Origin of the sequence: Actinoplanes sp. NPDC051411 (genome assembly GCF_040682075.1) — a bacterium.
Classification (GTDB): domain Bacteria; phylum Actinomycetota; class Actinomycetes; order Mycobacteriales; family Micromonosporaceae; genus Actinoplanes.
In genome coordinates this window covers 1-57,671 of the sequence record NZ_JBFBAD010000053.1, presented here as the reverse complement: position 1 = coordinate 57,671, position 57,671 = coordinate 1, and the positions used below count along the sequence as shown (strand labels likewise).

Genomic DNA, 57,671 nt, shown 5'->3' with positions numbered 1-57,671 from the left:
ATCTCCGCGATGGCCGCGGGTATCCGGGCCGGCTGGTCCCTCAGCAGTTGCCAGAGTTCGGGGTTCGCGAGCATGCGGTACGCGCCGTTGCCGATCAGGCCGGCCGTGGTGTCGTGGCCGGCGAGCAGAAGCAGGTAGACGGTGGAGACCATTTCGTTGTCGGAGAGCCGGCCGTCTTCGACGAGCAGGGAGACCAGATCTCCGGCGGGTTTCTCGCGCTTCGCCGCGAGAAGCGATCGGATGTACGCGATCAGGTTGGCCTGTGCCGCCGGAAGCTCGTCCCGGCGGGCCGCCCCGTCCACCATGATGTGCGACCACTGCGCGAAGGCGTCCCGGTCCGCCACCGGCACTCCCAGCATCTCCGAGATGACCGCGATCGGCAGGGGAAACGCCAGCTCGGCCATCACCTCGTGGCGGCCCGGCCGGACGAAGTCGTCGAGCAGCCGGTCGGTGATGGCCCGCACGGCGGGCGCGAGTGCCTTGATGGCGCCGGGGGTGAAGGCGGCCTGGACCGCCCGGCGGAGCCGGCCGTGTTCCGGTGGGTTGACGACGAGCATGTGGTGCCGGGTCGCCTCGTCGATGTCGGCCGGTATTCCGCCACCGTCCGAAGTGGTTTCCGGACTGGGTTTCCGGAGCGCACCGGTGTCGCGGTCAAGGGATGCCAGCATGTCAACAAGGTGGGGCGCTGACTGGATTTCGGCCTGCGCCGATGCCCCATAGCCTCGTCATCACTTCCGTTTCCCGATGACAGGATGATGTGAGCATGCGCAATCTTCCGCGCAAGCGAGCCGGCCGAGCCGCGAAGAGCGCGGTGGCGTTGCTCGTCTCGACGGCTGCGATCGTGGCCCCGACGGCGGCCACCGCGAACGGCGCGCCGACGGTCGTCCAAGCGCTACGAGCCGACCTCACGGGATATCTCGGCGCGCACGGAGCGGAGGAGCATTTCTCCGCTCTTTCGGTCCGGGTGACATATCCCGATTCGCGTCCCGGCCTCGCGATCAGCGCCGGCACCACCGGATACGGCGGCCACACCGCGGTCTCGGACGACGCGTTGTGGCAGATCGGCAGCAATACCAAGGCGTTCACCTCGGTGGTGATGCTGCGGCTGGAGGCTGACCGGCGACTGTCCATTCACGACCGTCTGGGCAAATGGTTACCGGAATATCCGGCCTGGCGCGACGTCTCCATCAAGCAGCTGCTGTCGATGACCAGTGGCATTCCCGACTACACCGGTGCGGCCGCGTTCGGGGCGGACATTCAGGCCGCCCCGCGTCGCACGGCCACGGCCACACAACTGATCGGGTACGTGAAGAATTCGCCGCCCGGGCCGCCGACGTACGCGTACTCGAACACCAACTTCCTGCTCGCGCAGCTGGTCATCGAGCGCGCGACCCACGACAGCTACTTCCACCAGGTCACCGAGCGCATCCTGCGCCCGCTCGGTCTGCGCGACACCTGCTTCGCTCCCGAGACCTGCCCGGCGCACGTCGCGTCGCGTCTGCCGTCGGGCTACTCCCTGCAGGAGGGCCTGCCCGCGCTGGTGGGCCGGCCGGTTCCGCCGCTCGCCCTGTCCTGGGCGCAGGGCGCGGGCGGCCTGGTGAGCTCGCTGAAGGACATGACCACCTGGGACCGGGCGCTCTACCAGGGCAAGGCGTTGCCGCCGGCGCAACAACGCGAGCTGGAGTCGCTGATCTCGGTCACCACCAGCCGGCCGATCAGGGTCGTGACGGCCGGCGACCCGTTCGGCTACGGGCTCGGCATCGCGCAGAAGACCGACCCGGCGACCGGAGTCACCTGGGCCTATCAGGGCGGCACACTCGGGTTCCGGGTGCTGCACCTCTACTTCCCGCGCAGCGGGTTGCTCATCGCGGTCGCGGTCAACAGCAGCGTCGACGGCGGCTCCCTGCCCGACCTCGCTGATACGGTCTATCGAACTCTCTCGACGTCACACCGGTAGCGTCAGACGCCGTGCCGGCCGCGCCACGAGCAGGGGAGACGGGCCAGTGATACGCCAGGACCTGAGGCTGATCGCCGCCAACGGTCTGACCGGGGTGCGGGCGCTGCTCCTCGTGCTGCGCTCACCGTTTCTGGTCGTCCTGCGCCGCGACCGGAGGCCCGCGGTCGAAGCCCTCGTCGCGGCCCAGCGCCGGACCGACACGCTCGTGCTCGGTCCCGGCGAACCGGTTTCCGCTCCGGGGAAGGCGATGCCGTGGCTGCTCTGTCAGGCGATGCTCGGTCCCGGGGTGCTGGTGCTCAGTGCGCTGATGTGGGCGCTCGCGCTGGCTACGGTCGGCGCGCCGCTGTGGTGGCGGCTGGTGGCGGAACACCCGGTGCCCGGGCTGGTCGTGGTGATCGGCAGCGACCGCAACGCGTTCGTCGTCGCGGCGTTCGGCCTGCTCGCCGTGCTCGTCGCGGCCGCCTGCAGCCACGGGTTGCCGCGCTGGCACGCCGGGGTCAACCTGCTGCTCACCAGCGGGCGGCGGCGCGGCCGCCTCACCCGCCGGATCGCGGTGCTCACCGAGTCGCGGTCCGGCGCGCTGGAGGTGCAGGCCGCCGAGTTGCGCCGGATCGAACGCGACCTGCACGACGGTGCGCAGGCCCGGATGGTGTCGCTCAGCATGCTCCTCGGGCTGCTCGACTTCAAACTCCAGGAGGTGCCGGCCGAAACCCGGCAGCTGCTCGGGCACTCACGGACCCAGGTCCGCGAGGCGCTGCGTGAGCTGCGAGAACTCGTACGCGGGGTATATCCGCCGATCCTGGCCGACCGGGGCCTGGACGGCGCCATCGAATCACTCGCCGAACACGCCGCTCCGGGCCCGCACGCGATCACGGTCGCGGTCGACGTCGCCGACCGGCTGCCGGTGGCGCTCGAGTCCGCGGTGTACTTCGTCGTCGCCGAGGCGCTCACCAACATCACCAAGCACAGTGGAGCGGACCGGGCCGGGGTCGCCGTGCGGGGCGACGGGGACCGCGTACGGATCGAGGTGTGGGACGACGGCCGTGGCGGCGCTGACGAACGATGCGGCACCGGCCTGGCCGGCGTCCGGCGCCGGGTGGCCGCCTTCGACGGTGTCATGTCGTTGTCCAGCCCGGTAGGCGGACCGACCCTACTGCGCGCGGAGCTGCCATGCGCATCGTGATCGCCGAAGACCTGTTGCTGTTGCGGGAAGGGCTGCAACGAGTTCTGAGCGAGCTCGACTGCACGGTGGTCGCGGCGGTCGAGGACGCCGACCAGCTCCTGGCCGCCCTGGACCGGGAACGCCCGGACCTCGCGATCGTCGACATCCGGCTGCCGCCGGCGTACCGGGACGAGGGCCTGCGCGCGGCGATCGAGGCACGCCGGCGCCGGCCCGGCATGCCGATCCTCATCCTGTCGCAGTACATCGAGCAGGCTTACGTACGGGAACTGCTGGCCGACGCCGGTGGCGGGATCGGCTATCTGCTCAAGGACCGGGTCAGCGACGTGGCGGAATTCCTCGCCGCGCTGCACACCGTCGCGGCCGGTGGCACCGTGCTGGATCCGGAGGTGGTCAGCGGGCTGCTCAGCCGTCTGGGGCGGGCCGAGGTGCGCAAGGTGCTGACCCCACGGGAGCATCAGGTGCTCGGTTCGATGGCGCGCGGGTTGTCCAACTCCGCGATCGCCGCGGAACTCGTCATCACCGAGCGCGCGGTCAACAAGTACATCAACCGCATCTTCAGCAAACTCGGCCTCCCGCCCGCTGACGACGCGAACCGGCGGGTTCTCGCGGTGCTCCGATACCTGGACGCCGGGGGCGGCCGCGGATGACCTGCGTCTACGCGTAGTCGAGGCCGTAGGGCCGCCGACCGTGCGGAGCCCAGCGGCCGGCGCCGCGCGAGGGCTTGACGTGGCGTCGTTTCAGCGACGTATCAGTGCCGCTTCAGGCCGGGATGTCAACGTTCTCGCGGTTCGACAAATCCCGACCTGAGGGGAAGCAATGAACGCTCCGAAATTCCTTGGCCACGCGTCCGTCGGAATCGCCGTAGGCCTCCTGGCCGTCGCCGCCTCGGCCGCGCCGGCGCTCGCCGACGGCTCGTCCGGGGGCGCGCAACACGCGGCGCTGGCACCGGCCCTGTCGAGAGGGTTCACCTGGGGGACGCTGCGCGCGGGGGACTGCCAGCAGACCAACGGAAGGCTCACCCTGAACTCCGACGGGACGGGTGACTTCAGCGCCGACACGCTCACGTTCCAGACACACACGCACGATGTGTGGCACGCCACCTTCAACCTTTCCACGGTGTCCGGCACCCGTCTGCTGACCGTCGGCCCGCTGGACAGCCCGGGCATGAGTGACGGCAACCCGCCGCCGGTCTACCACTGGGACCGTACGTTCACGTTCGACCCGGCGCTGTACGGCGCCATCGGAGCCGCGTCCCAGTCCTACAGCTGCTGAGGCCGGTTCGGGCCGTCCGGGCGCTCCGCGAGGGCGCCCGGACGGTGATACTGGGGGTTCCAGCACCCTGAGGGGGATGTCTCATGCCGGCACTTCCACTGTTCCCGACCACGCTCGTGGGCAGCTTTCCGCAACCCGAGTGGCTGATCGACCGGGCCCGCCTGGCCGGCCGGTTTCCGCCGCGCGTGCGGGCGGCGGAACTCTGGCGGCCCGCGCCGGAGTTCCTGGCCCGCGCGCAGGACGACGCCACGCTGCTCGCGATCCGGGAGCAGGCCGATGCCGGCCTGGACATTCTGACCGACGGGGAGATCCGGCGCGAAAGCTACTCGAATCACTTCGCGACCGCCCTGATCGGGCTCGATCTCGACAATCCGGGCGAGGCGCTGGACCGCAGCGGACATCCGAACCCGGTGCCCCGGGTGGTCGGCGCGGTCAGCCGGCCGCGGCCGGTGCAGGTGGCCGATGTCCGCTTTCTTCGCGAACACACCGACCGCACCGTCAAGGTCACGGTGCCGGGCCCGTTCACCATGTCGCAGCAGGCGCAGGACGACTACTACGGCGATCCGGAGACCCTCGCGTACGCCTATGCCGAGGCGGTCAACGCCGAGGTGCGTGACCTCTTCGCGGCCGGGGCGGACATCGTCCAGCTGGACGAGCCCTACCTTCAGGCCCGGCCGGAGCCGGCTCGCGCGTACGGCGTGAAGGCGCTCAACCGCGCGCTGGCCGGCGTGGTCGGCACCACGGCGGTGCATCTGTGCTTCGGCTATGCCGCGATCATTCACGAGCGCCCGTCCGGATATTCGTTCCTTCCGGAGCTCGCCGACTGCGCGTGCGACCAGATCTCGATCGAGACCGCCCAGTCCAACCTCGACACGTCGGTGCTGAAACACCTCAACGGCAAGACCATCATGCTGGGCGTCATCGACCTGTCCGACCCGGCCGTCGAGTCCGTCGACACCGTCGTCGAACGCGTACGCCGCGCGCTGCCGCACGTCGCGCCCGAGAAAGTGGTGATCGCCACGGACTGCGGGATGAAATATCTGCCGTGGGAGTCGGCGACCGGCAAGATGCGGGCGATGACCGGCGCCGCCGAGATTCTGCGTCGCGGGTGACGTTTCAGCTCGAGCCGGAACGGGTCTCCTAGACCCGGAAGTTGGCCACGACGGACTGGAGTTCGGCCGACATCCGGGCCAGTTCCTGGGCCGAGTGCTGGGTCTCGGCGACCGTCGTCGTCGTGGTGCGGGCCGCGTTGGCGACGTTGGCGATGTTGTCGGTGATGCTGGTCGATCCGGCGGAGGCCTCACCGATCGACCGGCTCATCTCGTTGGTGGTCGCGGTCTGCTCCTCGACCGCCGAGGCGATGGTCGTCTGGTAGTCGTTGATCTGCGCGATGATCGCGGAGATCCGGCCGATCGCGGCCACGGCACCATCGGTGTCGGCCTGGATGGCCTCGACCCGCTGGGAGATGTCGCCGGTCGCCTTCGCGGTCTCCTGGGCCAGATCCTTGACCTCGCTCGCCACCACGGCGAAGCCCTTGCCGGATTCGCCGGCCCGGGCCGCCTCGATGGTGGCGTTGAGGGCGAGCAGGTTGGTCTGCTCGGCGATCGCGGTGATGACGCGGACCACGTTGCCGATCTCGGCCGAGGACTCGCCGAGTTTGGCGACGCTCGCGTTGGTGACGGCGGCCTCGGTGACGGCCTGCGAGGCGACGCCGGCCGCGTCGTTGGCGGACTGGGAGATCTCGCGGATCGCCGAACCCATCTCCTCGGTGCCGGCCGCAACCGTCCGCACGCTGCGGGACACGTCCTCGGAGGCGGTCGCGAGCAGCCCGGTCTGGGTCGAGGTCTCGTGGGCGTTGCTGGCGATCGCCTCCGCCGACTCCGACAACTGGCGCGAGGACGCGGCGAGCGTACGGGAGGAGTCGGCGAGCGCCGCCACGGTGTGCCGGATCGAGGCGGTGGCCCGGTTGACCGCGGCCGCCATCTTGCCGACCTCGTCCCGGCCGGTGGCCGCGGCGTGGCCGGTCAGGTCACCGTCGGCGACGGCGTCGAGCACGTCCCGGACACCCTCCAGGCGCCGGGAGATGCCGCGGCCGATCAGCAGCGCCAGCCCGGCCGAGAGGAGCACCCCGGCCAGCACCACGATGATGATCAGCCGGCGGGCGCTCGTGGCCTCCTGGTGAGCGCTGGTGCTGTTCTGCGCGGCCTGGGAGCGTTCGAGGGCCATCAGTTTGTCGACGGCGGTGTTCATCGTGTTCTCGGCGCTGCTCCACAAGGCGTACTGGTCGGCCTGGGAGGTGGGCACTGTGACCCCGGCGGGCGGAGCCTCGCGGAACAGCAAGAAGTTGACCAGCGCCTTGTATTGGGCCCAGGCGGCGCCGAACGCCTTGGTCTGGGCCTGCCAGACGGCCGACGAGTCGGGCGCCGAGACGTACAGGGTGCCGGCCGTGTCGACCGCGGCCTGGCCGTCCTTGGTGAGTTTCTCGTCCTGGGTCTTGTCGGTGGCCGACTGGGCGCCCTGATAGAGGAAGAGCGCGCGATACATGTCCGCCATGCCGTTCTGCAGGTTGACCAGCGCGTCGAGCCGGGTGATGTTTTCCGACTTCAGGTTCTGCACCCGCACGTCCAGGGAGCCGAGCCGGGCCCACGCGACCCCGGCCGTGCCCATGGCGACCACCGCTACCACGGCCACCGCCAGGATGATTTTGGTGCTGACCCGCACGTCGTTGAGGCGGCTCATGTCGTTCTCCCGGCATCGTCAACAGCATCCGTCGAAAGATGCCCCCACCTGCCGTTCGGCGAGGCCGGTGATCTGCTGAGCGTTAACGGGGGATCTCAGCGGCGCCGGCGGATGACGAGCCAGGTTATCCAGCCCGTGCCGATCACGAAGCCGAAGCTGATCAGTCGATAGAGGACGACGGCGGATATCGCGGCGGCGGTGCCGGCGCCGCCGGCCACCAGACCGAGGATCAGGGCGCCGTCGATGATGCCGAGGCCGCCCGGGACGATAGTGATCGTGCCGGCGGCCATGCCGGCGCAGAAGGCCAGCAGCACCTGGGTGGCCCGCACCGAGGTGCCGTTCACGGCCTGGAAGCACATCCAGAGGCAAGCGGCGTCGAACAGCCAGTTGAGCACGGCGTGGGTGGCGGCGGCGGTGGCGTGCCCGGGCGTCAGACTGGCCGCCCGGAGTTGGGCGACGAAGCCGCGCACCCGGTCGACGGCCCGGTCGGCGTCGTGGTCCGCGGGCCGGCGGCGCACCCGGTTGAGGCCGGCGAGCACGACGCGGGCTGCGCGTTCGAGTTTCTGTGGGTGGTCGGCGAGGTAGCGGGTCCCGATGGTCAGCAGCAGGAGCGCGGCGGCCAGTTCGGCGAAGGTCCGCCAGTCGGGAACGCTGCTCGCGGAGAGGGCGCCGCCCGCGGTGATGACGGCGAGTCCGGCCGCGGACAGGATGCCGGAAAGCGCGATGCACCAGGACGCGACGGCGGGCGTGGCGCCGAATCGCCGCATCTGCTGGTAGTTGAAGCGGGTGGAGAACGCGGGGCCGCCGGGCAGGGTGGCGCTCAGCGAGTGGGCCGCATAGGCGAGCGCGATGTGCCGGCGGATCGGCACCCGCACGCCCGCGGAGCGCAGCAGCCGCCGTTGCATGCGGGCGTAGGCGCCCATCGCGGCGATCTCGGCCACGACCCCGGCGGCGAGCCATCCGGGCCGGGGCCGGCTGAGGTGGGCCAGGGCGGACGTCAGCGCCGGCCATCCGATGACGAGTTCGGCGGCGAGGATTCCCAGGACGGCCACGACCGCCGCCCGGCGCCCCCACCGTTTCGGCGCGGCCCGGCCGGCGCCGGCTTCGCCGTCTTGGGAAACGCCGGAGGTCGGGTCGGCGCCGGCTTCGACGTCGGGCGAAACCCCGATTTCCGTACGCCGTCCGCGCGCCAGTTCGTAGCGGCCGGTCTGGAGGGTGCCGTGGTACATCGACATGGCAATCCGCCCTCCCGCCCTGACGCTGGTGTGATAGCTCCGGGGTGCGGCGCCGGTCGTGGCCCGGCGGCGCCGCCCGAAGGGTCAGCCGACCGGCTGCTCGACGGCGACGTCGGCCGCCGTGACGGTGCCGGCCACCGCCGCCTCGGCCGGGGCGGCACCGGCGGCGGGCTTGCCGCCGCGCAGCGGAACGTGCTGGATGAAGAGCGCGACGACGAAGCCGGCGACGGCGACGACGCTGCCCCAGAGGAACAGGTGGGTGATGCCGTTGGTGACCGCCTGCTTGAACAGGTGCTGCACGGCCTCGGGCATGGCCCGCAGCGCCGCCGGGGTGAACGAGGAGACCGAGGCGGTGCCCTTGCCGCCGCCGGCGGCGCCCAGCGTGCTGGTGAGCTGCTGGGTGTAGACCGAGCCGAGGATCGAGACGCCGAGCGAGCTGCCCATGTTCCGCAGGAACGTCGACACGCCGGTGCCGGCGCCCATGTCGCGCATCTCGAGGCTGTTCTGCGCGATCAGCGTGCTGGTCTGCATGATGCAGCCCATGCCGGCGCCGAGCACCACCATGTAGAGCGCGGTGGTGGTGGTCGAGGTGCCGAGGCCGACCGTGCTGAACAGCAGCATGCCGCCCGCCACGATCACGCCGCCGACGATCGGGAAGACGCGGTAGCGGCCGGTCCGGCTGATCACCTGGCCGACCCCGAGGCTGACCACCATGACGGCGATCATCATCGGCATCAGCAGCAGGCCGCTGTTGGTGGCCGAGGAACCCTGGACGAACTGCTGGAACTGGGGCAGGTAGCCGACGGCGCCGAACATCGCGAAGCCCGAGACGAAGGCGATGCCGCCGGCCAGGCTGAAGTTACGGCTCTTGAAGACCCGCAGCGGCATGACGGGCTCGGCCACGCGGCGCTCGACCGCGATGAACGCGACCAGGGCGGCGACGGTGAGCACGGCGAGGCCGATGATCTGCGGGGAGAACCAGTCGTACTGCGTGCCGCCCCAGGTGGTGATCAGGATCAGCGAGGTGATCCAGACGGCGAGCAGGCCGGTGCCGGTCCAGTCGATGCGCGCGCGGCCGGTGCCGCGGGGCAGCCGCTGCAGGGTGATCGAGCAGACGATCAGCGCGGCGATGCCGAGCGGCAGGTTGACGTAGAACGCCCAGCGCCACGACAGGTGGTCGGTGATGGCGCCGCCGATCAGCGGGCCGCCGATCATGGCGACCGGCATGACCGCCATCATGACGCCCTGGTACTTGCTGCGGTCGCGGGGCGGGATCATCACGCCGATGATCGACAGCACGCCGACGATCAGGCCGCCGGCCCCGAGGCCCTGCACGGCGCGGAAGCCGATCAGCTCGGGCATGTTCTGGGCCATGCCGCAGAGCGCGGAGCCGACCAGGAACAGCACGATCGCGGCCAGGAACGTGATCCGCCGGCCGTACAGGTCGCCGAGCTTGCCCCAGATCGGGGTGGCGACGGTGGTCGCCAGGATGTAGCCCGTGGTCACCCAGGACAGGTGGGTGAGGCCACCGAGGTCGCCGACGATGGTCGGCAGCGCGGGGGCGACGATCATGTTGTCGAGCATGGCGAGCAGCATGGCGATCACCAGGCCGCTCATGGTGACCAAGATCTGCCGGTGGCTGAAGCCCAGTCCAGCCGGCTCGGCCGCCCTGGGTGGCGCTGAGGTTTCCTGCACGGTTGGGGCCTCTCGTGTGTGGCTGCCGGTCTTTCCTGGTTGCCGGAGCGTGAACTAACTAATCGACCGGCTAGGTAAAAACAATAGGGGTATCTACTAGCCGGGCGTCAAGCTATCTATGATGGCGGTGGGAGGCATCACACATGGCACGCGTGAGCGAGACCGGAGACAGCCGGCGCACGGACACCCGTGCGCGGATTCTGACTGTGGCGCTGCGCCTGTTCGCCGACCGGGGCTACGCGAACACCTCGCTGCGGGAGATCGCCGAGGAGCTCGGCGTCACCAAGGCCGCCCTCTACTTCCACTACAAGACCAAGGAAGACATCGTCTCCGGCATCCTCCGCGACTACATGGACGGCGTCCACCGGCTGCTCGACGAGTGTGACGAGCAGGGGGCGACCCTCGCCGCGCGGGAGAAACTCCTGCGCGACTTCGCCGCGCTGCAGGCCCACTGGGGCGGTGACCTGACGAAGTTGATCCGGCAGAACTACACCGAGGTCGTCAACCTCCCGGTCGGCCGCGAGGTCAAGGAATCACACCACCGCCTGATCGACGTCCTCGCCGGGCCCGCGCCGACCGTGCTCGGCCGCACCCGTGCGGTCGCCGCCATGGCCGCGCTGCAGAGCGCCGCCATGCACTTCGAGGACGTCGACGAGGCGGTCCGCCGCGAGACCGCCCTCGTCGTGGCGCTGGAGGTGCTGCGGGGCAGCACCTGAACTCCGCCGCGGCGACCGCGAACAGCACGGGCTGAACCGTCGCGGCCGCCGCGGGCGGCGATGGATCAGGCCGCTCCGTACACCCCCACCTCGACGGTGTCGACGAAGCCGCAGCCGCTGAGGTCGCTCGGGCAGGTGCCGCCCTCGTCGGCGACCTGGGTGCCGAGCATCGTGTAGCGGACGAACCGCACGCCGGCCGTGCCGGCGGTCAGCGGCACCGCGTTCATCCGGTCGCGGTCGGCCGGAGCGAAGTGTCCGGTCGCGGCCACGGTCCACGCGGTGCCGTCGGGCGAGGTCTCCACCCGGTAGTCGCCGGTGGAGGCGCTCGGGTCGTCGCCGCAGTTGCCGGACGGGTTGACCTCGACCGACGTCAGGTTGACCGCCGCCGGCAGTTGCACGGTGAGGAACCGAGGCTCGATCGCCGTACCGCCGGTGAGGACGGCGTCGGAGCTCCAGCCAGTGCCCTGCGACATGTCGATCGCCTGGGCGGGACCGCAACCGAACCCGCTGCTGTCCTCGCCGTTGAAGTCGACGATCTGGGCGCCAGCCTGGGACGCCGCCCAGTCGCGGCGGACGGCCCAGTCGACCGTGGCCGGCTTCCGGGTCACCGTGATCGTCTTGACCTGGCGTTCGAACCCGGCGCCGCTGGCCGCGACCTTCGGATAGGTGCCGGTGAAGATGTCGCTGATCCGGTAGTGGCCGGAGGCGTCGGTGACCGCGGCGTACGAGCCGGCGAACCCGGAGCTGTGGCCGCCGAAGGTGACCGCGACCCCGGCCGCCGGCTGCCCGGTGTCCCGGTTGGTGACGGTGCCGGCGATCGAGCCCTTGGGCGCACCCGGAGCCGGCGGCAGTGCGAAGTCCTCGACCGGCGCGGTGTCCGAGCCGTCGGCGGTGGCGGCGAAGAAGCCCATGCCGCGGTGGGCGAAGACCTTCCAGATGTCGTGCTGGTCCCGGCCGCCGGCCACGACGCGGTCGGCCATCAGGATCGAGTTGCGCATGTCCAGATAGGACGGATCGGCGGGGGAGAGCTCCATCGCCCGGGTCACCAGCGATTCGGCGAGCTTGCTGCCGAGAGCCGTACGCAGATCCCACAGCGTCTCCGCCCAGATCTCACCGTCGGCGTGCACCTCGGCCCCGCGCCGCGAGATCTTGCCGAAGTCCCCGTACGTGTATCCGCCCGGTCCCGCGGTCGGCGTGCCGGGACAGACCGTGGCCGAGGCACCGACCGGGCAGTCCAGCGGCTGGGTGCGGATGGTGTTCGCCCCCGCCGTCGAGTACTCGAAGATCACCAGCTCGCCCGGCTTGCGGGTGTCCTTCTCCAGGCCGACGTCCTGCAGGTAGTCGTAGGCGTACCAGTCGCTCCACGCCTCACCCATGGCGCCCGACTGCGGACCGTTGAGTGTGGACACCCCGGCCGCGTCGACGACCAGGCGGTTGGACAGCCCGTGCGTGTATTCGTGATAGACCGAGGAGGCCTCGTTGCCGACGTCGGACGGCACGTACGGGTCGGCCAGTGTCGGCGTGTTCGGGGCGGGCTGGAGATACATCTGCATCGTCGGCGAGGTGCCGTCGGGCGGGGTCGACATGTTGGCGTTGTCGACGTGGGCGCCGTCCGGGAAACCGTTGTCGGTGTTCGCCCCGTCCAGGTCGTTGACCTCGACCGGGTCGCCGTCGCGGGTCTCGAAGTTGCCGGCCGCCCGGGTGAACCCGATCGGCGCGGCCAGCAGGTGATCGTGGTAGACCGACGTGAAGTAGAGCAGCTGGGTCGCGTCCATCGCCCGGTTCGCCTGCCAGGAGAACGGCTGGAACGGATCCCACGTGCACTGATAGCTCGCCGAGCACAGGTCACCGGTGAACTGCTTCAGCGGGTAGACGAACTGACCGGGTGAGCTCGGCCCGACCTCCTCGCCCCGGTCGGCGGCGTCGTTGTCGTTCAGGTCGGAGAACACGTGCGACGAGGTGCCGCTCAGGGTCTTCGCGTACGGCGAAAGCCATTTGCCGAGCGAGACCCGCCGTTGCCGGCCGCCGGCCGGCGCACCGGGATAGTTGTCCCAGACCGTCGCGTCCGGTCCGGCCTCGTTGTCGGTGAGATTCTGCCGGTAGAGGACGCGGCCGCTCTGCGCGTCGACGACATGCAGATATCCGGCCTGCATGGTGAGCGTCTGATAGCCCAGGCGCAGCCCGCCCACGGTCGGGAAGGCGACCAGTTCGGCCTTGTCGCCGGGGGTCGGCCGGGTCTCCCGCGCGTCGCGGCGGGCCGTGTCGAGCGCCTGGGCGCCGGTCAGCCGGGCCCCGGCCAGACCGGCCGGCATCTGCCGGACCGGCGACCCGGTCATCTGGATCAGAGCGCCGTTCCGGGCCACGTCGGCCCGGATGCCGTTGCCGAACACCGGCACCGAACCGACGTGCTGCAGGAAGCTCAGGTGGTGGGTGCCGGCGACATCGACGTAGTCGCGGCTCAGCTTCAGCGTCGCCGGATCGACGCCGAACAGATCGGCGTGCGCCTTGAGGTACGCCCGGGCGACCTGCACGGCCGGAGCCTTCGACGGTCCGGTGAGGAAGCCGTCGAGCCGGGCCACCTGCCGTGGCGTGCCGGTCAGCGGGTCGATGTCGACGATGCCCTGCTCACCGAGCGCGGCCCGCATGCCGCTGACCGCGGTCGTCGGCTTGGCGGCCAGCATCGCGGCCTTGGTGTCGAGCAGCCCGGCGATCGCCGGGTCGTGGCGCGCGTCGTAGTTGCCCGGCGCGGCGGTCGCCGTCGCCGGGCGGTTCGAGTGTGGAGCGGCCGGTGCCGCGGTGGCGGCCCCGGCGGTGGTCACGGCCGGCACGAACGCGACGGCCAGGATCGCGCCGGAGGCGACGAGCGTACGTCTGAGTTGTGTTCTCACCCGGCCAGCCTGGCAAACCAATCGAGATGCATCAACATCCAGTCGTGGCCGGCCGGCGGATCATTTGTCCTTGTTCACCACCGTACGGTCGAGCCAGCCGTCGCCGTTGTCGTCATACATCCGCTTTTCGAAGATGCCGTCGTCGTTCTTGTCGTAGTCGGCGTAGTCGACGAGCCCGTCGCGGTTGGTGTCGTGACCGACGAAGTCGGAGTGCCCGTCGTGGTTCACGTCGACGAAGATCTCGACGCCGTCGCTCTTCGTACCGATGAACGAGGCTTTGTCCCAGTGCCCGTCGCCGTTCGCGTCGATGTGCGGGTGGTAACCGGCCGGCGGCATGATGTGCTCGGCGTCGCCGAAGGACCGGCCGACCTCCTCGAGCCCGGTCGTCGGTGCGGCGCCGAAGCCGGTGGAGGCGGCCGGCGCGGCGCCGAATCCGCTCTGGCCCGCGGCGCCGCCCCCGCCACCGGACGCGTCGCCGAAACCCTGCGTGGCCCCGTGGCCGCCGATCGCGTCGCCGACGTGCTGCGCGGCCGCGCCGGCCGCGCTCCCGGACGCCGGCCACGGCCCGTCCGCCGCCAGCGAGTGGCCGATGTCGGCGACCGCGGAGAACAACCCGAAGGTGCTCGACTTGTTCGTCCGCGTCTCGACCGCGCCCAGCCCGCCGCCCGATCCGGTCGAGACCTGGCTGCGCAGCAGCCCGACCTCGCCGGGGTCCAGCTCGTAACCCGACAATGCCGCGTCGGGGTCGGCCGCCAGCGCCGCCGCGAAGGCCGGCTCGCTGAGCAGGCGTTCCAGCACCGCGTCGAAGTCAGTCATGTCGCTCAGGCTAGAAGCCGGCGTCGAGCGCGGCTATCAGAAAGTCAGTCAAGTTCTGGCACCAGCGAGCACGTTCGCTCCTCCCCATCAGGTGATGATCGGCGGCGTCGTCGTCGGTGACGGGATCGGCGACTGCGGGGGCGGGGACGATGTCGGCCTGGTCGGCCTGGTCGACGGCGGATTGCTCGTCGGCGTCGGCGTGGTCGTCGGCGGGCGGGTGGTGGTGGCCGGCGGCGTGGTCGCCGGGGGCCGGGTGGTGGTCGCGGGCGGTGGGTTCGGCCGGATGGTCCGGCGCGGCGGCGCGATCGTCGGCGGAACGCTCGCCGTGGTCGGCGGGACGCCCGGGGTCAGCGTGGCCTCGGTCGGCGGAACCGACGACGGCTCCCCGGCCGCCGGCGGGACGACGACACCGTCGCCACAGCTCGGTTCGCCCGGCGTGCCGGTGGCCGGGACCCCGGCGACGGTGGCCGAGCCGGTCGACACGGTGACGGTGCCCGGGTCGACGGCGTACGACGTCCGGCCGGTGTTCTCGACGGTGCCGGCCGGCCGCAGCACGACCAGCGACAACGGCCGGAACGCCCCGCTGGTGCTCGCGGTGTCGACCAGGAGCCGGCCGTCGCCGAGGCTGACGGTGCCGTGCTCGGCGTACTGCCGGCCCCCGTCGATCCGGAGCCGGCCCATGGTCGTGCGGGAGCCGCCGCACAGCACGACTACCGACCCGCCCGAGAAGGTGAGCTGTCCGGTGGCCCCGGGCGGCACCTCGATCTTCGAACCTTCGCCGACGTAACGCCGGGCGCCCTTGGCGAGCCGGGTCGTGGCGCCGCCGGCCACCACACTGATCGGGCCCCGGTCGGCCGTGAGCAGCGCCCGGTTGCCCGGCATCTCGGCCCAGGCCGGTCCGGGCGTGAAGTTGGCGAAGGTGAGCAGCAGCGCGAGCAGGAGCAGAAGCAGGACGAGCCACCACATGCGGCGCTTGAGCCGCCGGTCCACCTCGGGGTCCTCGGTGCCGTCGGGCGGGCCGGGCGGCACGGCGAGCGGCGGGTAGACGCCGGCGCCGTGCACGCCGGAGGCCAGACCCGCGCGGCCGGTCGGCCGGGGCGGTCCGGCGACGACGTGGCCCGCGGCGCCGACCAGCGGCGGCAGGACGGAGGCGTCGGGGATGATCCAGAGCCGGACCGGCGTACGTGTCTCGGCCACCGTGCCGGGATCGCCCTCGCCGACCGGGCCGACCAGGGTGCCGCGGCGGAATTCGGTGCCGTCGGGCGTGGCGATGACGCCCGACTCGACGACGACCGCGTAGGTCGGCCCGGGGAAGGTGACCGGCTCGCCCGGGCCGAGGTCGGCGGTGTGCCCGGAGGCGATCAGCGCCAGCCGCGCGTCGTGGTCCAGTTCGGCCAGCGCGGGCGTGTCGGCGATCAGCGCCTCTGTCTCCGCGTGATTCCTCGGCGGCGGTCCGGCCAGCGGGCCGACCACCGTCGCCACGGTCGCCGCCGGCACGGCGAGCAGCGTGGAGCCGACGCTGTGCCAGTTCAAGGGAGTGGAGCGGCCGGTCAGCGCGTCCGCCAGGCCGACGACGCCGCCCGGGCCGACGTGGTGCCGGATGCCGCCGCCGGGGTCCCCGGACCGGCGGGCCTGCAGGGCGCCGCCCACGACCACGTACACCGATCGCTGGGCTTCGCCGGCGATGACCAGCTGCCGGCCGCTCGGCGGGCGCAACCAGCGGCCCCCGTCGGCCAGGCCGGCCAGTGCGGGCTCGGGCAGCCGGCCGAGCTCGGAGGCGTGCAGCGCGGCCAGCCGCCGTGGGGCGTCGGCCTCGCGGGCGCGTTCGGCGGAGCGCTCGCGGTAGCGCCGCCACCACCCCGCGAGCCGGCCCACGAGCAGGTAGAGGAGCGGGGCGCCGAGCCCGGCCAGGATCACCACGAGCAGCACCCGGCCACCGGCACCGTTGTGCCACAGGCCGGTGACCAGCCCGGCGACGCGGTCGGACCACATCCGGTAGGCGAGATTCGCGGCGATGGCGAGCCACAGCACGGCGAGTACCCCGTACAGGGCAACGATCTTGCCCTCGGTGTCCAGAGCGGGCCACGCCGGCGGCCGGCGGCGCAGCCGGCCGGTCACCCAGGAGATTCCGCGGGCCCGCAGGTTGGGGATCTCCAGCCAGTCCATCAGCAGGTAGTAGCCGTCCAGCGCCAGGAACGGATTGAGGTTGAACAGCCCGTTCAGATACCAGGCGAAGGAGAGCTTGAAGGCCAGCGGTCCGACCGCCGGGAACGCGAGGCCGGCCAGCTGCATCGAGCCGGCCAGCACCAGGCCGGTCAGCGGGCCCGCGGCCGTGACCAGCAGCCGCGCCCGCCGGCCGGCCATCCAGACGTCGGTCGTGTCCACGAAGACCGACGGGATGCCGAAGTAGACCAGCAGGCCGGCCGACGGCACCTCGCGGCCCGCGTGCTTGGTGGCCAGCGCGTGCCCGAGCTCGTGGCAGGCCAGCGCGAGCACGTTGAGCAACAGCAGCACGACCGCGCCGAGAAGATAGGAGCCGTGGGTCAGGAAGACCGCCTGGCTGCCCCGCCACCAGGTGGCGACGAAGATGCCGAGCCCGGCCACCGCGACCAGCGACAGCACGACCGCGACGGCCCGGGTGAAGAGGAACCGGCCGCCGGCCCGGTAGAGGCCCGAGACGAAGCGGTCGACGTCGACGACCATCATCCGGCGCCCCCGGACGGTCGCGAGCAGGCCGCGGCCGACCCGCTCGCGCAGCGGCGGGCGCTCGATCCGCTGCAACGGCCGGAACGCGTCGACCGGCAACTCGTCGAGCATCCGGTTGCCGGCCAGATCGGCGACGACCCGGCGGACCTGGTCCGGAGCGAGCCGCCCGGCCAGGCGGGCGAACTCGGCCACCAGCCGGGCCACCGTGAGCGTGCCGTCCATCATCTGGGCGAGCTGCCACTCCTGCGGAGTGAGCCGCAGGTAGCAGGCCCGGCCGCCGTCGTCCGGCGAGCGCAGCATGACGTACGCGGACCCGCGCACACTGGTCAGCTCGACCGTCTCGATGCCCGCGCGCAGCACCGGCCGCGCCCGGGCCGGGTTGAGCCGGTCGACGACGGCGCCCCACAGTCCGGGGTCGGCGGGTCCGAGGGGCTCACCCGGCGCGCGCTCGGCCAGGGCTTCCCAGACACTGATGCGGGTCTCGGCGAAAGTCACTCGGGTCGGCCTTCCATTAGCCGTTGGCGAATGGAGAGTAAGGCGTCCGGCCACCCGAAGGCGAGCCTGCGATCGGGCGGGCTACGGCGCCGTTGAGCTGCTGTCGCTTCGAGCGGGCAGGTCAGCGGTGGCTGACGACGTTGACCACCTTGCCGTTGGGGTCGCGGACGAAGAAGCGCCGGACGCCCCACTGCTCGTCAGTGATCGGGTGCACGATCTCTGACCCCGTCGCGCGAACCGCCTCGTAGGCCGCGTCGACGTCATCGACTTCGATGCTGAGGTCCGGGTTCGCGGCGGCCGCCGCGTCCTCGGTGATGAGGATGACCTGCGCGGTCGGGTTGGACGGTGAGACCAGGTTGACCACCCAGCCCAGGTTCATCTCCTCGCGGAAGCCGAGAAGCTGGTAGAAGGCGCTGCTCGCGGCGGGGTCGGCGGTGGTGATGTCGGGCACGGCACGGCGAATCGTCATGCCGGATTCTGGCACGCGAAACTGCCGCTCCTTGCGCGTTCAAACCCGGGGGACCGCCGCGAGATGCGGGCAGTGGGCGGCCCCTCACACGCTACTTCCCGCCGGTGCCGGCATTGCCGCTGATCGACTCCTGATAGACGTCGGCGTGGGTGCGCGAGTCCTTGATCAGGTCGTCGCAGAAGGCGGCCACGTCGGTGCCGATGAGCTCCAGGACCCCCTTGCCGTTCGCGGCGCCCTCGGCGAAGAAGTCGACGATCCCGGAGAGCAGGCCCCCGTCGAGCAGGCCGGTCGGGCCGACCTTGAACAGATATCGCTGCATCTCCTGGTAGACGATCTGATAGTCCGGCGGGAGCGCCTTGACCCGGGCCACGTGCGCCCGCCACTGCTTCTTGCCCTCGATGATGTCCTGAATGCCCACGTCAGCCTCCCAGCCGGCCCAATTTGCGGGCGACGTTGCGGTTCAACTGCTCGCGCCACCGATCGCGATAGGTCTTGGCCCCCTTGCCGCCGGCCAGTGCCGAGCAGAAGCCGGGGATGTCGTCGCCGAGCACGTCGTGGACGCTCTGCCCGTCCGCCGCCGCCTCCTCGAGCAGGCCGAGGGCGGCGTCGAGGATCGGCATCAGGTTGCGGCCGGTGAAGTCCCCGTACGGAAAGAGGTTGGCCTTGATCTGTTCCCAGGCCGCCCGGTAGTCGGGCGGCAATGCCCCGGCCCGGGTTTCGAACGCCTTGTATTCCCGGGTCAGATCGCTGCCGGTGATGGTCTCCCAGAAGCTCATCTCCCGCCCTCCCTGAGCTTGTCGATGCGTGACGAGACGTATTGCCATTTCGCCCAGAAAGTCGCGAGTTCCTGGCGGCCGGCGTCGTTGAGCGTGTAGAACTTGCGCGGCGGGCCCACCTCGGACGGTCGTTTCGTGACCTGGACGAGCCCGTTGCGCTCCAGCCGCAGCAGGATCGTGTAGACCGTTCCCTCGATGACGTCGGCGAAGCCGAGCTCGTTCAACCGCCGCGTGATGGCGTACCCGTAGGTCTCCTCGCCGCCGATGATCTCGAGGACGCACCCCTCGAGCGTGCCCTTCAGCATCTCCGTCAGGTCGTCCACCGCGGCCCCTTTCCGGCATCCCGGTACCTTGTACTACTGGGTACCGCTATACCGTAGCACCGAGTACCGCTATCCGGTAGTACCGAGTAGCGGACCCTCGCCGCCGGCACGCACAACCGGGCCTGCGCGGTCAAACAGCGCAGGCCCGGCTCGGTGGGGTTGTGCGATCAGCAGCACACGTATTTGGTTGACACCGGATCGTGCCCGTGTCCGGTGAAGCCGAACAGCGCGTTCGGCGCGGAGACCATCGCGGCCAGGGCGACCGCCGCGACAACGGACGTCAGCAACTTCTTCATGGGGTCCTTCTTCCACCGAATTGGACGGTCGTTTACCGCTGATACGACCCTGGGTGGCCGACCTGGAACCGATCTGGGATATTTCTTGTACCCGCTGGTGAAAGCAGTCGACGCCAACGGACGGGTGGCGAAGGGTTGCGGTCAGGTGGCGTGATGACGGTGCGGTTCGGGCTACTCGGCGACGTGGTGGCCGACCTCGATGGACACCCCGTCGATCTCGGCCACGCCCGGCAACGGTGTGTGCTGGTGGCCCTGCTGGTCGATGCGAACCGCACGGTAACGGTCGACCAGTTGATCGACCGGGTGTGGGCGGATCGTCCGCCGCGGCGGGCCCGGGACACCCTCTACGGTTATCTGCACCGGCTGCGCCGGGCGCTCGCCGACTCCACCGACGTCGATATCTCCCGCACGCCCGGTGGATACCAGCTGGCCGCCGATGGCCCGGTCACCGACCTGCACCGTTTCGGGCAGTTGGTCAGACAGGCTCGCGCCGACGACGACGAGCGAAACGCGTACGCGACGTTCGACGACGCGCTGCGGCTGTGGCGGGGCGACGCCTTCGCCGATCTGGGCAGCCTGGATACGCCGTGGCTGGACGGCCAGCGCCGGACGTTGCACCGGCAGCGCTTCGCCGTCGAGCTGGAACACACCGACCTGGCGTTGCGGCTGGGCCGGCACGGTGAGCTGCTCGACTGCCTGGCCACCCGGGCGGCGGCCCATCCACTGGACGAGCGGGTGGCCGGCCAGCTGATGCTCGCCCTGTACCGCTGCGGCCGGCAGGCCGACGCGCTCGAGCACTATCAAGCGCTGCGCCGTCGCCTCGCCGAGGAGCTGGGCACCGATCCCGGCCCGGAGGCGCAGGCCCTGCACCAGCAGATCCTCACCGCGGCGGTCTCCGTCGCCGCGCCGGGCATCCGGCCGGGGTCCGATCCGGCGGGTGCGGTTCTGCCCCACCAGTTGCCGGCCCCGGTCGCTCACCTGGTCGGCCGGTGCCACGAGCTGGCCACGCTCACCGCGCGGGTGGAGGCGGCCTCGAGCGCGGGGATTCCGGCGGTCATGTCGGTCGGTGGCACCGCCGGCGTCGGCAAGACCGCGCTGGTGGTGCACTGGGCACACCAGTTCCGGGACCGGTTTCCCGACGGCCAGTTGTACGTCGACCTGCGCGGGTTCGACCCCGGCGGGCAGGTGATGGATCCGGCCGAGGCGGTACGCGGCTTCCTCGACGCGCTGGGCGTGCCCCCGCACCGGATCCCGCAGAACGCGCAGTCGCAGATCGCCCTGTACCGCAGCCTGCTGGACGGCAAGCGGATCCTGCTGTTGCTGGACAACGCCCGCGACGCCCAGCAGGTCAGACCGCTGCTGCCGGGGTCGGCCGGGGCGGTGGCCGTGGTGACCAGCCGCAACCTGCTCTCCGGCCTGGTCGCGGTGGACGGTGCGCACCCGGTCCGGCTGGACCTGCTGACCGATGACGCGGCGCGGCAACTGCTGCGCAGCCGGCTCGGCGCCGCGCGGGTGGACGCCGAACCCGACGCCGCGCGGCAGATCATCGCCAGCTGCGCCCGGCTGCCGCTGGCCCTGACCATTGTCGCCGCTCGTGCCGCGCAGACCGGCTTCCCGCTGCGCGTCCTCGCGGCGGAGCTGGCCGAGGCCGGACGGCGGCTGGACGCCCTGTGCGCCGACGACCCGGCCAGCGAGGTGCGGGCGGTGTTCTCGTGGTCCTACGTCGCGCTGAGTTCGGCGGCCGCCCGGCTGTTCCGGTTGCTGGGGCTCCATCCCGGTCCCGAGGTCGCCACCGCGGCGGCGGCCGGCCTGGCCGGGCTGCCGGCACCGCGGGCGCGGGTGCTGCTGGCCGAGCTGACCCGGGCCAGCCTGCTGACCGAACACGCCCCCGGCCGGTTCGCCTTCCACGACCTGCTCCGCGCGTACGCCATCGACCGGGCTCGGGGCACCGACAGCGACCAGGAACGTCACACCGCCGAGCACCGGATGCTGGACCACTATCTGCACAGCGCGCACGCCGCGGCCCGGCTGCTGGCCCCGGCCCGGGACCTGGTCGCCCTCCCGGCGCCCCGGCCCGGCGTCGACCCCGAACACCCGGCCGACCACAAGGCGGCGCTGGTCTGGTTCACCGCCGAGCACGCCGCGCTGATGGCCGCCGTGCACCACGCCGCCGCGGGCGGGTTCGACGCCCACACCTGGCAACTGGCCGGCACTCTCGACACCTTCCTGGACCGGCGCGGGCACTGGCACGATCTGGCCGTGATCGGCCACGCCGCGGTGGCCGCCGCCAACCGCCTGACCGACCCGGCCGGGCAGGCGGTGGCCCGCCGCATCCTGGCCCGCGCCCAGCTCCGGCTCGGCCACTTCGACGACGCGCGCACCCGGCTGGGCGAGGCGCTCGACCTCTTCAGCCGGCTCGGTGACCTGGCCGGGCAGGCCGACACCCACCTCGACCTCGCGCGGGTAGCGGTGCGGCAGGGCGCAGCCGCTCTCGCCGGCGCCCTGCACCACGTGCGGCAGGCGCAAGCCCTGCACGCGGTCACCGGCCATCGACTGGGGCAGGCCCAGACGCTCAACGCGGTCGGCTGGTCCCATGCCCGCCTCGGCGACTACCCGCAAGCGCTCCGTTGCTGCCTGGAGGCTCTACCGCTGCTGCGGGAGCTCGACGACTGCGAGGGCCAGACGTTCGCCTGGGACACTCTCGGCTACGCCCACCATCACCTGGGCGAGCAGGCCGAGGCGGTCAGCTGCTACCGGCAAGCCCTCGACCTGTGCCGGGAACTGGGCGACCGCTACCTGGAGACGGGCATCCTGACCTGGCTCGGCGACGCGCACCGGGCCGCCCACGAGCCGAAGGCGGCCCGGGACGCCTGGCGGCACGCGCTGGACATCCTCACCGAACTCGGCCACCCCGACGCCGGTGAGGTCCGCGTACGGCTCGCTGCCCTCGATTGACCTTCGGGAGCCCGGCCCCGTCGCGGGGGCCGGGCTCCGATGGCGTACGGGTCAGAAGTTGCCCGCGGTGTTGCACTTGGCCCGCTGGACGACGCAGTCCTTGACCCGGTGGCCGAGGGCGGCGTCGTCCCAGGCGAAGAACGCGTCGCCGTGCATCGACGAGGCCATCTTCGAGGCGAGCTGGAAGCCGTCCGCCGTACCGCTGGTCGGATAGGCGATCAGGAACGACAGCGACGGGATCGCCACCGGGAAGTCCCCTTTGCAGGTGCCGTCGTAGGTGTACGCGACGTGCGCCTTGTGGGTGGGGCTGTCCAGGTGCACGCCGTCCCAGCAGTCGGGGAAGACGAGCTGGAACATCAGCGTCGCGCCGGGTGCGCAGAGCGGCCAGTTGCCATCCGCGCTGCGGCCGGTCTCACCGCCCGCGCCCGCGCAGTAGAACTGATTGACCGAGCCGGCCGGCGTCGGGACCTGCAGCTTGGCGTCGCCCGCGATCATGCGGAAGCCCTGCGGGAACGGCACCGTCTTCGACGGGTCGGTCAGCCGCGATCCGTAGTAGACGGTCACGTCCTTCGGCTCGATGACCTGGCCGTGCTCGTACAGCGTGGGAATCCAGTAGGCCGAGAGGTCCTCGGCCGGCTTGCAACTGGAGCCGGCGTTGCTGAGCAGGGTATCGGTCGTGGTGTTGGCGTCGGTGGCGTTGTTGCCGAGGAAGCTGTGCATGTGCGAGGCGCCCGGCAGGCCGGGGAAGACGATCGGGTCGTCCGGCCTGGAGTGGCTGTAGAGGCAGGAGGCGTTGAACTCGGGCACCCGTACGGAATTGGCCGGCACCGGCCGCGGCGTCATCGCCCGGAACGCGGCCAGCTGGGCGTTCCACTTGGCCTGGTCGATGGTCACCCAGCCCGGGTCGGGCTGGCCGCCGGTGCCGTCACCGAACGAGAACCAGTTGATGTTGACGAAGTCGCCGGCCTGGGTGCTCTTCATGACCGCGTACACCGATTGCGCGCCGGCCGGGTGGGTGGCGGCCGTCGCGGTCAGGGTGACCCAGTTCTGCCAGCCGCCGGTCGCGGTGACCGGGAACTGCGCGAGCAACGGGCCGGTCGCCGACCCGGTGTGCAGTTCGACGGCGCCCGAGCCGACCGCGGAGGAGACCCGGGCCGAGACGGTCAGGGGACCGCCGGTGCCGAGGTCGATGCCGTCGTACCGGGTCCAGTCGCCGTTGGCGAGGTAGGACAGGTTCTGGCCGCCGCCGGTGTCGGCGGTGGTCTCGACCTGGACGCCGGACTGGGCGGCGTACGTCTCCGCCTGGACGACGCCGCTCGCGGCCTCGGCGCTGCCGGCCGCGGCGATCAGCGCGATGCTGCCGGTCAGGGCCGCGGTCAGCGCGGCCGCGAGCGAGGCTCTGGTGCGGGTTCGGGGATGGGGAGAGGGGGATGAGGTCATGACAGTCCTCTGTGTCGTGCCACCTTCCCGCCCGATGGGGGATTGACGGGAGATGACCGCCATTTGATGCCTGGAGTATGCGCTCAGGGGAAGCGCTTCCTCAAGGCTGTATTCAAATCTGTGAATACAGAGGACGGAATTCCCACGTCTTGGCCCGGGCTCTGCGCCGGCCGGAGGATCGGGGGAGCGGATGCAGGGCGTCGCCGGGGAATCGCTTCCCCGGCCGTGCCGGCGGTGCCCTAGGTGCTGGAGAGCGTCAGGTAGTCGATGTTCGCCGCGACGTCCCCGGGGTCGAACTGGATTTTGATCGTCGCACCGTCGGGAATGGGGACCGCGACGGTGGTGTCGGCGAAGGCCGCGTTCCAGCTTCCGGTGTAGGGGAAACTGACGTCGCGCGCCTTGACCCCGTTGACGTAGAGGCTGAGTTCGGCGCCCGTATTGGCGCTCGCGGTCCGGAAGGTCAGCGCGCTCGCCGCCGAGACGTTGCGGAACGCGACCCCGGCACCCGCGATGTCGATGCTGCCGACCAACTGGCCGTTGGAGGCCGAGGCGGCGGTTTCGTTGCGGCCCGTTCCGTACTTCTGGCCGTTCTCGCCCTCGATCCGGCCGGAGAGCTTGCGGGCGGCCAGGGTGTAGGTCATCGCCGCGAGGCCGGACGCGACTCCGGTGGACCGGCCGTTGGTCACTGTCTGGTCGAACGTGGCCGATGGCAGATCGTTGGTCCGGTGGTCGTAGGCCGACTGGGCGTTGCCGCTGAGCCAGTCCAGGTACTGGCTCTGCCGGCCCATGGTGATGAACTTGTAGAGGCCGCGGAGGAAGATCCCCTTGAAGACGATCTCGTAGTTGGTGACCGGGTCCGGCCGGTAGAGCCCGTCCTCGCCGACGTGGTCCTCGTAGACGATGACCTTGTTGCTGCCGGTCGTGAAGTGGTTCTTCGCGAAGTCGGCGACCCGCCGGCCGTCAGTGATGTACGCGGTGTTCCCGGTCAGGTCGTAGAGGTTGGCGGCGAGCTCCAGGAAGACGCCCGCGTTGTAGGTGTAGAGGTTGTCGTCCCAGTCGCGTCCGGAGATGGAGTTCTCGAAGCCGCCGTCGGAGCGCAGAAAGCTGGCCTTGAGCCAGTTGTAGGTGTCCTGGGCGATCTGCAGATAGGTCCGGTCGACGTTCAGCGGATCGTTGTGGACCGTGGTGGCCGGGTAGTAGCGGGCCAGCTCCGCCGCCGCGATGGCGAAGCCGTTCGACGGGACGTCCTTCTGGTCCTGGACGCCGCGCTCACGCCAGAACCCGCCGCCGTCGATGTTGTCGTAGTAGTCCCGGTAGAAGAAATCCGTGTGCCATTTGGCCTGGTCGCGCATGTGCGGGTCGCCCGTGGCCTCGTACGCGTCGAGGGCGAACTGAGTGGCCCAGGAGTAGTCGTCGTTCCAGTCCGAGTCGTTGCCGATCCAGCATTTCGGGTTGCCGAAGCGGTTGGCCGAGTGGGTGTTCTCGTACCGGTAGTAGGTTTCGCTGATCTTGCTCTTCCACTGGCCGGTGAGCCTCGAGGCGTCAGTCAGGGTCTCCCGGTTGAACGACGCCTCCCAGAAGTGGATGGCACTGCCGTCGGATCCGCTCGTCTTGAAGTCGCCGCCGTTGATGTAGTAGGCGTTCAGGAAGGCGTTCGTCGTCCGGACGAGGTCGGTCTGGGTGAACGTGGACGCCGCGCTCGCCGCGCCGGCGGGCAGCGCACTCACCAGAAGCGCGCCCGCGGCCGCCAGTGCCGTCGCGGTTCGTAGGTGGATTCTCTTCGGCATCGACTCACCCTCCTGAGCGACGGGCATCGATTCGTTTCGATTAAGCGATGACGTTAAGTCGCTTCGGAGGGCGTGTCAACGCCGGCGCGGACCGCAGCTCGCCCGCACCGTCAGCTCGCCGTCGAAAAGCACCTGCGTCGCCCCGTCGGGCTTCTCGCCCTCGATCCGGCGGATCAGCATCTCCACCGCCGCCTTGCCCATGGCGGCGGCGCCCGGCCCGACGGTGGTGACGGTCGGCGCGGTCATCAGGGCCCCCTGCGCCGGCATGTCGACGGCCAGGACGGAGAAATCCCGGGGCACCCGGCGGCCGCTCTCGGCCGCGGCGGCCATCAGGCCGGGAGTGGCCTGCTCGTTGAAGGCGATCACCGCGGTCGCCCGCGGGTCGGCGGCGATCAGTTCGGCGAACGCCTGTCGGCCGCCCGCGATGCTCCGGCGGCAGGTCAGCGCGGTGAGCGTGACGCCGGCGTCCCGCGCCGCCCGCACCATGCAGTCACGCAGCCGGATCGCGTTGCCCCGCCCGGACTCGATCGTCTCGGCGTTCTGGTGCACGAAGCCGAGATTCCGGTGACCCAGCCCGGCCAGGTGCTCGACCGCGAGCCGCGCGCACTGGTCGAAATTGGTGTCGACGTAGTCGAGGTCGCCCGGCTCGGCGTTGCGGCCGAGCATCGTGAACGTCAGCCGCGAATCGCGCAGGACGCCGATCCGCGGATCGTCGAGCCGGACCTCCATCAGCAGGGCGCCGTCCACCAGGCCCTGCCGGGCGAGCCCGGCGAGGTCGTCGAGCGCCTCCACCCCGGTGGTCCACAGCAGCAGGTGGTAGCCGCGCCGCTGGGCGTGATCGGAGGCGCCGAGAATGTACTCCATCGAGCCGAGGTCGATGTCCCGCTCGTTCTTGGGGAACAGAACCGCGAGGATCCGGCTGCGCTTGCCCCGCAGCCCGCGGGCCAGGGCGTTCGGTGTGTAACCCAGGTCGAGCATCGCCCACCGGATCCGCTCCCGGGTGGCCTCCGAGATCGGCCGGGCCCCGGTCATCGCATAGGAGACCGTGCTGACGGAGACCTCCGCGCGCCGGGCGACGTCGGCCATCGTCGGCACCGCGCCGGCCGGCTCGCGGGGCGAATGCGCTTCGATCTCCCCGGCCGTCTCGCCCTTCCGGGGCGTGAGCCGGTGATCGGCCTTCCCGGCCGGGAGCTGCTGATCGGTCTTCCTGGGCGTGAGCCGGTGATCGGCCCAGATCCGCGCGACGGTGTCCTTCCCGACGCCGACCCGCGCCGCCATCGAGCGGGTGCTCCAGTGCGCCGAGCCGTCCGGTGGCGGCTCCGTCCGAGTCAGACGCAGAACCTCGGCGACCGTGCCGGGCGGCAGCGACGGCTTGCGGCCGCGGCCCTTCGCGATCATCCCGACGCTCGCCGTGCCGCTCGCCGCGAAGCGCTTGCGCCACCGTCGCACCGTGTCGGAGTCGACCCCGGCGCGCCGGGCGATCTCCTCGTTCGCCACGCCGTCGGCTGCCCACAGCAGCGCCCGGGCCTGGACGATCCGTCGCCGCGGCAACGCGGCGGACGCCGCCATGCGGGCCAGCTCGGCCTGCTGGGCGCCGGACAGGGCGAGCGGCGCGGCGCGCACGACCGGCAAGACGACACCTACCGCTTCAATTGAACGACAGCTTCGACGATCGCGATGGAAGCTACCACGATAAATAAGCGACAGTCGAGCGCTGCTACGAGGCCGGCGTGACCGGGGCCTCCGGCTCGGCGTGGACGGCCGGCAGCCAGTTCAGCCAGCGGGGCAACTGCCAGTTGAGGCGGCCGAGGATGAACATGACGGCGGGAACGAGGACGAAGCGGATCAGGAAGGCGTCCAGCGCCACCGCGACGGCCAGACCGACACCGATCTCCTCGAGCAGGCGCTGGCCGCCGAGGACGAACGAGCTGAAGACCGCGACCATGATTATCGCGGCGCCGGTGATGATGCCGCTGACCCGGTTCATGCCGGCGCGTACGGCGCGGGTGTTGTCGTGGTGCGCGTTCCACTCCTGGTGCACGTTGGTGAGCAGGAACACCTGGTAGTCGGTGGAGAGCCCGAACACGATCGCGAACATCATGACCGGCAGGGCGAACTGCACCGGTCCGGGAGAGAGCCCGGTCCAGCCGTACTGGAAGACGGCGACGACCACGCCGAGGGCGGCCCCGATCGACAGCAGGTTCAGCACGGCGGCGGTGAGCGGTACGGCCACCGACCGGAACAGGACGAGCAGCACCACGAAGCCGATCGCGACGACGACGGCGACGAACGGCACGAACCGCCCGGCCAGCAGCGAGGACAGGTCGATGAAGGTCGCGGTCGGGCCGCCGACGTGGACGATCAGGCCGGTGCCGGCGGTGGCGTGCGGGATCGTCGAGTCGCGCAGCCGGTGGACCAGGTCGCTGGTCCGCGCGCTCTGGGGTGAAGTGCGCGGGTACACCTGGATCACGGCGGCGGTCGCGTCCGGATTGACGCGCGGCGGACTCACCGAGCTCACGCCGGGGTCGGCCCGTACGGCGGTGGTCAGGTTTCGCAGTGCCGCCGTTGCGGACGGCCCGGGCAGCGCGGCGGCCAGCAGCAGCGGCCCGTTGACGCCGGGCCCGAAGCCGTCGGCGAGCAGCCGGTACGCCTGGCGGGTCGTGCTGCCCGCCGGATCGGCCCCGGCGTCGGAGCTGCCCAGCCGCATGGTGGCGATGGGGGCCGCCAGCACCAGCAGCAGCCCGGTCACCGCGCCCGCGAACAACCACCGGCGGCGCCGGACCAGCCCGGTCCAGGCGGTGAGCCGCCCGGACGCCGCCGCGTTCGTGCCCGGACGTCGCCGGCCGGGCACCGGCAGACTGTTGACCCGGTGGCCGATGAGCGACAGGACCGCCGGGAGCAGGGTGATCGCGGCCGCCATGGTGAAGGCCACGTCGACGGCCGCGGTGACGGCGATGCCGTCGGTGATGGTGACCCGCAGCAGGAGCATGCCCAACAGGGCCAGCATGACCAGGCAGCTGGCGAACAGGACCGCACGGCCGGACGTGTTCACCGATCCGGCCGCGGCGGACTCGGGGTCCTCTCCCGCGGCCAGCAGGGCTCGGAACCGGGACACCACGAACAGCGAGTAGTCGACGCCGACGCCGAGGGCGATCATCAGGGCGACGGCCTGGGTGGCACTGTTCAGATCCATCCCGTGACTGACCAGCGCGTTCAGGTTGGTGCCGGCGAGAATGCCGATCAGCGCGGTCATGATCGGCATCAGCATCGCGGTGACCGAGCCGAATAGCACCAACAGCACGAGCACGGCGGCGCCGAGGCCGACGATGGTGGCGGCGCCGGGGCCGGCCGATTCCGTCTGCTCGATGGCCTGCCCGCCCAGCTCCACCTGGAGCGTCGGCGTTCGCGCCGCCTCCGCCGTCGCGATCACCGCGGTGACGGTCTCCTTGGACAACCGGTTCGCGTCCGCGTCGAAGGTGACCGTGGCGAACGCGGTGGTGCCGTCGCCGGCGACAGCCTGGCCGGACGACGCGTACGGATCGGCCACGCCGACGACGTGCGGGAGGGTCCGCACCTGGGCCAGCGTCGCCTGCATCCGGGCACGGAGCGGGGGGTCGGTCACCCGTCCGGCGGTCGTGTGGAACACGATCTGGTCGCTGTCCCCGGCGGCACTCGGAAACTGCTGCTCCAGCATCACCCGGGCCGCCTGCGAGTCGTACCCCGAGAACCGGAAGTCGTTGCTGTAGACGGCCCCGCCGCCCAGCCGGGACACCGTGACCAGGGCCAGCACGACCACCAGCCAGCCGCCGATCACCCACCAGCGCCGCCGGACCACCCATCGAGCGAAGGCCTGCATGCCGGGACCCCTTAGAGTACGGTCAGTTTTCTAAGCGGCCACGATAGCGAGCCGCGATAGAGAACGCAACGGACTCTGTTCGGCCGGAGCGGGGCACACCGATACGGTTTCCAGGGATTCGGCCGGCGCGGAGGGAGGCCGGTGCGGAAGGAGGAAGTGGCGATGGAGAGTCAGCCGGCCGGTGCCGGCCCGGTGGACCATCGAACGCTGCCGAGGCGCCGGGGCGAGACGCTGTACGCGGCGATCTTCGAGGCCACGCTGGCCGAGCTCGCCGACGTGGGCTACGCCCGCCTGACCATGGAGCGGGTCGCCGCCCGGGCCCGCACCAGCAAGGCGTCGCTGTACAAACGCTGGCCCGGTCGCGCCGACCTGGTGCTCGCCGCCTTGCGGCATCGCCGCGGGGCACCGTCACCGACCCCGGACACCGGCGGCCTGCGGGGCGACGTCCTGGCCCTTCTCCGCGACGGCGCGGCCCAGCTCAACGGGCTCATGGGCGAGGTGATCCGCGGCCTCATGGCCGAGGGCCTGCGCGAGTCGACCCCGATCGCCACGGTGCGGACGAGCATGTTCGACTCCCGCAACCGGCGCATGTCCGAAGTGCTCGACCGCGCCGTCAAGCGAGGGGAGATCCCGGCGCACGCGGTCACACCTCAGCACATCGCCCTGGCGCCGGCCCTGGTCGATCACCACTTCCTGTTCTACGGAGCACCCATTCCCGACCACGTCCTGACCGAGATCGTCGACGCCGTCCTGCTGCCCCTCCTGACCCGGCCCGCATGACCCGGGAGACCTGCCATGCCTGAGTTCTTCGACCACATCGAACGCCTACAGGTCGCGGACCTGCTCGACGAGCTCGGGCCCGACGCGCCGACGCTTCTTCAACCCTGGACGACCCGCGACATGGCCGCCCACCTGATCCTCCGCGACCACGACCCGCTCGGCGCCCCCGGACTCGTCCTGCCCGGCGCCTGGCGGCGCCTGGCCGAACGGCGGCAACGGGACCTCGCGCAACGGGACTTCACCGAGCTCACCGCGACCCTGCGATCGGGAACACCGCCGGGGCCCTTCCGCATCGGCTGGGTGCGACGGCTTGCGAGCCTCAACGAGTTCTTCGTCCACCACGAGGACGTCCGGCGGGCCAACGGCCGTGGTCCCCGGACCCACGAGCCCGCGATGCGGGAGGCGTTGTGGCACAACGTCATCCGCAGTGCCTGGTTCCTGTCCCGCCGGCTGCGCCACGCCGGACTCGAGGTCTGCTGGGCGGGAACCGGCCACACCGTTCGGGCACGGCGGGGAGAACCGGTCGCCCGAATAGCCGGAGACCCCGGCGAACTGCTCCTCTATCTTTTCGGCCGGCAGAACATCGCGCACGTCGAGGTCGGTGGAACCGATGCCGCGGTCGGCGCCGTCGCCGGCACGCACTTCGGGATGTGACAGCGCCGCCGGACAAAGCCGTCCGCTCAATCCCACAATCGTCGACCGCGGCCGGCCGTACCGCTTGGTGAGCCGCCGGGCGGTGAGCGCCGCGGCGGGCGCGGAGGAATGAGGTGGTTGCGTCATGCCCACCACGGTGCCGTTCGGAGCCGGTCGCGGTCATCCGGCCGGGGACCACACCTCATCTCCTACCCAGGTCGGAGAACCTTCCGACTGCGCAGGTCAGGGTGCCTCCGCCGCCTCGCGAAGGCCGCCGGCCGGGTCCTCGGCGACGGGCTCGGAACCCAGCCTTGCGAGATCATCGTATACAACATACGCTCCGACAATCGTCGATATAGGAGCCCGTCATGACGAACCTCTCGCGCGCGACCGGCCGGGCCGCCATCGGGGCAGTCGCGCTCGTCTTGGCCCTCACAGCCTGCTCACCGGTGTCCCAGAAAACCGGATCGGGGGCGAAGCCGTCGCAGGGCGGGGATTCCTTCGGCGCGCCGGCCAATGCGGACGAAGTCAAGGCGGGGGGCAAGCTGACGGTCGCCCTATCCGCGGAACCCGACCGGCTGGATCCGTCCTTGTCCCGCAGCCTCTACTCACGCTATGTCTTCCAGGCGATGTGCGAGAAGTTGTACGACGTCGACCCGCAGGCCAAGGTGGTGCCTCAGCTGGCCACCGCGCTTCCGGCGGTCAGCTCGGACGGCCGGAGCGTCACGATTCCGCTGCGCCAGGGCGTTCGGTTCGCCGACGGCACCGCATTCAACGCGGCCGCGGTGAAGACCACCCTCGAACGCGATCTGACCCTGCCGGAGTCGGCGCGTAAGAGCGAGCTGGGGCCGATCAGCACGGTCGACGCACCCGACCCGCAAACCGTCGTCGTCCACCTGAAGACCCCGTTCGCGCCGCTCGTGGGTGCGCTGGCCGACCGGGCCGGCATGATCATGAGCCCGGCCGCGCTGAAGCGCCTGGGCACCAACTTCTCCTCGGCACCGGTCTGCGTCGGCCCGTTCAAGTTCGCCAAGCGGGTGCCGCAGAGCTCGATCGACGTCGTGCGGGACCCGAACTACTACGATGCCGCCAAGGTCCATCTCGACTCCATCTCCTGGCGCATCCTGACCGACGCGAGCATCCGCTCGGCCAACCTGCGCTCCGGCGACGCGGAGGTCGCCGACAGCGTCTCCACCCAGGATGTCGACAGCCTCCGCAAGGACCCGGCGCTGACGGTGTTGCAGTCACCGTCGCTGGGCTATCAGGGAATCACGATCAACGTCGGCAACGTCGACGGCGTCGGCACCCCGCCGAAGCCGATCGACCGCCCGATCGCAAAGGACGCCAAGGTGCGGCAGGCCTTCGAGTACGCGGTCGACCGCAAGGCGCTGGTGGACGCGGTCTTCAACGGGATCCCGACCCCGGCCTGCGGCCCGATCTCGCCGGCGAGCCCGTTCTCGTCGGACGCGGCCCAGAAGTGCCGGGAGCACGATCCCGCGAAGGCGAAACAGCTCCTGCAGGAAGCCGGCGTGACGGCGCCGTACACCGTCAACATGCTCGTGTCGAACACTCCCGACTCCCTGCGCCTGGCCCAGGCTCTGCAGGCGATGGTCAAGGACGGCGGCTTCGACCTCAAGATCAAGCCGGTGGAGTACTCCTCGCTCCTCGACGAGCAGGACCGCGGCAACTTCGAGATCCTCCAGCTGGGGTGGAGCGGGCGCATCGACCCGGACGCGAACATCACCAACTTCGTGGGCACCGGTGGCAGCCAGAACGTCTCCGGCACCAGCATCCCGCAGGTGGACGCCGTCCTCGACAAGGCGCGCCAGTCGAACGATCTCAGCGAGCGCAAGACGCTGTACGGCCAGGCGGTAACCCTGCTCCAGCAGGATGATTCGCTCATCTACCTCTACCGGCAGGCCAACCTGACGGCGTTCTCCAACAAGGTCAAGGGAATCCAGGTATTTCCCGACGGGGTCATCCGCGCGGCCTTCGCCGGCTTCGCCAAGTAGGACCCGTGGCCAAGTACCTGCTGACCCGCGCCTGGCACTCCGCGCTGACCCTGGTGCTGGCGACGGTGGTGGTGTTCCTCGGCATCCGCGCCCTTCCGGGTGACCCGGCGCTCGCGCTGGCCGGGGAGGACCGAACGCCGGCCGCGTTGGCGGCCATCCGCAAGGAGTACGGACTGGACCGGCCGGTGACGGTCCAGTTCGGGCGGTACATCGAGCGGGCCCTGCACGGAGACTTCGGCAGTTCGATCCGGACCGGCCTGCCGGTCTCGGACATGATCCGGACCGCGCTGCCGGTCACGGTCGAGCTCTCCGTGCTGGCCATCCTCATCGCCGCGGTGCTGGGGGTCGGTGCGGGTGTGGTCGCGGCGGTGCGTCGCGGCCGCCCGGCGGAGTGGGCGGCCAACGGCCTGGCCCTGATCGGACTGTCGGTCCCGCACTTCTGGCTCGGCCTGCTCGCGATCCTGTACCTCTCGGTGGCGACCGGGCTGTTTCCGGCCTCCGGTTTCGTCTCGCTCCTGCAGGACCCGGTGGGCAACCTGCACCACATCATCCTGCCCGCGGTGATCCTCGGAACCGGCCTGGCGGCGATCATCATGCGGCAGACCCGGTCGGCGATGCTCGACTCGCTCTCGGCGGACTATGTGCGCACCGCGAAGGCCAAGGGCCTGTCGCCGCGGGCCGTGATCGGCCGGCACGCTCTCCGGAACAGTCTCATCGTGGTCGTCACGATCGTCGGCCTTCAGCTCGGCGGCCTCATCTCCGGTGCGGTCGTGACCGAGCAGATCTTCGGCCTGCCCGGCTTCGGCAAGTTGACCATCGACGCGGTGTTCCAGCGGGACTACCCGGTCATCCAGGCCGTGGTGCTGCTGACCGCGACGGCGTACATCCTGGTCAACTTTCTGGTCGACCTGCTGTACTCGCTCATCGATCCACGCATCCGGGTAGCGGGTGAGGCGGCATGACCATCCTCAGTGTTCCGGTGGCCGAGACCAGCCCGGCCGGCCTCACCCGGCGCACCCGCGTATTCCGGCGCCTGCGGCGCAATCCGCTCGCGGTCGTGAGCTTCGCGGTGCTGGCGATCGCGATCCTGGTCGCCGTGCTCGCGCCGTGGATCGCGCCGTACGCGGTCGAGCAGACCGATTTCGCCCACATCTTCGCGCCCCCGGGAACACCCGGGCACATCCTCGGCACCGACGACCTGGGCCGCGACGTGCTGTCCCGCATCATGCTGGGCGCCCGGGCGTCGCTCGAGGTGGGACTTCTCGCCGTCCTCACCTCGCTCCTCATCGGTGTGCCGCTCGGCCTCGCCGCGGGCTACTTCCGGTCCCTGGACGCGGTCATCGGGCGCTTCACCGACCTTCTGCTGGCGTTTCCCTTCCTCATCCTCGCGGTCGGGCTGGCGGCGATCCGGGGGGCCAGCCTCGGCAACGCGGCGGTGGCGCTCGGCATCGCGCATATTCCCGGGGTGATCCGGGTGATCCGCTCGGACACCCTGCGGCTCAAGTCGCTCGACTTCGTCGCCGCGGCGGTGGTCGACGGCGCCAGTGACCTGTGGGTCCTCGTCCGGCACATCCTTCCCAACGCGACCTCGGTGATCCTGGTCCAGGCCACGGTGGCGCTGCCGACCGCGATCCTGGGCGAGGCGGTGCTCTCGTTCCTCGGCCTGGGCATCCAGCCGCCGGCGCCGAGCCTGGGAACGATGTTGGCGACGGCGCAGCAGTTCGCCGCCCGGGCCCCGTGGGCGGCGACCCTGCCGGGTGTCGCGATCATGGTGCTGGCGTTGACGTTCAACGTGTTCGGCGACGCTCTGCGGGACGCACTCGACCCGAAGGGCGACCGGTGATGGCCGAGACCCCGATTCTCGAGGTCGCCGATCTCTCGGTCTCGTTCGTGACCGAGAGCGGCAACGTGTCCGCGGTCGATCACGTGAGCCTGGACCTGGCCGCCGGGGAGATCGTCGGAGTCGTCGGCGAGTCCGGCTGCGGCAAGAGCGTCACGGCAATGAGCCTGGCCGGCCTCCTCCCGGGAAGCGCCCGCGTCTCCGGCTCGGTCCGTCTCCGCGGCACCGAGCTCGTCGGTGCCCACGAGGCCGCGCTGCGGCGGGTCCGCGGCAAGGAGATCGCCTACATCTTCCAGGAGCCGATGACGTCGCTGAACCCGGTGCTCACCGTCGGGCGCCAGATCGGCGAGGTTCTCCAGGTGCACGAGCGGCTCTCCCGCAGGCGGGCCCGGGAGCGGGCGGTCGAGCTGCTGTCGCTGGTCGGCATACCGTCCGCCGCGCAGCGGGTCGACAACTATCCGCACCAGCTCTCGGGCGGCATGCGCCAGCGCGTGATGATCGCGATGGCGGTGGCGTGCAACCCGACGGTCCTGGTCGCCGACGAACCGACGACCGCCCTCGACGTCACCGTGCAGGCCGGCATTCTCGAGGTGCTGCGGGACCTTCGCGACCGGCTCGGCACCAGCATCCTCATCATCACCCACGATCTGGGGGTGATCGCCGACATCGCGGACCGCGTGGTCGTCATGTACGCCGGGCGCGTGGTGGAGCGGGCACCGGTGACCGAGCTGTTCGCCTATCCGCGCCACCACTACACCAGCGGGTTGCTGAGGGCGTCGCCCGTACCCGGGCGGCACGCCGGCAGCCAGCGGCTGCAGGAGATCCCCGGCCTCGTGCCCGTTCTGACGACCCAGCCGGACGCCTGCACGTTCGCCGACCGCTGCCCGGCGGCCGACGACAAGTGCCGCGGCTCGGCGCCACCGCTCGAGCCGGTTCGCGCGAATCACCTCGCCGCGTGCTGGCACCCGGAGGGGAAGCGATGACCCCGCACCCGAACGCTCTCGAGCTCGAAGACCTGCGGATGCACTTCGGGCCGGTGCGGGCCGTCGACGGAGTGTCTCTCACCATCGCGCGGGGCGGCGTCACGGCACTGGTCGGCGAGAGCGGCTCCGGGAAGTCGACGGTGGGCCGCTGTGTGGTGCGGCTGCTGAAGCCGACCGGCGGGACCGTCCGGATCGGCGGCGTCGACGCCACCCGGCTCACCCGGCGGCAGTTGCGGCCGTACCGGAGTCAGGTGTCCATCGTCTTCCAGGACCCGGCCGGATCGCTGGATCCGCGCATGCTCGTCGGTGACGTGGTGGGCGAGCCGTTACGCCTGTCCGGCGAGCGGATCTCCCGCCGGGACAGGCAGCGGCGCGTCGCCGAGGCGCTCGGCCGGGTGGGCCTTCGCGAAGAGGTCGCCCGGCGATATCCGCACGAGCTCTCGGGCGGGCAGCGGCAGCGCGTGAGCATCGCCCGGGCCCTGATTTCCTCACCCTCGCTGCTCATCGCCGACGAGCCGACCAGCGCGCTCGACGTGTCCGTGCAGGCGTCGGTGCTCAACCTCCTCGCCGATCTCCAGCGGGACATCGGATTCGCCTGCCTGTTCATCACCCACAATCTGTCCGCGGTGGAATATCTCGCCGACGAGATCGCCGTCATGTATCTGGGCCAGCTCATGGAGAAGGGCTCGCGGGAACAGATCTTCTCGCGTCCGGCCCATCCATACACCCAGGCGCTGCTCGCGGCGGCCCCGGTCGCGGACCCGGTGCGCCAGCGCGCACGGAAGCCGGTCCTGCTCGGCGACGACCTGCCCTCCGCGCTCGACCCGCCCTCCGGCTGCCGGTTCCGTACGCGGTGTCCCCTCGCGTTCGACAAGTGCGCGACCGAGGTGCCGCCGCAGGTGAAGATCGGTACCGGGGAGGCGGCGTGTCACCTCGTGGGGGCGGACGGCACGCGCCCGGACGTTCGCTTGGAGGCAGAGGGATGACGTTCACTACCCGACCGACCCTGCGGGGCACGTTCGGCATGGTGTCCTCGACGCACTGGCTGGCCAGCCAGGCGGCGATGGGGATTCTCGAGCGCGGAGGCAACGCCTTCGACGCGGCGGTCGCCGCGGGCTTCGTCCTGCACGTCGTGGAGCCGCATCTGAACGGCCCGGGTGGCGAGGTTCCCGCCATCGTGGCGACCGCGGCCGACCCGCGGCCCCGCGTGCTGTGCGGGCAGGGCCCGGCGCCCGCCGGCGCCACGATCGGGCATTTCCGGTCCCTGGGCCTGGATCTCGTCCCCGGATCCGGCCTGCTCGCCGCGGCCGTGCCGGGCGCGGTCGACGCCTGGCTGCTTCTGCTGCGCGACCACGGCACGTGCTCGCTGCGGGAGGTGCTGACGCCCGCGATCGAGTACGCGAACGCCGGGCACCCGCTGATCGGACGGGTCGGGGAGACCGTCGCCGCCGTGCAGTCGCTCTTCGAACAGCACTGGCCCACGTCGGCCGGCCTCTGGCTGCGCCAGGGCAAGCCACCGGCCGCGGGCGCGATGTTCGCCAACCCGGCGTACGGGGGCACGCTGGAACGACTGGTGAAGTCCGCCGAAGAGGCCGGCTCCGACCGCCCGGGCCAGGTCGAGGCGGCGCGCCGGGTGTGGCGCGAAGGGTTCGTCGCCGAGGCGATCGACCGCTTCGGCCGCCGGCCGCTCCCGGACTCCAGCGGACGCGCCCACGCCGCCCTGGTGACCGGCGACGACCTGGCCGGGTACTCCGCCACCTGGGAAGAGCCGGTGACGCACCGGTGGAACGGTCACGTCATCGCGAAGACGGGACCGTGGGGCCAGGGACCGGTGCTGCTGCAGACGCTGGCGATCCTCGACGCGCTCGACGATCCCCGGGCGTACGACCCGTCGACCGTGCGCGGCGTCCACGCCGAGGTCGAGGCGCTCAAGCTCGCCTTCGCCGACCGCGAGGCCTGGTACGGCGACACCGGCGACGTACCGGTGAAGGCGCTGCTGTCCCGGGAGTACGCGCTGGAACGAGCGGCCCTGATCGACGACCGGGCCGCCACCGGCCTACGCCCCGGCCGTCCGAACGGCGCGCAGCCACGCCTTCCCCGGTACGTCGAGCGCGGCCACGGCCGTGCCGCCGGCCTCGACCCGACGACCGGCGAACCGACGGTCAAGGCGGACGGCGAGACGCGCGGCGACACCTGCCACGTCGACGTCGCGGACCGCTGGGGGAACATGATCTCGGCAACTCCCAGCGGGGGATGGTTGCAGAGTTCTCCCACGATCCCCGAACTGGGCTTCCCGCTCGGCAGCCGGCTGCAGATGTTCTGGCTGGAGGAGGGGCTGCCCTCCTCGCTCGCGCCGGGCCGGCGGCCGCGCACGACGCTCAGCCCGACCATGGTGCACCGCGACGGGCAGCCCGTGCTCGCCTGCGGCACTCCCGGCGGCGATCAGCAGGATCAATGGCAGTTGCTGTTCCTGCTCCGCCATCTGGCCGGTGGTCAGTCGCTGCAGGAGGCGATCGACGCGCCGATGTGGCACACCACCAGCTTCCCGGCCTCGTTCCATCCGCGGGAGACCGAGCCCGGGGTGCTGGTCGTCGAGGACCGGCTGGACGAAGACGTCCGGAACGAACTCGGCGCGCTCGGCCATCGCGTCCGGCTGTCCGGCGCGTGGAGCCTCGGCCGGATGTGTGCGGTGTCGAGGGACCCGGCCACCCGTGTGCTCGGCGCGGGAGCGAACCCGCGCGGCATGCAGGGCTATGCCTGTGGCCGCTAGTGGCCGCCCGCCGTGGTCTCGTGAGCGGCCAGGGACGCCGCCCCGACGTGCGAGAGGGCGACCACCTCGGCCAGGTCTCCGTCCCCCGACTCGATGGCGTCGACCAGCTTGATGTGTTCCTCCCACGAATGCGGGGCCCGCGCGTTGGCGGTCATCTGAAACACCCACTGCACGTGCAGATAGAGCGCCTTGGCGATCGACGCCAGCCACGGATTTCCGCTCATCTCGAGGATCTGCAGGTGCAGGGCGCTGTTCAGCTCGGCCACGCGGCGCAGGTCCTGGCGTTCGGTCGCCAGGCGGGCCTGCTGAAGGACGGACCGCAGAGTGGTCACGTCGCCCGACGCCGCCCGCTCGGCCGCGAGCCGCGCGGCCAGGGGTTCGAGGCGTTCGCGCACCGCGAAGATGTCGTCGATCGTCGCGCTGCTCGGAGAGGCGACGACCGCTCCCCGGCGCGGAAGGATCACCACGAATCCCTCCGCCTCGGCGACGCGCAGGGCCTCGCGGATCGGGTTGCGGGAGACGCCGAAGTCCTCCGCCAGCCGGTCCTCGGTCAGCCGCTCGCCGGGCGGATAGTCGCCGCTGATGATCCCCTTCCGGAGGCCGTCGAGCACCTGGTCGCGCAGGGGCAGGTGCTGAGAGCCGATCTTGCCCGGCGAGTCCGTAGCCACCCGACCGCCTTTCGCGATGAAGTCTGACGGCGATTGTATACGAAGAACAATTCGCGCTGAGCTGGGAAGCGAGGGCGTCCGGACGGGAGCCGGATCCGCCCCGGTGTGGTCGTCGAGCCATTCAGTACCATCACTTTCGGTGTGGACAAATCGGAGGGTCATGCAGTTCCGCCTGCTCGGGCGGGTCGAGGCCAGTCGTGACGGCGTACCGGTCCCGCTCGGTCGCCGCCGCGAGCGCCTCCTGCTGGGCCTGCTGCTCCTCGAGCCCGGTGTGCCCGTACCGGTCGGGCGGCTGGCCTCGCTGCTGTGGGACGACGAGCCGCCGGCGACCGCGCGCATGGCGTTGAACACGCACGTATCGCGGCTGCGCGCCGTGCTCGACCCGCACGGCGACGGCGCCTCGGGCATCCGCCTGGTCAGCCGGGACGGCGGCTACCTGGCGGAGGTGGACACCCGGGCGGTCGACGTGCACGAGTTCCGGGCGCTGGTCGAACGGGCCCGTGAGCAGGCCGATCCGGCCGCGCGGTCGGCGTTGATGCGTGACGCGCTCGCGCTGTGGCGAGGCCCGCTGCTGGCCGAAGTCGCATCGGACCGGATACGCGAACGGGTCGGCGCCCAGCTTGCTCAGCTGCGGCTGACCGCGCTGGAGGACCGTTTCGACGCCGAACTCGCCGCGGGCCGGCACCGCGGCGTGCTCGGCGAGCTCGCCGACCTCGTCCTCGAGCAGCCGCTGCACGAGCGCTTCGCCGCGCAGCTCATGCGGGCGCTGTGGGCGGCCGGCCGGCCGGGTGAGGCACTGAAGGCGTTCGAGTCGACCCGCCGGGTCCTGGCCGAGGAGCTGGGCACCGATCCCGGCCCGGAACTGCGTGAGCTCCACGGCCGGCTGCTGCGCGGGGAAGCGCCGCGGCCCGAGCCGGCCTCGCCGCCGGCCCGCCGGGTCACCGCCGGTCCCGGCAACTACCTTCCCGGCGACGTCGCCGACTTCACCGGCCGGGAGGCGGAAGTAGCGCAGTTGCTGGCGATGCTGCCGGCCACGGCCGGCACCGCGGTCGTGGTGTCCGCGATCGACGGTATGGCCGGGATCGGCAAGACCGCCCTGGCCGTCCACGCCGCCCACCGCCTGACCGATCGCTACCCGGACGCGCAGTTGTTCCTCGATCTGCACGCGCACACCGTCGGACGGGGGCCGGTCGACCCGCATTCCGCGCTCGATACCCTGCTGCGCGCGCTGGGCGTGGAAAGCCGGGACATCCCCGACGGGCTGGACGACCGGGCCGCCCGGTGGCGCGCCGAGCTGGCTCAGCGGCGGGCGCTGATCGTGCTCGACAACGCCGCGAACGCCGCACAGGTACGCCCGCTGATGCCCGGCTCCGCGAACTGCCTGGCCCTGATCACCAGTCGTCGGCGGCTGACCGATCTGGACGGCGCCCGGACGATCCCGCTCGACGTCCTCCCGCCCGCCGACGCCGCCTCGCTCTTCGCCCAGGTCGTGGGCGACGACCGGGGCGCGACGGGCGCGCCCGAGACCGCGGTGGTCGTCCGGCTCTGCGGATTTCTGCCGCTGGCCATCCGGATCGCGGCCGCCCGGCTGCGGTCGCGTCCGGTGTGGACGGCCCGGGATCTCGCCGATCGGCTGCGCGGCGAACACCGGCGGCTGGCCGAGCTGAGCACCGGTGACCGCAGCGTCGCCGGGGCCTTCCTGCTCTCCTATCAGCAGCTCAGTCCGGCCCGGCAGAGCCTGTTCCGGCGGCTCGGCCTGCATCCGGGCGCCGACGTGGACGCGCATGCCGCCGCCGCGTTGGCCGGCATCGATCCCGACGACGCCGAGCGGCACCTCGAATACCTCGTCGATGTTCATCTGCTCGACCAGACGCGAGCCGGCCGGTACCGCCCGCACGACCTGCTACGGCATTTCGCCGCCGACCTGGCCCGGCGGGAGGAGCCCGAGGCCGACCGCCGGCAGTCGGTGACCCGGCTGCTCGACTACTACCTGCACGGCGCCCATGTCGCGTGCGGTCAGCTCGACCGGCGCGGCCAACGGGTCACCATCGCGCTCACCGACCCGCCGAGACAGCCCGCCACCCGGTCGAGCTTCGCCGACGCCCTCGCCTGGTGTGACGCCGAGCGGGCCAACCTGATCAGCGCCACGCACCACGCCGCCGAGCACGGCTGGCCCACCCACGCCTGGCAGCTGCCCGTGCTGCTCTGGGAGTATTTCCGGGTCCGGGGCAGCTACCGGGAATCCCTGGCACTGCACGAGGTGGCGCTGACGGCGGCCACCGACCTCGGCGACCACCAGGCGTGGGCGGAGATCCAGCGCGACTGCGGAATCACCAGCGAACGGCTGGGCCGGTACGCCGAGGCCGCCGACCGCCACCGCCAGGCACTGGCGCGCTACCGGCAGATCGGCGATGAGCGCGGCGCGGGGGCCACCCTGGCCAATCTGGGTGTCGTGCAGGAACGGCTGGGGCGATATCACGACGCCATCGACCACTATCAGCAGTCGCTCGTCCTGCGGCGCAAGGTCGGCGACGAGTGGGGCGAGGGCAGCACGCTGAGCTCCCTCGGGCTGGTCTATGAACGCCTGGGCAAATTCTCCCCGGCCCTCGATCACCATCAACAGGCGCTCGCGCTGCGCCGCAAGACCGGCGACAAACGCGGCGAGGGAGCGACGCTGACCTGCATCGGCATGGTCTACGAACGCCTCGGCCGGTACGAGGAGGCGCTCGACCATCACCAGCAGGCCCTGGTGCTGATGCGGGCGGGCGCCGACACCCAGGGCGAGGGCGCCGCGCTGGGCAACCTGGGCAATGTCTATCGCAATCTGGGGCGCTATCGCGAGGCGTGCGAGCATCACGAGCACAGCCTGGCGACCATGCGCAAGGTCGGCGACCGCAACTCGGAGAGCGAGGTGCTCAACGACCTCGGCGAGACCTATCTGGCCATGGGGTCGGCCGCGCGGGCGGTCAGCCATCACGAGGCCGCTCTCGCCCTGGCGCGCGAGGTGCACGTGCGGCCCCAGGAGGCGCGCGCCCACAACGGGATCGCCCGCGCCCGGCGGGAAACCGACCCGGGGGACGCCCGGGACCACTGGCGACAGGCCCTCGATATCTATCTCGAGCTCGAGGTCCCCGAGGCGGACGAGGTTCGCCGGCGCCTCGACGAGCTCGACCGGTGATCACCCCGGCCGGCCGATCCGGCTCGCCACGGCCGGATCCGGCAGGCCGGCCACCCGGCCCAGGGCCTCGGCGGACGCGTACGCCTCGGCCTGCCAGTGCGCGATCGCGTCCGGGTCGAGGAACCGCGGGTCCTCGACGACCGGTGTCATCACCTGGGCCAGCGGCTCACCGTAGGCGTGCGAGCGGGCCGCTTCGGACCACCGGATCCGGCCCGCGAGGAGCTCACCGGCGAGCTCCCGGATCGCGTCGTCCGGAGCCGTTTCGGCCAGCCGGCGCAGGAAGTCGCGCTCGACCCGTGCGGCGGCTTCGTCGAACGAGATCTCTTCTGGCATCTCAGGCTCCCGGGAAACGGTACGGAGCGGCCGGGAACGGCAGGACGCTCGGCGGATTTCTGGTCAGCTGCCGGCCGGTGGCCTCGATGACGGTCACCGAGTTGACGAACCGTTCCAGCATCTTCTGGGTCTCGTCCATGATCTCGGTGGCCGACTCGTAGGCCTTCCAGGCCCGCCACGCGTACCACCCGGCCGTCCCGGTCCCGGCGATCGCGCCGATGATCGTCTCGGACGTCGCGATCCCGGCGCCGACCGCGGCGCCGATGGCCACGCAGGCGTCCAGCGCGTCGCCGAGCAGGGACGCCGCCAGCTCGAACTGGGTCCAGGCGCCCTTCGCGGCCTCGTGGTACGCCTGACCGGTGTACTCGTACATCGCGACGTCGCTGTAGGTGGCGGCGTCGAGTTGGAGGAGGTACAGCTCGCAACCGTCGGCGGCGTTGCCGGACCACACGGTCGGCAGGTGGGTGGCGTGCGCGACCAGGTTGTTGGAGATGTTGCGCACCGCGCCGGCGGCCTGGTACCACACGGTTCCGCAGTCGTAGAGGGCGTTCCAGTCGCCGCTGATGTCCTTCAGGAAGAACGCGAAGATGTCCTTGTGGAACACCGCCTGGACGACGGAGCGGACGATGGCGCTCGGGCTCAACGTGTCGGTCATCCAGTTGAACTTGGCCTGGAAGTCGGGATGGTCGAACGCCAGGCTCGCGTGCAGGGCGTCCTCCGGCTCGGCGACGTCGGCGAAGGACGCCGGGGGGAGCGTGATGGGGGTCGGCCCGACGAAGTTCGGCGGAACTCCCGGTCGCCGGGCGAACATGTCCGGCAGTTGCACGCGGTCGTAGGTGTTGTCCATCATCGCCGCCGCGGACCGGTCGGTGTTGTGGTACATCTTGGTGGCTTCCCGGACCCCGTTGGCCACCTGGCCCGCCTGGGCGGAGATCTGCCGGGCCGTGCCCTGGCCCCACGGGTAGGCCCGCTCGTGCAGCATCATCAGGGTCTGGATCATGCCTTCGCCGAGCGGTGGCAGATCGGCGTTCACCCGGATGTGCCGCTCGACCAGGCCGGCATCGACGGATGCCCGCTCCAGCGCGCTTCCCAGTCGCCCCATGCCGTCATGGTTCACACGTAACGCCATCGCATCCCTCGGCTGTCCGATCGGTCATTGCCGGACGACGATCTCAGGACGCCCTTGCCATCCCCCTTGCCAAACGCGCACGGCCCGCTGCCGACGGGAGATGGCAAGGGCTTTGGCAAGGATGCCGTCCTACCTTGACCCCCATCGCCAGATACCGGATGGAGGAATTGGTGTGTCCCGCACAGAGCCCGTGACGCGAACCAAAGTCTTGAAAACCGCGATCGTGACGACCGCGGCTGTGATCCTGGGCGGTGTCCTGAGCGTCGCCGTTCCGGTCGCCACGCCGCCGGCCCACGCGGCCTACTCCTTCGAGTGGAACGAGGGGGTCGAGGTCACGACCGGCTTCCCCGACAGCGGCGTACATTGCGGCGTCGCTTACACCGGCACCAGTGGCGCCGGAGTCTGTTTCCAGCCCTCCGGAGACAAGATCTGGGTGTACGACCGAGGGTCGGACGGTGCCTCGGCGGTGGCCCGCTGGTACACCGACTACGGCCGCTGGGGCACCTGTCGCAACGCGCACGGCTACGGCACTTGGGCGGTGTGCAACAAGGACTTCGCGGAGCACCACACCATCTATTTCCGGGCCGCCCAGTACGACGGCAGTGCCGAGCCCCCGGCCTACGTCGGCGGCGAGAGCGCACTCGACTCCAGCGGCACCTGAGCCGCGAGCACGGTTCCGGAACCTGGATGTCTGTCGATCTTCGGCGGCGGCCGGTAGCGTCTCCTATGTTGACGTGCGTCCACATCTGTGGACGGCATTCGATACGCGAGTCGAGGAGCCGTGAATGTTTGTCGCCAAGCTGGCAGTTGGTGTCCTGGTGATGGCCATGCCGCTGGTGGCCGGCCATCCCGCGCGTGGCCCGGTGGTGACCGGCACCTACAGCACCGGCGCCAGCGCGGCCTGGCAACCGCTGCCGGCCGTCCACCTGGAGCGCGGCGCGCCGGCGGCGGACACGACGGTCGTCATCGACCCGAGCCAGGCCCGCCAGCAGTACACCGGCCTGGGCATGTCACTGGACGAGACCGCGGTGTCCAACCTGTGGAAGCTGACCCCGGAGAACCGGGAGAAGGCGATCAAGCTGCTGGTCGACCCGAAGACCGGCGCCGGGCTGAACCGGTTCCGGCTGACCATCGGCAGCCCGGACGTGATCGAGCACCTGCCGTTCGCCTCGTACGACGACAACCTGCCGGCCGGGGTGACCGCCGACCCCGAACTGAAGTACTTCTCCATCCAGCGCGACATCGACCAGCACATCGTCGACACCGCGCGGCTGATCCTGAAGTACAACCCGCGGGCCACGTTCTTCGCCTCGGCGTGGAGCGCGCCAGCCTGGATGAAGACCACCAACCTGTTCCGCGGCACCTCGGACGGCCAGGGCCACCAGCTCGGCAAGCTGCGCGACGAGGACATCGACGCGTTCGCCCGCTACTACGTCAAGTACCTCCAGGCGTACGCGCGACAAGGCATCCACATCGACGCGATCACCATGCTCAACGAGCCGACCATCGACGTGATCTACCCGGGCATGGACATCACCTGGCAGCAGCAGCAGGTCCTCGCGAAGGCGATCAAGCGCGAGTTCAAGGCGGCCCACCTGCCGACCCAGCTGTGGGTGTTCGACTACAACTTCGCCAACTGGAAGGACCCGAACCCGAACGCCAAGAACCTCTACCGGATCTTCGACGATCCGCAGGCGCGGGCGGCGTCCGACGCGATCGCCTTCCATCCGTACTCGGGGAGCCCGACCGTGATGCGCGACGCGGCGGCGGAGTACCACCTCCCGGTGCACCTGACCGAGACCAGCGACATGTCGCCGGACACGATGCTGAGCTTCTTCCGGTTGAACGCCGGCTCGTACATCCTCTGGGCGCAGGTCACCGACCAGGACGGCGGCACGCTGCACTGGACCCACTCGCGGGACAACAACATCGACTGGGACGAGGTCGGCCGGACCACGAAATGGCCCGACCGGATGGTCACGGTCAACACCGAGACCAAAACCTTTTCCGTACGCGATGAGCTCTACCAGATCGGTCAGATCTCCCGCTATCTCGACCCGTCCTTCACCCGTTACGAGTCGTCCGGAGGCATCGCCTTCCGCGACCACGACGGCAACTGGGTGACCGTGGTGCACAACACCAACGCGACGGCCACCCGGTTCCGGGTCGTGCTCGACGGCCGGTCGTTCGTCGAGACGGTGCCGGCCGGCGCGGTCGCCACCTTCCGCTGGCACGCCGACGTCCGGCCCGCCCGGCACAACCACGCGCCGACCCTGGCCGCCGTGCCGGACCTCACCGCCGACCAGTTCAGCCCGATCCAGGTCCAACTGCACGGAGCCGACGCCGACCGGGACCACCTGACCTACTACTCGTCCGACGCCCCGGCCGGCGTCACCGTCGACCCGGACACCGGCCGGCTCACGATCAGCGCGACCACCTCCGGCATCCAGAACTTCACCGTGACGGTCACCGACAACACCGCCAGCACCTCGGTTCCGGTGCATCTGACCGTCCGGCCGCACGCGGCGGCGCTCGGCGAGCTGATCGAGGCCGAGTCGTACGCCGGGCAGAGCGGCTGGACCGAGGGCAGCACGCAGTTCGTGGAGAGTGTCCCGGCCGCGAGCGGCGGCCACGACGTCGGCTACACCGCGGCCGGCCACTGGCTGACCTACCGCGTCGACGTCCCGACGGCCGGCCACTATGACCTGGAACTGCGGGTCGCCAACGGTTCCGGAGCGGTGGCGGCGAACGCGGTGTCGCTGCGCGACGCGGCGGAGAAGACGCTGACCACCGTTTCGGTGCCGGCCACCGACAGCTGGACCACCTACCAGTCGGTACACGCGCCGGTCGACCTGGCGGCCGGCGACCAGCTGGTCAAGGTCTACTGCGAGACCGGCAACTTCAACCTGGACTACCTGCGGATCTCCTGAAACCCGAGCACCGCGACGAAATCACATTGGACGAGGGCGTTGCCGTCGAAGGTGGCGGCAACCGCCTGCCGGGCCGGGCGGTCGTCCGGATCGGGGAACCTCGCGGTCCATTCCCGGTTCAGCGCCTCGCGGTCGCGGTAGTCGCGCAGCCAGACCGTCATCTTGGCGATGTCGCCGGTGGTCGCGCCGGCGGCGGCCACGATCTCGCGTACGGCCCGGAACATGTTGGCGCACTGGCTTTCCAGAGCGTCCGGCATCTCGCGGGTCTGCGGATCGCGACCGGTGACGGCGATCTCGGCCCGCACCACGTCGCCCGGGCGCAGCCACCGGCCGGTCGGTGCCCCGATGCCGGCCGGCGTGCCGGTGGCCAGGATGTCGCCCGGCATCAGCGTCATCACCGTGGTGAGCTCGGCGATCTGCTCCCAGATGTTGTAGATCATGTCGTCGGTGGTCCAGTTCTGGCGCTCCTCGCCGTCGACCGTGAGGCGCATCCGCAGGGCGTGCGGGTCGGCGATCTCGTCGTCGGTCGTGAGCCAGGGCCCGATCGGCCCGTGGGTGTCGAACGACTTGCCGAGCGTGAACGTGGGCGAACTCGTCAGCCGCGTCGGTGCCCGGGCGCTCATTCATTCGGTGGCGCCGGCCGACTGGGCGACCCGGCAGGTGCCGTACGTGGGGGAGACCGAACTGCCCGACCACGTCGACCTCGGCATCGAGAACTACCGCATCGAAGACGACGACCGCTGGGCCTTGCGCTTCGAGCGGGCCGCGCCCTCCGGCCTCAACGGCGCCGAGATGAGCGCGGACGACCTGGCGCTGGCCCGCGAGATTCTCCTGCACTTCGTCGAGGCCGGGCCGGACGAGCTCGCCGGGCACTACCGCCGGGCCGTCGAGTCGGAGCCGCCCGAGCAGCTCACCTTCGCCTGGGCGGGCGGGCTGCGGCCGGACACCGCCCACTACTTCCGCGTCTCGACCCGGAGCCTGCTCGTCGAGTCGGACAACGCGGTCGCCGCCGGCCAGCACGTGCACGCGGTCTGGCGCGACCTCGACAACGACCTCGGCCACGACCTGCTGCTCGACCACTACGCCCGCACCGACCACCGCCGCGGCTCCGCCCACCTGCACCGGCGCCGCACGTCAAGCGTCCAGAGCGACGCCGACTTCATCGCCGAGCGGCGAGGCCGTACGTAGAGGAACGCGTCGGCCGTTGGCGTGGCCCTAGACGCGGAACTGCCCGACCAGAACGCGCAGTTCGTTGCTCAGCTGCGAGAGCTCCTGGGTCGCGTGCTGGATGTCGATGACACCCTCGGTCGTGGTCTGCGCGCCGGAGGAGATCGTCGCGATGTTCGCCGCGATGTCCTCCGAGCTGGTCGTCGACTGGCCGATGGAGCGGCTCGTCTCGTCGATGATGGCGGCCTGCTCGCTCAGCGCCGAGGCGATGGCGGACTGGAAGCCGCCCAGGCGGTCGGCTATCTCCACGATCTCGCCGATCGCCTCGGTGGCCAGGTTCGTGTCCTGCTGGATGCTGAGCACCTTCGCCGTGATGTCGTCGGTGGCGCCCTCGGTTTCCTGGGCCAGCTCCTTCACCTCGCCGGCCACCACCGCGAACCCCTTGCCGGACTCGCCGGCCCGGGCCGCCTCGATGGTCGCGTTGAGGGCGAGCAGGTTGGTCTGCTGAGCGATCGCGGTGATGACCTTGACGGTGTCGCCGATCCCGCGGCTCGAGTCGGCGAGCCGGCCGATCGTCTGCTGGATCGCGCCGGCGGCCCGCATGCTCTGCTCGCAGACCCGCGTGGCCTCGGCGGCGGTGCCGGTGATCTTCTGCAGCGGTCCGCCCATCGCGGTGCCGGCCGCGACCGTACGCGCGTTGGCGGCGAGCTCGTCGGCGGCGAGCGTGACCTCGCCCGACTGCCGCGACGTCGCCTTGGCGTCGACCATGATCTGGATCGCCGTGACGGTGAGTTCCTCGCTGGCGTGCGCGACCGTCGACGCCGAAACGCCGATCTCGCGGACGATCGCGGCGATCTTCTCGACGAACCGGTTGAACGACCGGCTGACGTCGGTGAACTGGTCGTGCCCGGAGGTCTCCAGCCGCAGGGTCAGATCGCCCTCGCCCTCGGCGATGTCGGCGAGGCGTTCCTGGAGCGCGCTCAGCGGGTGGATGATCGACAGGGCCAGAAGGACGGCCAGTCCGATCGCGCTGATCAGGGTGAAGCACCCCACCAACGTGGCGACATGGCTGGTCCGGTCGGCCATGCTGTCGGCTCGCCGGTGCGCGACCGCCTCCTGCTGCCGCGAGCTGGCGAGCAACCGGTCGACGCCGCCGGCGATCACGGCGTACAGGTCGAGCCCCGGGATGGCCACCAGATAGTTGGCCCGGCCGATCGCGGCCGGTGTGCCGGCCCGGTAGGCCGCGATCACCTCGTCGTCCATCTTCTGGAACTTCAGGAATCCCGCCCGGATCGTGGACACGTCGGCCTGCTCGGCGGTGGTCAGCGGCAGCGCGGCCAGCTCGTCCAGCTCGTTGACGAAGCTCTTCATCGACGCGAGGAACGCGGCCCGCTCGGGTGCCGTGTCCGCGGCCGCGTTCGGCGCCTTCCGCACGATGTTGAAGGCGTAGCCGGCCTGCCAGCCGCTCACGTCGGTGACCCGGAACTTGAGCTGCTGAACCGCGTCGAGCTTCGCCTCCGACCGGGCCAGCGCCCGCGCGGTGCTCCGCGTGCTGTCGGCCGACCACACGGCGGTGATCCAGATGGCCACCACGCACAACGCCAGGAGGAGGAAACCGGCCACCAGGCGTGTCGTCACCCGCATACGCCGAAGCAATGTCACGTCGAGCCTCCGGGCCCATGCTATCCAGGCACCCCGCGGAGGTCCGGCGAACCAGGAACTTCTTGACCTTGCGGCGGCGGGAGGCCGTCGCCCTAGGCTGGGGAGATGAGGGTTTTGTCGATCCAGTCGGCGGTCGCCTACGGCCACGTCGGGAACTCCGCCGCGGTGTTCCCGCTGCAGCGCATCGGCGTCGAGGTCGTCGCGGTCCCCACGGTGAATTTCTCCAACCACACGGGCTACGGCGCCTGGCGGGGCCCACTGATCCCGCCCGCGGACGTCGCCGAGATCCTGCTCGGCGTCCAGGAGCGGGGAGTGTTCCCGCGGATCGACGTCGTGCTGTCCGGCTACCAGGGCGGGGTGGGCATCGGTGACGTCATCGTCGACGCGGTGCGCCGGGTGAAGGCCGTGAACCCGTCGGCGCTCTACGCGTGCGATCCGGTCATGGGCAACGCCAAGTCCGGATGCTTCGTCGCGCCGGAGATTCCCGATCTGTTGCGGGACCGGGTCGTGCCGGTGGCCGACATCATCACCCCCAACCAGTTCGAGCTGGGCTTCCTGACCGGCACCGAGCCGGTGAGCCTCGAGTCGACCCTCGCCTCGGTCGACCTCGCCCGCGCCATGGGCCCGTCGACCGTGCTGGTCACGAGCGTGGAGCGCCCGGACCGGGCGGACGACACGATCGAAATGCTCGCCGTGGACGGCGCCGGCGCCTGGCTCGTGAGCACCCCGCATCTGCCGTTCAAGGCCAACGGGTCGGGCGACGTCACGGCCGCCCTGTTCACCGCCCATTACGTCGCGACCGGGGATGCGGCGGCGGCGCTGGAGCGTACGGCGTCCAGCGTCTTCGACCTGATGGAGACCACCTACCGGTCCGGCGAACGCGAGCTCCAGTTGGTGGAGGCCCAGGAGTTCTACGCCACCCCGCGCCTGCAGTTCAAAGCCCGCCAGGTGCGCTGAGCTGGGCGGTCGGGACGCTGTCGGGCAGTGAGCCGTCGCGTAGCAGTTCGGTGCGGGAGCCGATGCCGAGCTTGGCGAAGACCTTGTGGAGGTGGTAGTCGACGGTGCGGGGGCTGATGAACAGCTGCGCGGCGATCTCGCGGTTGGTCATGCCACGGGCGACGAGGGTGGCGATCTGCAGCTCCTGCGGTGTGAGCGTGTCGGTGGCGGCCGGATCGCGCGGGGTGACGGTTTCGCCGGTCGCGCGTAGCTCGGCGGCCGCCCGCTCGGCCAGGACGGTGGCGCCGAGGCTGTTGAGCACTTCGTAGGCCTCTCGCAGGTGCGGCCGGGCCTGCTGGCGGCGCCGTTTGCGGCGCAGCCATTCGCCGGCCAGCAGGTGGGTGCGGGCGCGTTCCACGGGCGGCAGGGCCGCGTCGAGGGTGAGCGCTTCGGCGGGGGACCGGTCGTCGAGCAGTGCCGGGCTGCGGGCCAGGAGCGCACGGCGGCGGTCGGTGGGCGCGGCCTCGACCCATGCGGCCAGCGCGGCCACCCGGTCGGTGGCGTCACCGCGGCGCTCGGCGCGCAGGGCCAGTTCGATGGCGTCGGGCATGGCGGCGAAACCGACGACGGGGTTGAAGTCGGGGCCGTCGACGCGCGTGATGGCCAGGATTCGTTCGGCGGCCTCGGTGGTGCGGCCGGCCGCGCTGTCGGCCAGGCTCAACGCGGCTTGGGCGTTGGCGGCATGGTAGGTCGACCCGTTGCGGCGGGCGAGCGCGAGCGCGTCCTCGGCGTGCCGGTAGGCCTGCTCGCTTCGCCCGCGGATCGCATCGACGGTGGCCAGGTGGTTGAGGTGGGTGGCCCGGCCCTGGCCGAGTTCGGTGGCGAGCCGTTCGCCTTCCTGGGCGGTGGCGTAGGCGAGGTCGTAGTCGTTGGTGCCGATCAGCTCGGCCGACTGCTGGGCCAGGGTCAGCGGCAGCAGGCCGACCAGGCCGCCGCGGCGGGCCAGGTCGACGGCGCGGTTCGCGAAGGCCAGGCCGGATCCCATGCCGTGGCAGACGGACGCCGCTCGCGCGGCCCAGATCAGCGCCCGCGGGTCGCCCGGCCCGCGGGGCGTCACCGTCAACGCCATCCGCCCGACCGCGACCGAAGGCGCCGGCCTGCACACCGACGTACGCCCCGACTCGCCGATCCGCGACTTCCTCAAGGACTTCAACCCCATGGGCCGGATGGGGACCGCCGCCGACGTCGCCGACGTCGCCGAGTTCTTCGCCGGCGACCTGTCCTCCTTCGTCAGCGGACAGGTCCTGCTCGTCACCGGAGGTGCCGCCGCCTAGCAGTCGCCGGCCGTGCGGTCCGGATGACATCCGATGGTCCGAGCGGGCCACGGACGGATCAGGGGCTGAGCCCGGCGCAACGACTCAGCTGACGGGTCATTCCAGAGGGGAACGGGCGATGCCGCGCGGTTCCCGTCCGGCGAGCAGCCAGGCCGCGGCGGCGGCGAGCAGCGGCAGCCCGAGCACCAGGCCGGCGAGGTGTCCGGCGGGCACATCGGCCAGAGCGTGCGGGCTCCGGTGGTACCAGGCGATCAGCGCCGCGTACGCCCCGGCCGTGCCCAGCACCGCGCCGAGCAGGGCGAGAGCGGCGGCGGTCGCGGCGGTCAGGCGGCGCCGGGTGCCGCGGCCGGCGCCGTTCGCGGTCAGAGTGCGCAGGTCGCGGCCGGCTTCACTGCGGATCAGCCCGACGCTCGTCGCGATCACACCGAGCGCTACGGCCGCGCCCACCGCCGCGGCGCCGGTGCGCAGCCGGGACAGGTCGGCGGCCAGCGGGCGGGTCTCGACCGCCAGGTCGAGGCCGGAGGCGCGGGCCGCCAGCTGGGCCTGGTCGACCTGGGCGCCGGTGAGCGGACGCGGCGTGGTGATCAGCCAGCCGACCGGGGCGGGGCTCAGCCCGAGCGCGCGGATGCCGTGCTCGGTGATCAGGGCAGTCGGGTCGGACGTGTGGGACGGCAGCCGATCGGTGTGCTGCACCGTGGGTCGCCAGGCCTCGGCCTGTCGTCCGGCACCGATGAGCCGGTAGCGGGAAAGGTCGGTGCGGGCGGTGAGCACATCGGCCGCCGGATCGATCGAGGCGGCCGGGATCCCGTACCGGGCCAGGATTTCCGGTCCGGCGATCACCAGGGGGATCATCTCGTCGCCGTGGTATTCGGTGCGGCCGCCGGACTCGTGGGGGATGCCGAGGGCGGCGACGGGTTTGCCGCTGAACGCGCTGTCGCCGATGGACTCGGTCCGGGCGTCCGGGCTGATCCCGCCGGTCAGCGGCAGCGGCGTCGAGCCGTGCACGGCCGTACGGATGGAAGCGGTCGCGGATCGCGCCCGCGCGAGTTGGGCGGGGTTGAGTTGCGGCACCGGGCCTTGGATGCCGCCCGGGGTCAGCCAGACGATCAGTTCGTCGTCGGGCAGGTTGCCGCCGGACGGAAGCGCGGCCTGAGCCGCGCCCGCGCCGACGATGATCGCGGCGGCGATGCCGGTGGCCATGCTGATCGCGGCGAGCGCGGCGCCCGAGCGGGCCCGGTAGCGGGCCAGATCGCGCAGGGCGAGCCGGGCGGCGACCGGGCAGGCCCGGGCGATCAAGGCGAGGGCGGCGATCGCCGGCGGAGAGAGCAGCAGCATCCCGGCCGTCGTCGCGACGATGCCGCCGACGATGATCGCCGGCCGGTCCGGACCGCCGAACGTGATCAGGGTCAGGCCCGCCACGAGCAGCACCGCGCCGGGCAGCGCGAACCGGTGGGCCGGCCGGGGCTGGGGCGGCCGGGCCGACAGGGCCGCCACCACGGGGATCCGGGCCGTCGCGCGGGCCGGCCACCAGGCCGCCGTGATCGTGGTGAGGGTGGCGAGGACGACCGTGAGCAGGAGTTGCGGCCACGGCAGGTGGAAACGGTCGATGCGGTGCTGCACGACCGTTTCGAGGCGCGGTGCGAGCAGGAGCCAGGCGGCCAGGCCGAGGGCGCAGCCGGACAGGGCGCCCACCGCGCCGGCCACGGCGCCGTTGGCCAGCACGACCAGTCGCAGGTGGCGGTGGCGGGCGCCGATGGCGGTGAGCATGCCGAGAGCGCGGAGCCGGCGCTGGGCCAGGACGGCGAAACCGGCCGCGGCCAGCAGGCCGACGAAGAGCAGTCCGACGGTGGCCAGCACGAGCACCACGAGGGTGGCGGCCGGGCCGGCGCTGCCGCGGAACTGGACCTCGGTGTTTTCCGGCCGTTGCGCGGCCTGGAACTGCGCGGCCGTGGCACGCACCAGCACGGTGACGTGGTCGGGCGGGCCGGCCTGGCCGGGCGCGACCAGGGCGAAGGTGTCGAGCAGGTTGTGTGGATTCTCGACCAGGCCGACCACCGACCAGGTGCGGCCGGGCTGCCGCCAGACGGTGCCGACCGCGAGGTGGAACAGCCGCGCGGTGCGGTCGGTCACGGCGATCTCGCCCGGGCCGGCCGGGTAGCGGCCGGCGTCGAGCCGCAGCATCGGCGCGCCCAGCGGCGCGGTCGGCGACTGGTCGCGCAGGTCGAGCGGGGTGGCCGAACCGGGCACCGCGATCTGCTGGTGATTGATCACCTCGGCCGCCGGATAGGCCTGGCGGGCGGCGGCGACGTCGTCCTGAAGAGCCGAGCCGGCCCCCCGCAGGACGAGCAGGTAGTCGGCGTTGCCGAACTGCGCCGCGCCCGGCGGCAACACGTTGCCGGCCGCGCCGAGGCCGAAGACGGTGACCGCGACGGCGACCGCGAGCAGCGCCAGCACCAGCGACTGACGGCGCCATTCGCCGCGGAACAGGCGCCACGCCCAGCGGGCCACGGCGATGCGGGCCGCCACGCCCCCGCCGCTCATCGGTCCGCGCCCAGCAGCGACTCCGGGCCGGGCGGGGGCACGGTGCGGTCGATGACCCGGCCGTCGCGCAGGAACACCACCCGGTCGGCCCAGGCGGCCAGCTGTGCGTCGTGGGTCACCACCACGGCGGCCAGACCACGCTTGCAGGCGCCCAGGATGAGGCGCATGACCGCCTCGCCGGTGGCCGAGTCGAGCGCGCCGGTGGGCTCGTCGGCCAGCAGCAGCCGGCGGTCACCGACCACGGCCCGGGCGATCGCGACCCGCTGGCGTTCGCCGCCCGACAGCTGGTCGGGAAAGTGCCCGGCCCGGTCGGTCAGGCCGAGCAGTTCGAGGGCCTCGAGGCCGGTCTGCCGGGCCCGGCGTGCGCGTACGCCGTCCAGCTCGAGTGGCAACGCGACGTTTTCCACCGCGGTCAGTCCGGGCAGCAGGTTGAAGTCCTGGAAGACGTATCCGATCGAGCGGCGGCGCAACTGGGCCAGCTCGTCGCGGGTCATGCCGGTCAGGGCGGCCCCGCCGACCAGCACCTCGCCGGAGGTCGGTGACTCGAGGCTGCCGGCGATCGTGAGCAGGGTGCTCTTGCCGCAGCCGCTGGGGCCCATCACCGCGACCATCGTGCCCGGGTCGACGGACAGGTCCACCTCGGCCAGCGCGATCACTTCGGCCGGGCCCTGTCCGTAGACCTTGCCGACCGCTCGCATCTGCAGAACGCTCATCGCCGGCCTCCCCCCACGCGTCGCCTCAGCTTCGGCATCGGCCCGCTGGCCGGGGCCGGTGCCGGCGGCTCGACCGAGGCGCGGCGCAGGCGGCCGTCGGCGGCGTCGAGCCAGCGGATCACCGAGTCGAGCCGGAACAGCTCGGCGTCGACCACGAGGGCCAGGCCGAGATCGGTGTCGGCCTCCTCTTCCTTGAGCCGGGTCCACTGCTGCATCAGCTCGACCAGGTAGCGCCGGTGCGACTGGATGACGTCGTGTACGTCGGCGCCGGGCAGCCGGGACGCCACCAGAATCTTGATGACCAGTTCGTCGCGGGGCGGCGCGGCCAGGTCGGGTGGGGTGTGCAGCCAGTCGGTGAGCTCGTGCTCGCCGCCCTCGGTGATGTGGAAGCCCTTCTGCGGGCCCGGGTCGGCCGCGTCGTCGGACTCGACCAGGCCGTCGCGCTCCAGCCGTTGCAGGGTCGTGTAGACCTGTCCGACGTTGAGCGGCCACACCTCGCCGGTCCGCTCGACGAATTCCTCGCGCAGCTGGAGCCCGTATTTGGGGCCCTCGGACAGCAGTGCCAGCAGCGCGTGCCGGACGCTCACCGCGTCGCCCTCATCGTGTCGCCCTCATCGTGTCGCCCTCATCGTGTCGCCCTCATCGTGTCGCCCTCATCGTGTCGCCCTCATCGTGTCGCCCTCATCGTGTCGCCTCATCACCATCACCGATATCATGCCGGGGATAATACCGAGTATATAGAGAGATCACCAGGGTCGGCGGCCAGGAGATCTCGGACGCGAGCGACCGGGCGACGATGACGACGGCCCGCGCCGCGGTGACCGGGCCCATGCCCCAGGGCCATTGCGTAGTCGGCGGACCAGGTTCTGAGCTGGGTCTATGTGCGGTGAGCGGCCTTTGCGGAGGCGGTGGAGACGGGTGAGATCACTCGGGTGATCATGAAGTTCTCTACGCTTTACGACCGCTGAGGACCTCACCCGCCGATGGCATCATCTCTCATCCCCGCACTGACTGTAACGGCACCCGCCGCCCACACCGCGACCGCGCCTGTCACTGACGGTGAACGCGGCGGTTTGGTGCTGGCGCTCGCCGCTGTTCCGGACCCTCGGGACCCGCGCGGTGTGCGTTATCCGCTGACCGCCCTGCTCGCGGTGGCCGTATGCGCGGTCCTGGCCGGGGCGTCGTCGTTCGCCGCGATCACCGACTGGCTGCACGACCTCGACGAACAGATGCAGGCCCGGCTCGGATTCACCGGCGGCATACCGGCCGGCACGACGGTATGGCGGTTGCTGACCCGTCTCGACGCGGCCCTGCTCACGGCGGTCCTCGCCGACTGGTTACGCGCCCGCACCCCGGTGTCACCGCGCCCGCGTCGATACCGCATGGTGATCGCCGTCGACGGCAAAACCCTGCGAGGCGCCCGCATCGGCGGCCGTCAGGTCCACCTGCTGTCCGCGCTGGACACCAGCACCGGCATCGTTCTGGCTCAGGTCACCATCGACGCCAAGAGCAACGAGATCCCCGCCTTCGGCCCGCTGCTCGACGCCGTCGAGGCCGTGCTCGGCACCCTGGCCGGGGTCTTGTTCACCGCGGACGCCTTGCACACCCAGACCGGCCACGCCGACGAGATCGCCCGCCGCGGTGCGCATCTGCTCGTGCAGGTCAAGGCCAACCAGCCGACCCTGTTCAAGCAACTGAAACGCCTTCCCTGGGGGCAGATCCCCGCCGGGAACCGGACCCGCGACCGCGGCCACGGCCGCCGTGAGACCCGCACCGTCAAAGCCGTCACCCTCGCCACGCCCGGCGGTATCGGCTTCCCGCACGCGCAGCAGGCCGTCCGGATCACCCGCACCCGCATCGTCGCGAGCCGGACCAGCCGGGAAGCGGCCTACCTGACCGTGTCACTTCCCGCCGGCCAGGCCTTGCCGATCGACCTGCAGACCTGGATCCGCCGGCACTGGTACATCGAAAACCGCCTCCATCACGTCAAAGACGTGACATTCCGTGAAGACCAACACCAAGCCCGGACAGGCAACGGACCCGCAGTCATCGCAACCCTGCGTAACACCGCCATCGGCTACCACCGGATAGCCGGCGCCACCAACATCGCCCGAGCAACCAGACAAGCCGACCGCCGCTCATACGACCTGATCACCGCAGTGACCAGCAGCTACCCGACAACGCAATGACCCTGGCCCATGCCCCGGCCGAAACGGTGTCGTCTTGTCGACATCGGCCTCTGACTCCGGCGGTCCGAAGAGATAATCCAAGCTCAGCTGATTTCGCTGCCACCGCAGGAGATCGCCGCAAATCGCGCAATTCGATGGCCAATGTGTGTGCGCCGTTTATCGGCCATGATTTCCGGTAACTGGATAGGTGTCGTTGATCTTTCAGTGCCGCGGAGGGCTCTGAAAGCGTTGACTATTCGTGCCTGCCGAGTCCGCGCCGTCGTATGACG

48 protein-coding genes (1 of these 48 running past the window's edge) are annotated in these 57,671 nt (G+C 71.2%); 22 read left to right on the top strand and 26 right to left on the bottom strand.

The window, feature by feature from the left end; translation table 11 throughout:
* Positions 1-668: the 5' portion of a cytochrome P450 gene (locus AB0M88_RS27420; protein WP_364107077.1), read on the bottom strand. Its footprint begins 367 nt before the window's first position; only the first 668 of its 1,035 coding nucleotides appear in the window; the start codon lies at positions 666-668; its stop codon lies off the left edge, out of view.
* 95 nt (positions 669-763) lie between these two features.
* On the opposite strand from AB0M88_RS27420, the gene AB0M88_RS27415 reads away from it, so the two are divergent.
* From AB0M88_RS27415 to AB0M88_RS27395, 5 genes are all read left to right on the top strand, one after another.
* Entirely contained in the window at positions 764-1,957 is a 1,194-nt protein-coding gene (locus AB0M88_RS27415; protein WP_364107075.1) for a serine hydrolase domain-containing protein, read from the top strand.
* Between the two features lie 46 nt (positions 1,958-2,003).
* Positions 2,004-3,140 carry a histidine kinase gene (locus AB0M88_RS27410; protein WP_364107073.1) on the top strand — a complete coding sequence of 379 codons (1,137 nt, stop codon included), beginning with the start codon at positions 2,004-2,006 and terminating at the stop codon, positions 3,138-3,140.
* The gene (locus AB0M88_RS27405; protein ID WP_364107071.1) at positions 3,128-3,787 is read left to right on the top strand and encodes a response regulator transcription factor; all 660 of its coding nucleotides are present in this window, start codon (positions 3,128-3,130) and stop codon (positions 3,785-3,787) included. Before AB0M88_RS27410 ends, AB0M88_RS27405 begins: the two co-directional genes overlap by 13 nt.
* A 169-nt stretch (positions 3,788-3,956) precedes the next feature.
* Positions 3,957-4,412, top strand: a complete 456-nt coding sequence (locus AB0M88_RS27400; RefSeq protein ID WP_364107069.1) for a DUF6294 family protein — start codon at positions 3,957-3,959, stop codon at positions 4,410-4,412.
* 83 nt (positions 4,413-4,495) lie between these two features.
* Positions 4,496-5,524, top strand: coding sequence for a uroporphyrinogen decarboxylase family protein (locus AB0M88_RS27395; RefSeq protein WP_364107067.1), 1,029 nt, complete (start codon positions 4,496-4,498; stop codon positions 5,522-5,524).
* A gap of 28 nt (positions 5,525-5,552) precedes the next feature.
* On the opposite strand, the gene AB0M88_RS27390 is transcribed toward AB0M88_RS27395, so the two are convergent.
* The 3 genes from AB0M88_RS27390 to AB0M88_RS27380 form a co-directional block, all read right to left on the bottom strand.
* Complete coding sequence (locus AB0M88_RS27390) at positions 5,553-7,151, bottom strand: methyl-accepting chemotaxis protein (RefSeq protein ID WP_364107065.1); 1,599 nt, start codon at positions 7,149-7,151, stop codon at positions 5,553-5,555.
* Between the two features lie 95 nt (positions 7,152-7,246).
* Positions 7,247-8,386, bottom strand: a complete 1,140-nt coding sequence (locus tag AB0M88_RS27385) for a YbhN family protein (protein WP_364107063.1) — start codon at positions 8,384-8,386, stop codon at positions 7,247-7,249.
* Between the two features lie 84 nt (positions 8,387-8,470).
* Positions 8,471-10,081: an MDR family MFS transporter gene (locus AB0M88_RS27380; RefSeq protein WP_364107061.1), complete on the bottom strand. Its 1,611-nt coding sequence runs from the start codon at positions 10,079-10,081 to the stop codon at positions 8,471-8,473.
* A 152-nt stretch (positions 10,082-10,233) separates the two neighbouring features.
* Between AB0M88_RS27380 and AB0M88_RS27375 the strand changes: the two genes are divergently transcribed.
* Positions 10,234-10,797 carry a helix-turn-helix domain-containing protein gene (locus AB0M88_RS27375; RefSeq protein ID WP_364107059.1) on the top strand — a complete coding sequence of 188 codons (564 nt, stop codon included), beginning with the start codon at positions 10,234-10,236 and terminating at the stop codon, positions 10,795-10,797.
* 65 nt (positions 10,798-10,862) lie between these two features.
* Here AB0M88_RS27375 and AB0M88_RS27370 read toward each other — a convergent pair whose 3' ends face one another.
* From AB0M88_RS27370 to AB0M88_RS27335, 8 genes are all read right to left on the bottom strand, one after another.
* Positions 10,863-13,685: a M36 family metallopeptidase gene (locus tag AB0M88_RS27370; protein WP_364107057.1), complete on the bottom strand. Its 2,823-nt coding sequence runs from the start codon at positions 13,683-13,685 to the stop codon at positions 10,863-10,865.
* Positions 13,686-13,745: 60 nt separating this feature from the next.
* Positions 13,746-14,501 carry a hypothetical protein gene (locus AB0M88_RS27365; protein WP_364107055.1) on the bottom strand — a complete coding sequence of 252 codons (756 nt, stop codon included), beginning with the start codon at positions 14,499-14,501 and terminating at the stop codon, positions 13,746-13,748.
* An 87-nt stretch (positions 14,502-14,588) separates the two neighbouring features.
* On the bottom strand, positions 14,589-17,702 hold the full coding sequence (locus AB0M88_RS27360; protein ID WP_364107053.1) for a cyclic nucleotide-binding protein: 3,114 nt from the start codon (positions 17,700-17,702) through the stop codon (positions 14,589-14,591).
* 121 nt (positions 17,703-17,823) lie between these two features.
* Positions 17,824-18,171, bottom strand: coding sequence for a VOC family protein (locus tag AB0M88_RS27355; protein WP_364107051.1), 348 nt, complete (start codon positions 18,169-18,171; stop codon positions 17,824-17,826).
* A 91-nt stretch (positions 18,172-18,262) separates the two neighbouring features.
* Complete coding sequence (locus AB0M88_RS27350) at positions 18,263-18,589, bottom strand: DUF1048 domain-containing protein (RefSeq protein WP_364107049.1); 327 nt, start codon at positions 18,587-18,589, stop codon at positions 18,263-18,265.
* A gap of 1 nt (position 18,590) precedes the next feature.
* The gene (locus AB0M88_RS27345; RefSeq protein ID WP_364107047.1) at positions 18,591-18,947 is read right to left on the bottom strand and encodes a DUF1048 domain-containing protein; all 357 of its coding nucleotides are present in this window, start codon (positions 18,945-18,947) and stop codon (positions 18,591-18,593) included.
* Positions 18,944-19,270 (bottom strand): PadR family transcriptional regulator, encoded by a 327-nt coding sequence (locus AB0M88_RS27340; protein WP_364107045.1) that lies wholly within the window; start codon positions 19,268-19,270, stop codon positions 18,944-18,946. The genes AB0M88_RS27345 and AB0M88_RS27340 overlap by 4 nt, the downstream gene beginning before the upstream one ends.
* Before the next feature lie 167 nt (positions 19,271-19,437).
* Positions 19,438-19,566, bottom strand: a complete 129-nt coding sequence (locus AB0M88_RS27335; RefSeq protein WP_364107043.1) for a hypothetical protein — start codon at positions 19,564-19,566, stop codon at positions 19,438-19,440.
* 153 nt (positions 19,567-19,719) lie between these two features.
* Here AB0M88_RS27335 and AB0M88_RS27330 point away from each other — a divergent pair, with 153 nt between their 5' ends.
* On the top strand, positions 19,720-22,521 hold the full coding sequence (locus AB0M88_RS27330; RefSeq protein ID WP_364107041.1) for a BTAD domain-containing putative transcriptional regulator: 2,802 nt from the start codon (positions 19,720-19,722) through the stop codon (positions 22,519-22,521).
* 51 nt (positions 22,522-22,572) lie between these two features.
* Here AB0M88_RS27330 and AB0M88_RS27325 read toward each other — a convergent pair whose 3' ends face one another.
* The 4 genes from AB0M88_RS27325 to AB0M88_RS27310 all read right to left on the bottom strand — a co-directional run bounded on the left by AB0M88_RS27325 (position 22,573) and on the right by AB0M88_RS27310 (position 29,604).
* A complete protein-coding gene (locus AB0M88_RS27325) occupies positions 22,573-23,961 on the bottom strand; it encodes a DUF1996 domain-containing protein (RefSeq protein WP_364107039.1) in 1,389 nt (462 codons plus the stop codon).
* A gap of 239 nt (positions 23,962-24,200) precedes the next feature.
* Positions 24,201-25,748, bottom strand: a complete 1,548-nt coding sequence (locus AB0M88_RS27320) for a glycoside hydrolase family 76 protein (protein ID WP_364107037.1) — start codon at positions 25,746-25,748, stop codon at positions 24,201-24,203.
* A gap of 75 nt (positions 25,749-25,823) precedes the next feature.
* Entirely contained in the window at positions 25,824-27,371 is a 1,548-nt protein-coding gene (locus tag AB0M88_RS27315; protein ID WP_364107103.1) for a substrate-binding domain-containing protein, read from the bottom strand.
* 94 nt (positions 27,372-27,465) lie between these two features.
* Positions 27,466-29,604, bottom strand: a complete 2,139-nt coding sequence (locus AB0M88_RS27310) for an MMPL family transporter (RefSeq protein ID WP_364107035.1) — start codon at positions 29,602-29,604, stop codon at positions 27,466-27,468.
* 141 nt (positions 29,605-29,745) lie between these two features.
* On the opposite strand from AB0M88_RS27310, the gene AB0M88_RS27305 reads away from it, so the two are divergent.
* From AB0M88_RS27305 to AB0M88_RS27270, 8 genes are all read left to right on the top strand, one after another.
* Complete coding sequence (locus AB0M88_RS27305) at positions 29,746-30,384, top strand: TetR/AcrR family transcriptional regulator (RefSeq protein ID WP_364107033.1); 639 nt, start codon at positions 29,746-29,748, stop codon at positions 30,382-30,384.
* A gap of 15 nt (positions 30,385-30,399) precedes the next feature.
* Positions 30,400-31,038, top strand: a complete 639-nt coding sequence (locus AB0M88_RS27300; RefSeq protein ID WP_364107031.1) for a TIGR03085 family metal-binding protein — start codon at positions 30,400-30,402, stop codon at positions 31,036-31,038.
* Positions 31,039-31,385: 347 nt separating this feature from the next.
* On the top strand, positions 31,386-33,029 hold the full coding sequence (locus tag AB0M88_RS27295; RefSeq protein WP_364107029.1) for an ABC transporter substrate-binding protein: 1,644 nt from the start codon (positions 31,386-31,388) through the stop codon (positions 33,027-33,029).
* Positions 33,030-33,034: 5 nt separating this feature from the next.
* The gene (locus AB0M88_RS27290) at positions 33,035-33,991 is read left to right on the top strand and encodes an ABC transporter permease (RefSeq protein WP_364107027.1); all 957 of its coding nucleotides are present in this window, start codon (positions 33,035-33,037) and stop codon (positions 33,989-33,991) included.
* The gene (locus AB0M88_RS27285) at positions 33,988-34,872 is read left to right on the top strand and encodes an ABC transporter permease (protein ID WP_364107025.1); all 885 of its coding nucleotides are present in this window, start codon (positions 33,988-33,990) and stop codon (positions 34,870-34,872) included. The genes AB0M88_RS27290 and AB0M88_RS27285 overlap by 4 nt, the downstream gene beginning before the upstream one ends.
* On the top strand, positions 34,872-35,852 hold the full coding sequence (locus AB0M88_RS27280; protein ID WP_364107023.1) for an ABC transporter ATP-binding protein: 981 nt from the start codon (positions 34,872-34,874) through the stop codon (positions 35,850-35,852). The genes AB0M88_RS27285 and AB0M88_RS27280 overlap by 1 nt, the downstream gene beginning before the upstream one ends.
* Entirely contained in the window at positions 35,849-36,838 is a 990-nt protein-coding gene (locus AB0M88_RS27275) for an ABC transporter ATP-binding protein (protein WP_364107021.1), read from the top strand. Before AB0M88_RS27280 ends, AB0M88_RS27275 begins: the two co-directional genes overlap by 4 nt.
* Entirely contained in the window at positions 36,835-38,622 is a 1,788-nt protein-coding gene (locus tag AB0M88_RS27270; RefSeq protein ID WP_364107019.1) for a gamma-glutamyltransferase family protein, read from the top strand. Before AB0M88_RS27275 ends, AB0M88_RS27270 begins: the two co-directional genes overlap by 4 nt.
* Here the strand turns inward: AB0M88_RS27270 and AB0M88_RS27265 are convergent.
* Positions 38,619-39,290, bottom strand: coding sequence for a GntR family transcriptional regulator (locus AB0M88_RS27265; protein WP_364107017.1), 672 nt, complete (start codon positions 39,288-39,290; stop codon positions 38,619-38,621). The two genes, AB0M88_RS27270 and AB0M88_RS27265, sit on opposite strands and share 4 nt — an antisense overlap.
* Before the next feature lie 139 nt (positions 39,291-39,429).
* On the opposite strand from AB0M88_RS27265, the gene AB0M88_RS27260 reads away from it, so the two are divergent.
* Positions 39,430-42,468, top strand: a complete 3,039-nt coding sequence (locus AB0M88_RS27260; protein ID WP_364107015.1) for a tetratricopeptide repeat protein — start codon at positions 39,430-39,432, stop codon at positions 42,466-42,468.
* Here the strand turns inward: AB0M88_RS27260 and AB0M88_RS27255 are convergent, their stop codons facing one another.
* Complete coding sequence (locus AB0M88_RS27255; protein WP_364107013.1) at positions 42,469-42,801, bottom strand: hypothetical protein; 333 nt, start codon at positions 42,799-42,801, stop codon at positions 42,469-42,471.
* A gap of 1 nt (position 42,802) precedes the next feature.
* Complete coding sequence (locus tag AB0M88_RS27250) at positions 42,803-43,903, bottom strand: hypothetical protein (protein ID WP_364107011.1); 1,101 nt, start codon at positions 43,901-43,903, stop codon at positions 42,803-42,805.
* 250 nt (positions 43,904-44,153) lie between these two features.
* On the opposite strand from AB0M88_RS27250, the gene AB0M88_RS27245 reads away from it, so the two are divergent.
* Complete coding sequence (locus tag AB0M88_RS27245; protein ID WP_364107009.1) at positions 44,154-44,591, top strand: hypothetical protein; 438 nt, start codon at positions 44,154-44,156, stop codon at positions 44,589-44,591.
* Between the two features lie 124 nt (positions 44,592-44,715).
* Complete coding sequence (locus AB0M88_RS27240; protein WP_364107007.1) at positions 44,716-46,860, top strand: carbohydrate-binding protein; 2,145 nt, start codon at positions 44,716-44,718, stop codon at positions 46,858-46,860.
* Here the strand turns inward: AB0M88_RS27240 and AB0M88_RS27235 are convergent.
* Positions 46,842-47,483 carry a fumarylacetoacetate hydrolase family protein gene (locus AB0M88_RS27235; RefSeq protein WP_364107005.1) on the bottom strand — a complete coding sequence of 214 codons (642 nt, stop codon included), beginning with the start codon at positions 47,481-47,483 and terminating at the stop codon, positions 46,842-46,844. The genes AB0M88_RS27240 and AB0M88_RS27235 overlap by 19 nt on opposite strands.
* 7 nt (positions 47,484-47,490) lie before the next feature.
* Here AB0M88_RS27235 and AB0M88_RS27230 point away from each other — a divergent pair, with 7 nt between their 5' ends.
* A complete protein-coding gene (locus tag AB0M88_RS27230; RefSeq protein WP_364107003.1) occupies positions 47,491-48,048 on the top strand; it encodes a DUF3500 domain-containing protein in 558 nt (185 codons plus the stop codon).
* Between the two features lie 27 nt (positions 48,049-48,075).
* Here AB0M88_RS27230 and AB0M88_RS27225 read toward each other — a convergent pair whose 3' ends face one another.
* Positions 48,076-49,665: a methyl-accepting chemotaxis protein gene (locus AB0M88_RS27225; RefSeq protein WP_364107001.1), complete on the bottom strand. Its 1,590-nt coding sequence runs from the start codon at positions 49,663-49,665 to the stop codon at positions 48,076-48,078.
* Positions 49,666-49,794: 129 nt separating this feature from the next.
* Here AB0M88_RS27225 and pdxY point away from each other — a divergent pair, with 129 nt between their 5' ends.
* Positions 49,795-50,646 (top strand): pyridoxal kinase PdxY, encoded by an 852-nt coding sequence (pdxY, locus tag AB0M88_RS27220; RefSeq protein WP_364106999.1) that lies wholly within the window; start codon positions 49,795-49,797, stop codon positions 50,644-50,646.
* On the opposite strand, the gene AB0M88_RS27215 is transcribed toward pdxY, so the two are convergent.
* The gene (locus tag AB0M88_RS27215) at positions 50,624-51,670 is read right to left on the bottom strand and encodes a helix-turn-helix transcriptional regulator (protein ID WP_364106997.1); all 1,047 of its coding nucleotides are present in this window, start codon (positions 51,668-51,670) and stop codon (positions 50,624-50,626) included. The genes pdxY and AB0M88_RS27215 overlap by 23 nt on opposite strands.
* Here AB0M88_RS27215 and AB0M88_RS27210 point away from each other — a divergent pair.
* The gene (locus AB0M88_RS27210; RefSeq protein WP_364106995.1) at positions 51,669-51,959 is read left to right on the top strand and encodes an SDR family oxidoreductase; all 291 of its coding nucleotides are present in this window, start codon (positions 51,669-51,671) and stop codon (positions 51,957-51,959) included. The genes AB0M88_RS27215 and AB0M88_RS27210 overlap by 2 nt on opposite strands.
* 96 nt (positions 51,960-52,055) lie before the next feature.
* Here the strand turns inward: AB0M88_RS27210 and AB0M88_RS27205 are convergent, their stop codons facing one another.
* From AB0M88_RS27205 to AB0M88_RS27195, 3 genes are read right to left on the bottom strand one after another with little or no spacing between them, the layout of a single operon-like run.
* The gene (locus AB0M88_RS27205) at positions 52,056-54,500 is read right to left on the bottom strand and encodes an FtsX-like permease family protein (RefSeq protein WP_364106993.1); all 2,445 of its coding nucleotides are present in this window, start codon (positions 54,498-54,500) and stop codon (positions 52,056-52,058) included.
* A complete protein-coding gene (locus tag AB0M88_RS27200) occupies positions 54,497-55,213 on the bottom strand; it encodes an ABC transporter ATP-binding protein (RefSeq protein WP_364106991.1) in 717 nt (238 codons plus the stop codon). The genes AB0M88_RS27205 and AB0M88_RS27200 overlap by 4 nt, the downstream gene beginning before the upstream one ends.
* On the bottom strand, positions 55,210-55,800 hold the full coding sequence (locus AB0M88_RS27195) for a helix-turn-helix transcriptional regulator (protein WP_364106989.1): 591 nt from the start codon (positions 55,798-55,800) through the stop codon (positions 55,210-55,212). Before AB0M88_RS27195 ends, AB0M88_RS27200 begins: the two co-directional genes overlap by 4 nt.
* Positions 55,801-56,289: 489 nt before the next feature.
* Between AB0M88_RS27195 and AB0M88_RS27190 the strand changes: the two genes are divergently transcribed.
* Complete coding sequence (locus AB0M88_RS27190) at positions 56,290-57,402, top strand: ISAs1 family transposase (protein WP_364106987.1); 1,113 nt, start codon at positions 56,290-56,292, stop codon at positions 57,400-57,402.
* 83 nt (positions 57,403-57,485) lie between these two features.
* On the opposite strand, the gene AB0M88_RS27185 is transcribed toward AB0M88_RS27190, so the two are convergent.
* Positions 57,486-57,671, bottom strand: a 186-nt coding sequence (locus tag AB0M88_RS27185; RefSeq protein ID WP_364106985.1) for a hypothetical protein, incomplete at its 5' end; no start/stop codon positions are given.

Coding starts and splice junctions, on each gene's coding strand:
- AB0M88_RS27415 (WP_364107075.1), top strand. CDS start 764: ATGCGCAATCTTCCGCGCAAGCGAGCCGGCCGAGCCGCGAAGAGCGCG.
- AB0M88_RS27405 (WP_364107071.1), top strand. CDS start 3,128: ATGCGCATCGTGATCGCCGAAGACCTGTTGCTGTTGCGGGAAGGGCTG.
- AB0M88_RS27400 (WP_364107069.1), top strand. CDS start 3,957: ATGAACGCTCCGAAATTCCTTGGCCACGCGTCCGTCGGAATCGCCGTA.
- AB0M88_RS27395 (WP_364107067.1), top strand. CDS start 4,496: ATGCCGGCACTTCCACTGTTCCCGACCACGCTCGTGGGCAGCTTTCCG.
- AB0M88_RS27390 (WP_364107065.1), bottom strand. CDS start 7,151: ATGAGCCGCCTCAACGACGTGCGGGTCAGCACCAAAATCATCCTGGCG.
- AB0M88_RS27385 (WP_364107063.1), bottom strand. CDS start 8,386: ATGTCGATGTACCACGGCACCCTCCAGACCGGCCGCTACGAACTGGCG.
- AB0M88_RS27365 (WP_364107055.1), bottom strand. CDS start 14,501: ATGACTGACTTCGACGCGGTGCTGGAACGCCTGCTCAGCGAGCCGGCC.
- AB0M88_RS27355 (WP_364107051.1), bottom strand. CDS start 18,171: ATGACGATTCGCCGTGCCGTGCCCGACATCACCACCGCCGACCCCGCC.
- AB0M88_RS27345 (WP_364107047.1), bottom strand. CDS start 18,947: ATGAGCTTCTGGGAGACCATCACCGGCAGCGATCTGACCCGGGAATAC.
- AB0M88_RS27335 (WP_364107043.1), bottom strand. CDS start 19,566: ATGAAGAAGTTGCTGACGTCCGTTGTCGCGGCGGTCGCCCTGGCCGCG.
- AB0M88_RS27330 (WP_364107041.1), top strand. CDS start 19,720: ATGACGGTGCGGTTCGGGCTACTCGGCGACGTGGTGGCCGACCTCGAT.
- AB0M88_RS27325 (WP_364107039.1), bottom strand. CDS start 23,961: ATGACCTCATCCCCCTCTCCCCATCCCCGAACCCGCACCAGAGCCTCG.
- AB0M88_RS27320 (WP_364107037.1), bottom strand. CDS start 25,748: ATGCCGAAGAGAATCCACCTACGAACCGCGACGGCACTGGCGGCCGCG.
- AB0M88_RS27310 (WP_364107035.1), bottom strand. CDS start 29,604: ATGCAGGCCTTCGCTCGATGGGTGGTCCGGCGGCGCTGGTGGGTGATC.
- AB0M88_RS27300 (WP_364107031.1), top strand. CDS start 30,400: ATGCCTGAGTTCTTCGACCACATCGAACGCCTACAGGTCGCGGACCTG.
- AB0M88_RS27295 (WP_364107029.1), top strand. CDS start 31,386: ATGACGAACCTCTCGCGCGCGACCGGCCGGGCCGCCATCGGGGCAGTC.
- AB0M88_RS27285 (WP_364107025.1), top strand. CDS start 33,988: ATGACCATCCTCAGTGTTCCGGTGGCCGAGACCAGCCCGGCCGGCCTC.
- AB0M88_RS27280 (WP_364107023.1), top strand. CDS start 34,872: ATGGCCGAGACCCCGATTCTCGAGGTCGCCGATCTCTCGGTCTCGTTC.
- AB0M88_RS27275 (WP_364107021.1), top strand. CDS start 35,849: ATGACCCCGCACCCGAACGCTCTCGAGCTCGAAGACCTGCGGATGCAC.
- AB0M88_RS27270 (WP_364107019.1), top strand. CDS start 36,835: ATGACGTTCACTACCCGACCGACCCTGCGGGGCACGTTCGGCATGGTG.
- AB0M88_RS27255 (WP_364107013.1), bottom strand. CDS start 42,801: ATGCCAGAAGAGATCTCGTTCGACGAAGCCGCCGCACGGGTCGAGCGC.
- AB0M88_RS27250 (WP_364107011.1), bottom strand. CDS start 43,903: ATGGGGCGACTGGGAAGCGCGCTGGAGCGGGCATCCGTCGATGCCGGC.
- AB0M88_RS27240 (WP_364107007.1), top strand. CDS start 44,716: ATGTTTGTCGCCAAGCTGGCAGTTGGTGTCCTGGTGATGGCCATGCCG.
- AB0M88_RS27235 (WP_364107005.1), bottom strand. CDS start 47,483: ATGAGCGCCCGGGCACCGACGCGGCTGACGAGTTCGCCCACGTTCACG.
- pdxY (WP_364106999.1), top strand. CDS start 49,795: ATGAGGGTTTTGTCGATCCAGTCGGCGGTCGCCTACGGCCACGTCGGG.
- AB0M88_RS27210 (WP_364106995.1), top strand. CDS start 51,669: ATGCCGTGGCAGACGGACGCCGCTCGCGCGGCCCAGATCAGCGCCCGC.
- AB0M88_RS27215 (WP_364106997.1), bottom strand. CDS start 51,670: ATGGGATCCGGCCTGGCCTTCGCGAACCGCGCCGTCGACCTGGCCCGC.
- AB0M88_RS27205 (WP_364106993.1), bottom strand. CDS start 54,500: ATGAGCGGCGGGGGCGTGGCGGCCCGCATCGCCGTGGCCCGCTGGGCG.
- AB0M88_RS27200 (WP_364106991.1), bottom strand. CDS start 55,213: ATGAGCGTTCTGCAGATGCGAGCGGTCGGCAAGGTCTACGGACAGGGC.